Raw genomic sequence first — 57,671 nt, 5'->3', positions numbered from 1 at the left:
CCCTTTGATCGATACGGTCGAGTATCGAATCCTGCACCAACAGTGATAATCGTCAGCTTATTATTTTCAGCTAATTCGGTAGCAAGATAATCATCAATAAGTCGGCACCTCACGATATTCGATATGTTAGGCATTTTCTCCGACTTGAACGGCTCGAATATCTGTTTGCCCCTCTCATCCATGAATCTTTCTGCATAGACATCCTTGCAGATTGAGCGATTTTTCCTGGCATCCTCCATCCGTATGCCACAGCAGTAGTAAGCAGTATTTGATATTGTGTTCACTCTGCCACTCCTTATCTGTTTGCCTTACGTTTGGATATACTCTCCGAACCAATGCCATTTATAATCCCTGCATATTCTCGGTTTATATATCCTATCGATGGTTATAGATCTATAGTGCAATTTATAAAAGCATAGTAAACGGAAATAAACTGGTGAAATAAACTGTTAAATGGGATTTATAGATTGGTAAAAAAAAAGAGGGGCGTGAGCCCCCCTCAGTGCATGGAGGTGCTAAATTGTTGATCGACGAATACGAGCAACGCCTATACCGACTATACCTGCTCCCAGAAGAAGTAGTGTAGAGGGTTCAGGTACATTCGAATTTGTATTTGTACCTGTATATGTCTGGATGGCAAAGACCGCTTCCGCACGACTCATGTCAAGCTGGCGCTCACCACTATCTATATCCAGGGTAATGCTGTGATCATCAAACGAAAAGTCTGTCAATCCAGACACAAAGGTGTTTGAAGTCATTGTCACGCCTGTGATGACATCATTAAAATCACTAAATATGTAATCACCAAATCCACTCCAGGAAATCAGGTTCGTGACAGAGACGGTTAAAAGGTTCTCGTCAAAATCGAAATCCATATAACCACCATGTGCCTCAAACTCAATTCCCGCACCAATTATGGCAGTACCCGGTGTCAGTGTGTTTCCTGACCCATTGATCGTATCGCCTATCATTATTGCTTGTGCGGTGAATGGGAGCCCAAGCAAACCCGTAAGAACTGTTTTGAGTATCCGTTTCATATCAATATCTCCTTTCTCCTTTGATTATTTCTTACACTTAACATCCATTTCTCCGATGAATAGGAAATAGAGCACTATTCATGCCGCACAATAAAATCAGCGAGTTATAAAATACCCGAAAATATTCGTGTAAATTAATCCGACGATATTGAAGATTGAGTTTTTGGAGAGAACAAAGGACACAAGCCTGCTTGTTGAATATTTACTTCAAACTTGCCAAAAAACATGCTGAAGGGTGATCTGCCCCAATCCTTTTATGCGTATCGAAACCCGATGCATGAGACAGTGGAAGAGTTGTGATTCTCGGCAGATTAATAACCCCAGACTAAACCTAGTTGAAAGCCATGCTTGCTGCTCCATATACTTCTATTTACCCGACGATTAAGTATGTCGTGTTAATCGGAGATTAGCGTGAAGATAATCATTACCCTCGCACTCTTAGTATCAGTCGGTTCCTGGGCCTTTCTCGGATTGACCTTTGCCAACCTGTTGTCGGGTTATTTCGAAGAGCGCACATGTTTGACAGACTGCGTAAAGACTTACTATTTCGCGGCAGGCGCTTTGGGATTGCTCGGCGCAGTGCTCGCTGCCTATGCATGGATACGTTCAGGATTCAGCGGCTGGCATTTTCTCTCTTTGGTGGTAACAGCACTCCCCTTTAGCATTGTTACAGGCATCTTCACCATTGGCACACTGGGAACCATGTCCCACTAAGCGTAGCCATGTCACGAATCTTACCCATTGCAATTTGTCTCTATCTGCTTGGCGGGTGCAGTGAGCAGGCGCCTCAAGAGGAATCTGTTGTGGATATGCCACGTTTCGCGGAAGAGCACCTGGCAAAGGGACGCGGCATCTGGATGGGGACCTGTCGCAACTGCCACCTGATGGGCGTCTCGGGTGCACCTGCGGTGACAGATGCAACTGCATGGGCACCACGAATCGAAAAAGGCGCCCCCAGCCTCTACCAAAGTGCCCTGAACGGCATCAAGGGAAGCGACGACAAGTTTCGCATGCCGCCCCGGGGTGGGAACAACCGGCTCAAGGATGAACAGATCAGACAGGCGGTAGACTACATGATTGCATCAGTTGGGGTTCTGACAGAGAACAGCAAATAAGATTCTTGGCACTACCTTTCAATCTGGCGACCTCATGAATGGATGTCTGCAATACTTGGCAAGACTCGTAAAACCAGGACACCATTGACACGCCAGATCCATCTAAAAATTGTACTCGATTCCATATTAAATCACACCATGATCGACCAGAAGAATTATCAACAAAAACATCACTACTATAGTATATTAAGACAGTCACCATTTGAAAAGAGCATTCAGGTGCATTAAAGTCAGGCGGCACAAGGAATGTAACCATGCCACGGAGCCGGCCATGACGATATCGCGCAAGCAACAGATCTGTCTTGAAGAAACCCCCTATTACCATTGTGTATCGCGCTGTGTGCGCCGCGCCTTCCTGTGCGGAGAGGATGAATTAACCGGTCGTAGCTACGAACACCGTAGAGACTGGATAGTGGAAAAGCTCAAGCAGCTGGATGGGGTATTCTCAATCTCGATCTGCGCTTATGCCGTGATGCACAATCACACCCATACGGTGCTGAAGATCGACCGGGAAGCTGCTTTAAACTGGCATGATGAAGAAGTAATAGCCCGATGGACCAAGCTCTACAAACCAAGCCCTATCGTAAGCCGCTATCTGAGTGGCATAAAGCTAACAAAGGCCGAACTGGATGTGGTTGCCGAAGATATCGAAAAGTGGCGGCACAGACTCTACGATGTCAGCTGGTTCATGCGCAATCTCAATGAAAGTATCGCAAGACAGGCCAATGAGGAGGACAATTGTACCGGGAAGTTTTGGGAAGGCCGATTCAAAAGTCAGGCCCTGCTTGACGATGCAGCCCTATTGACCTGCATGAGTTACGTTGACCTCAACCCGATCCGGGCAAAGATAGCCGATCGACCGGAAGCATCAGACTTCACCTCCATCCAGGATCGTATCAGACATTATCAAAAAATACTTGAGCAGACAGGGAGCCGCACAGAAGCCGCAAGCACAGCGCCAGCGCATTTAGTGCCGTTTGTGGGTGGTGAGCACCAAGACAAACCCACAGGCTTGAACTTTAGCCTGCCAGACTACCTGGCACTGACCGACTGGGCAGGGCGAGCCATCAGAGAAGATAAATCCGGCGCCATTCCTTCAGAACTGGCACCAATCCTGGAGCGCTTGAATATCGCCCCGGAAGCCTGGCTGGATAGCGTCAAAAACTATGGCAAAAACTACAACACAGTCATCGGAACAAGGGAAGGGATCAAGCAGTTCACGCAAGCTATAGGTAGCGGTAGAAAGTGGTTCTGCGCGAGTGGGTATTCGTTGCAGATCTATCAGACATCGCCCGCCTGATATCTTTCAAACCCAGCCTGGGTCATGTATGCCAATCAAAGCGTATTGGCAGGAAGCTTCTTGTGCCTTGTTCTGGAAATCCTCATCTAGGCCACTCAATTTGAAGATGATAATCGATTAAACCTCCTGGATTAGTCGATGGTGGTCATAATTTCATTCCAACAGAAATAAATGGAAGCTGGGGAGCACATTTTCTTCCTTCAAATGGTGCCTGTCCTAGATATCTCCACTCTCGTATAGTGCTTCATTAATCCGTAGGCGTTTGTAGCGCGCTTCTACTGATGTAAGGATTGGCTGTAATGTGTGGTGCTCCTGACCCTCTCCAAAGGCTTGCGCGTCAATGAAGATCTGGTGCTTTTTGTCGACCGCTGCGAGGCCGTTGTAGCCCTGGATTGTGCCTTTCGAGGTGGTCATCTTGGCGCTTTCGTTGTCGGTGAGATTACTTTTTACTTCCTTTTGTATCTTGCCTTGGCCCATCCGTGGGCTTTGCGACTTTAAAAAGTGATCGATCCTCTCATAGGCTTGGTTGAGCGTTTCGATGGTTTGTTTTCGGCGTTGATCCCTTTCATCATCGCGATTTTGGTGCTTGTCCTGTTGTTTGTGCGCCTCCAGATGGTAACGGATCTGGCGCTTGATCTTGGTTCGCTTTTGCTCCAACTCCTTAAAGGTCCCGGACCACTCCTTTGAGGCATTCGATGGCATCTTGCAACCATCTATGGCAAATAACGCATGTCCGAGCAGGCCTTGCTCATCACAAATCAATAGTATCTGTTCGAAAAGTGATTCGATCTCTACACTACGACTACTGATAAAATCTGCAATTGTGGTGAAGTGAGGTGCTTTATCGCAGCACAAGGCTTTGAATAGGATGTTATGGTGGCACTGCCACTCAAGATCTCGGCTGGAGGTGATGCCCCGTGAATAACCAAACAGGATAATCTTTAGCAGAATTGCTGGATCATAGGCCGGCCGACCCCCATCATCATTCTTGAATTTTGGGTAAAACACCGATAGATCAAGCTTGTTATCAATCAGGTAATGGATCGCGTATTCGAACGTGCCGGGGACGAGTTGATCGAGATAATTGATGACAACCATACTGTTTTGGTTGTAATCGTAAGGGATGAATTTAGGCATTGAATGACTCCCTTTCCTTTATCTCCATTCTATCATTAATTAAGCAAAAAATAGGGTTTTTCTACAGCCTCAACGCCTCGCATCAGCGGTTGACAAAAGGCGTAGCCTTTTGGCAATCCGGCTGCATGCGTTTGTTATGTGGTTGGTTTCCATTCAGGATCGCCGTATATATTGTATTTTTTAGGATCAAGGTTTATTTGAACCCAGGCCATAAATGCCTGTACGAAGTCTTTTTCACGACTCCCAATTATTACGTAATTAGCCAACGCTTTTAGTATTGCCCCTACTGCACACTCATCAGGGTCCAGTTCAATATAACCGTCTTCACCTTTATCCATGTGTTTTAGGTGATTGATAAAAAAAAGATCATTGATTTCTTTACCATGAGACTTAATAGTGCCAGTTGTATCACACCGCTCCATCTCATTCTTCAAAGAAATTTGGGTGAAATTTTCTTCTCCTCGATTCAATACCAGTTGGCACAATATAACATCAGCTGCGCCTGCTAATGTAACTACTGAAAATTTATCACCTCCACTAACAAATAGCCCAATTGCGGCCTCCAACTGATTTTCTGCGAGATTAAATTTGTTGTGTTTTTCTAATGTCATTCGGGCTTCATGTTTTCAGGTAGTTTCAAGTACTCATCCATAAGAGTTTGTCCATCCATATTGTTCCACGCCCACTGAAAGTAAGCTTTGACAAAGGGTTCGTCCTGGCCGTTAATCTTTATATAATCGGCAAGCGCACGAGCAAGAGCATCAGATGCCATCTTTTCGAGATCCAGTTCTACAATTTCAGGATCATTCTTTGACATATGCCTGTGAACAATAACACCGATTTTTTTACTTATGTGATGAAAATATGATTGTCGCTTAGGGGTGTGCCCAACTAATTCGCGATGCACTCTTCGAGCATAGTCAACAAAAGGCTCGTGCCCCGCATTACGAACTAAAGTGTCGAGAATGCCGGTAGCAGCACCTGCAAGTGTAATGACGGATGAGCGATCTCTTCCATTTAGAAAAAGCCTGACAGCAGTTTCAAGTTGATTACGAACGATTTCACTTTTGTGCACTTTCATTGTAGCCATTGCTAAACCACATAACGAGCCTGTCGAAAAACCTGATTTCGGAAAATAGATTTCCCTATGATCAATTTTTGACAAAGCTTTTTCATTGTTTTACTGATTAATCAACTTCTTTAATTGTTGCACCAAACTTTGTTTCATTCTCGATTCTAAGTCCATTCCCATCCATACCGGTGGATCTTCAGGATATTGTGTAACATCATCATCAATTTCCATTGACCGTCAACTTTCCTTTTGCCTCTATAGCTGAACCGATTGATCCCAATGGCATCAGTGAGATGGCCAAACACCGGTTCAACCGTACCTAATCGTTGACTGTAGATATGGCGGCCTCTTGGGCTATCGATCTTACGCTTCATCCGTTCGAGGATTCCCGCCTTCTGTTCCTGCGTGATATCCAGTGTGACATTGATCTGCCTTGGTGTATGCTGGGCCTCGTTTCTCAGGCAGCGTTTCCTCAAGCCGCAGTTGTCGCAGTCTTGTTCGTAGCCCTGGAACTGCATGAACAGGTGATGGCCGATTCTTGCCCGACGGGCTTTTAGCCACATTGCCTTTCCGGCAGGACACCGGCAAGTCTCGTTATTGCGGTCAACCTTAAACTCGCTCTGGCTGAACCGTTCCTTCTCTTTACGCTTGTTTCTCTCTTTCGATGCCTTGTGATCCTTGAACCGGGGGTCGCGGGCGCGAAAGCCGGTGTCCGCCAGATAGCCGTCTATGCCTTCGGCTTCCAGGTATTCCAGGGTATCCCGGTTGTGGTATCCCGAGTCGGCAGTGATCTTGGTCTTTTGCAGTTTCCTCTCTTCTTTGGGGCTGCTCTCTTTGAAGGTCTCCCTGATCCCTTCTATTACGGGCTTGAGCAGACCATGTTCCTGGCCTTGCCCAAAGGCTTCGGCGTGCACGACCACCTGGTGTAGACTGTCGGCGGCGGCAACGCCGGTGTAGCCCTGGATAACCCCGTGGCTGGTCTTCATCTTGGCGCTTTCGTTGTCGGTGATGTTGCTTTTGACCCTCTTCCCGCTTGTGCCCTTGCGCTCGGGCTCGGTGTCCAGGTGCTGTTTGATCTTACGTGAGGCTGCTCGCAGCTTTTTGATCTGCTCTTGCTCTCGCTCGTAGATATCCGGTTGTTGTTCCGCTGTATCCTGCTCACGATGGCGTTGCAGCATGCGTCGCACCGCGCGATCGATCTTCTGTCGTTTCTTCTTCAGTTCAGCATGTGTGCCGCTCCAGCTCTTGGACGCGTTTGAGGGCAGCTTGCAGCCATCAACGGCGAACATCTCTTTACCGATCAGGCCTAACCGATCACACACCAATACGACTTGTCCAAACAGGTCGGCTATCGTATCAGGGGCGCGGGAGATGAAATCTGCTACTGTACTGTGGTCGGGTTGCAGGTCTGCCGACAGCGCCATGAACACGATATTCTCGCGACATAGGCGTTCGATCTGACGGCTGCTGGTAATGCCCTTGGAATAGGCAAGAATGATGATCTTTAACAGCAGTTTGGGATCATAGGCAGGCCGGCCTGTGCTGTCGTTTTGATACTGTTGGTCAAATGCGCTTATATCAAGCTCGTTATCGATCAGGTAGGAGAGGGAGTATTCGAAACTGCCCGGCAGGATTTGTTTCTCATAGGACACGGGCAGCATTTTCATCTGATCGTAGTTGTAATCCTTATAACGTGCCATCTTCCTTTCTCCATGCACCGTTATTGTCTATGTGATTTTATCGGATTATGGGGTTTTCCGACAGCCTCAACGTTTACGGTAAGGGGCCGAGGCGAAGCCGAGGTCCCGCGCAGGGCCGCAGGCCCGGAGTGTACTTGACCGGCTTGTTATGTGTTCTTATTTCTGAGCAATTCATCTACTTTTTCCCAGTTTATGCAGTGGCGAGTAATAGGCCAGTAAAGTTTTACTCGAATGTAAAGCATTACTGTAAACAGGATACTGCCAATACCAAAAGCCCTTAAAATAACACTGCTAGTATTAGTAAGTTCAGATACAAGCCATATTCCAAATACGATGACGAACATAACCCACCACGTTTTAGGCTGTGCACTCAAAAATGCAGATAAAGATAATTTTTCTTTATCTTTGATTCTTTTCCAGCTCTCAAGCTGCATTATTTGCGCTTTATTTATTTTCATCTTTTACACATAACATATATTCAAAGGCACATTGCCTTATATCCCGTCAATTTACCCACTTCAAAGTGCAATCTTCCCACTATCCCGCAATTTATGCTGGATAGCGGGCCAAATGAACCTGTTTAAACGGGCAAGTTGCCTTATATCTAAATAACGAGAGGTGGTGATGAAGAAGTGACTTAACCTCCCTGTTAACACCTTATTTATACCATAATTCATGATTTTACCAATCGTGTGACCTGGATGACTAAGACGAATAAGTAGAGCGGTCATCGTGCAATTCGGGAAATGTTCCTTATATCTAAGCATCTTTTCTTGATTGACTTTTTCCAGGAACTAAAATACTATTATTTTAAGGGAGAACATAAAGAGAAAGTAATCATGGATGGTACCTGCCAGAAATCACCTTTTCTTCAAGAAGTTATTAACCAGATACGTGTGCGTCACTACAGCAGGCGAACTGAAGATACCTATATTCATTGGATCAAACGTTTTATTTATTATCACAAAAAGCGTCATCCAAAGGATATGAGGGAACGAGAAGTCTCTCAATTTCTTACCCATTTGGCAGTCAATGGTAATGTTTCAGCAAGTACGCAAAATGTCGCACTGAATGCATTGGTCTTTATGTACCGTTATGTGCTGGAACGACCTCTGAATGAAATCGATGGTATTGTCCGCGCCAAAAGACCGAAAAGACTTCCAGTTGTTCTGAACAGGCAGGAAGTGGCGCGGATTCTCAATAACCTGAATGGACAACAATGGTTGATCGGCTGTCTGCAATACGGTTCGGGGCTCAGGTTGATTGAGAGTGTCAGGCTAAGGGTCATGGATCTCGATTTTGATCACCGTGCGATCTATGTGCGGAGTGGTAAAGGGGGTAAGGATCGTGTGGTGACCCTCGCGGATGAAGTTGTTGTACCCTTGAAGCGCCATCTTGAAATTGTACGTACTTTGCACGAGCGTGACCTGGCGGAAGGGTTCGGGTCGGTTTATCTGCCTTTTGCTCTGTCGAAGAAGTATCCCAACGCAAACCGGGAATGGAAATGGCAATATGTGTTTCCCGCCACCCAGCGCAGCATCGACCCACGCTCAGAGGTCACCCGTCGCCACCATCTCGATGAGAGCAGCGTAAGAAAAGCGGTGAAATGTGCGGTGCATGCGGCCGGTATAAATAAAAAGGCCAGTTGTCACACATTGCGTCACTCGTTTGCAACGCATCTCCTGGAGCGTGGTCAGGATATTCGGACGGTACAGGAGCAACTTGGACATAAGGATGTTCGCACAACTCAGATCTATACTCACGTGCTCAATCGTGGCGGGTCTGCAGTTCGCAGTCCTTTAGGGGAGGTCTTGCAAGGTGAAGAGAAGGCAGCGGGTTAAATCTTCTCCTGATCCCGCAACACCTTCACCTGAAACAACGCATTCCTCTCTTCCTCTTCAAGCGCATTCTCAATAAACCGAATCGTATTGCGATACTGGGGAATGATGTTATAACGCAACGCATTCACCCGCTTCTGCGCCTTGCGTTGTTCGGCGATCAAGCGATTCAGGCTCATGGAGACCTCACCCATCTTCGCCAGTTGCAGAGTCCTTCATTGACGACCATCCCGATACGGGACTCAAGGATCATTGGATTTCCGGTTCCAAAACGCTTGGGAAAGATCATCCTACCCTGGCAAGACGCTACGAAATGATCGAGAAGGCGGTGAAGGATCCCACCAACAGATTGGCGAGGATATACCCGGATATTTACCGGAAATATCTGATTTTCATGAGAGTTTCTGATTATTCTCCAAACACCGAGAAAAGCTACCTTGACTGGAATTACCCTGTTCTTCTGTTCCATTCCGGAAAGCATCCCTGTGACTGCGGAGAAGATGTGTCCAGATACCGATGGCGCTGACAAATGTCTTGCAACAGCGCTTTGCAGTCGTCATGCAGATACATGACAAGCCAACTGAAGTGGGATATGGCTCGATCTAAAGATCAATACAATTGCTGGATAGGAATGCCATCCATGGCAGCCACTAAGCTATTCCCTACCCCAGCATGTCGTTGATGACGTTCTTGAACCAGCTATGGGCGAAACTCACCTCGCGCTTGCGCTGCTCGGCCGAAGCATCCATGGGTGAAAGCCCCCCCGCCCCTTTGATGGGCAGGATGGTATTGTTCGCCTCGTCAAGCTTGTAGACCGCGGCCACCGATATGCCGTGGGCCTCGCCGAGGATGCTGTAGCAGGTGTTGACGTAGGTGGGATCACCGGGATCCATGCCGGCGAACTTGGCGACGATGGCGGCGGCGGCGACCTTAGCCTGGGAGTTGGCGGCATAGGCCGATTTCGGCATCTTGGCGGCGCTGGAGGCGTCCCCCAGGACATAGATATCGGGGTGCAGGGTCGATTCGAATGTGCGCTTGTTGACCGGACACCAGTCGCCCTCCGTCAGGTTGGAGGCGAAAGCCACCTTGCCCGCCTTCTGGGGCGGAATGATGTTGATCACGTCGGCGGTGAACTCCTCGATCTCGGCCTGCAGGGTGCGGGTGTCAGGATAGAGCTCCTCCACCACGCCACCCCCCGCGGCGCCAACCCATTCGATCATGGCGTTCTCGGTGCCGAAACCGTAGAGCTGGGACCAGCCCTGCCGAAACAGCCCCTGTTTGGAGAAGGCGTCCTTGGGATCGAGGATGAGGATCTTTGCCTTCGGCTTATGGTGCTTGCAGTACATGGCGATCTGCGCGGCCCGTTCGTAGGGTCCAGGTGGACACTTGTAGGGATTGGGTGGGGCAACGATGATCACCTTGCCCCCTTCCGGCATGGACTCGATCTGCTTGCGCAGGGTGACCGTCTGTGGACCGGCATTCCAGGCATGAGGGATGGTCTCGGCCACCTCTGGATTGTAGCCTTCGATGGCATCCCATTTGAAATCGATCCCGGGGGAGACCACACAGGCATCGTATTCGAAGTTACCGCTCTGCTCGGTGACGACCTGTCGCTTATCCGCTTCGATGGCGCTGACCCGGTCGATGACGATCTCCACTCCATGGCGCTTCAGGCCTTCGTAATCGAAGGTGATGGAGTCGATGCTGCGGTCACCGCTCAATACCTCGTTGCTCATGAAACAGGAGGTGTACTGTTTCTTGGCCTCGATCAGAGTCACCTTCATATCGGGATTCAGCTTGCGCAGGTATTTGGCGGCGGTGCTGCCCCCTACTCCGCCACCCACGATCACCACCTTGGGACTGTTGGCCAGGGCAAGGGTGGGAAACAGCAGCGAGCTGCCCGCCAGGGTAAGGCCGCCACCGACGCGGATGAAGTCTCTGCGATTGATTTTGTTCATTGTTTCCTTCTCCGCGATCAGTGCTTGCTGCCGTAGTAGTGGATCAACGCAGGCACCGCCTGATCGCCCTGCTCCTTGATGACGGCCTCCACCTTGCGTTTCATCTTTCTTGGGTAGGGGCGCCTGCCTTCGAGAAAATCCTCCATGCTGAACTCGAGATAGGGTATCCACTGTCCCGCCAGGGTACCGGAGTCCCCCGCGCGACCACCCTCTTCATGGCACTTCTCGCAATGGGTGTCATGCAGCTGCTTACCCAGTTCAACCATCTGCTGATCCGTCGTCTGCACATGCAACCGCAGCTTCTGCTTGGCGAAGAACCAGGCCATGGCCTTGATCTGCTCGTCGCTGTAGCCCTTGGCGATGCGGTTCATGATGGTGGAGTTGCGCTGATCACGCTTGTAGGCATCCATGGCATCGATGAAGATATCCGGGTCCATCGCCGCGATGGAGGGGCTAGAGGGGCCGACGCTGGAGCCATCGGTACCGTGGCAGCCGGCGCAGGTGAAGGCCAGCGCCTGACCAGAGGGTCCTGACTGGGCAACCAACGGCAGTGATGCCAACACGGCCAGGAGTAGATTGCGAACTTTATTGCTCATGCTATTTTTTCTCATCATCTTCTCCACCCCCATCAGCTTGGCGAGGTCATCACACCGATCAACACCAGGGTCAGCAGGGCCAGACCGCTCATGATCAGCACTGTGGTGATGAAGGAGGCCGCCAGGTCGGCACGGCGCGAAGGGCGCCTGACCAGATGCCTATCCAGTTCACCTGACTCAACCAACCGGTCGTATTCGAGACGGTGGTCGTGCTTGAACTCCTCGATGGGAATCTTACCGGTGAAGATGGTGGTACTCATGGGAAAACGCTCGGGCCGGAAGTGCACATTGAAGAAATGTACTGAGTTGAGGAAGATGGCCGCCAGCAGCGCCTCCTCGGCATGCACCAGGGTGGCGATATTGAACATCCAGCCAGGCAGGATGATGGCAGTCGTCTCCGGTGCGAACAACATGATACCCGATGATCCGATCACCGCCGCACCCCAGAAAGGTGCCCAGTAGTCGAACTTCTGCCAGTAGGTCCAATGGGTGAAATCAGGCCGCTCGCCCTGACCGAGGAACCACCTGAACATGCGCTTCAGATCATCCCAATCCTTCCAGTTGGGCAACATAGAGGTGCTGCCAAACCACTTGAAGGACTTGCGATTGCTCCAGATGTTACTGATCGCAAAGGAGAGGTGAGCCAGAAATATTCCCAGCCAGATAACGGCGGCGGTGCGATGGATAATGCCCTCCATCTCGGTGCCACCGAGGAATATCACCACTGCCTTGGCCCAACCGGTATGGGAAAAGAGCAAGGTGGTACCGGTCAGGATCAGGACCATGGTGGCGATGGCGAAGAGTGCGTGGATCCATGTCCAAACAACCGGGAATCGGCGGAAATAGATCACATCGGGGTGATCCAGATCCTCGATGAAACCCTTGCCCTGGATGCGGTCCATCACCTCGCGGTAGAGCCACAGCACCACATGTACCCAGAAAAAGGCCATGACCGAGAAGATCAGTATCTGCATAAATATCTTAAAGAACCACAGACCCGGGTATTTCTCCCTGTCGTCCGCATCACCGTGGGGCCAGAAGGTGAGAAAGTTCTCATTGGCATCCTCGTGACAGACCCTGCAGTTTTCCAGGCGATTGTCAGCGTGGATCTCCGACGTGGGATCATCTTCGCCCTTGATCTTGTGGCTGCCGTGGCAGTCGTGACACTTGGCGGTATTGGTGTAACCGAGTCGGTGCACCTGGCCGTGGTAGGAGTCGAAGTAGGTGCGCTGGGCCTCCTCGTGGCAATCACCGCAGTTCTTGGTGATGGCCAGCTTGGCCTGATCCGTCTCGGGTGAGGCGATCTGATGGGTTGTGTGGCAGTCTGAGCAGACGGCCGATTCGCTGTCGCCCTCTTCCAATACTGCCTTGCCGTGGTCGGACTCACGGTATTCGTTGAGTTGTTTTCTGTGACACTCGCCACAAACCTCGGGATTCTTCAGGCGCTTCTCGGCGCGCTGGTGGCTGCCCAGGGTACCGATATCATGGGCTTCGTGGCAATCGTAGCAGGTGGCGTTGGTCTCCGACTGGTCTTGCTTGTTGGGCAGTGCATGCACCGAGTCGTAGTAGGCGTCGATGCTTTCCATCACTACCCCGAGACGTTCGTACTTCTCATCGGGGTCGTTGCGGTGCTTATCCCAGGTTTCCTGGTGACACTCCACGCAACCGACCACTACCTCTGGGGATTCACGGTGCGGTACCCGGTCAATGGTGGCATGACAGTTGGTGCAGTACTGTTCGCCATGTACGCTATCCTTGATCATTTCCGGGTCGGCATAGATATTGACAATGCTGCCATCATCCCGGGTATCGGTCTTCTCGTGGGCATCGCCATGACACTTCAGGCAGCGTTTGTTCGGGATGATCCGATCGCCGGTGACCGGATCAAAACCCGGAGGAGGTGTCTCCCCCAAGATAGTCAATACGCCCTCCCCCTCTGCACTCTGCACGGGAGCGACAAAACATAGGGCTAGAAGAAAAGAGAAAATCCAGACTGGCAATCTGACTGCCAAATACTTCATTATTATTTCCTCGCTGGTCAAGTGCACAACCGCTACAACGAGGCTTATAGGTTATAGACAAACAGAGCCAAAAGCGGAACTACAGTGCCGAACGGACCGACCATCCAGGTGGGTCGAATATCTCGTCCAGTATTAGTTAAACATCATTATTGATTCTTCGATGCACACCAAGTTAAGAGAAATTCAACAAGCTTGTAATGATCTTGATCAATAAAAAATAAATTACAAATATATAGTTTAAAACTATTTCATAAGATGCTAATATTACCCCCGAGATTGCAGATGTTATCAATTTCAGATTGCTAGTTGGAGATCATCATGAATGTAGCACCCATCTTGATCATGGCATCAGCCGTATTTGTATTTGCACTAACAGCTTTGAGTATCGCCACCATCCTTGGTGTGGGCATCAGCCAAGTGCGAAATTTCATGCAGAAGAGATCCCAGGCCTAACACCGTACAGATCCCCATTCTGACTAACCTGGACAAGCCATGCCGTGGAGAGTTGTGGGTGGTTGTGGCCCTTGTTAAGGGCGCGCCATTGACTGCGAGCCACGCCTTGGTCTGGCGTATTGGGGTGGCTCTGAATGGTACAGAATCTATGACGAGGTACACTAGTTGTCATACTTCTGCTTACCCTTGAGGGTTGTTTTAACGAGCTTGCCAAAATCCCTATCCTTCTTTCTTTTCTCCAGATAGGACATCTGATTGAATTCGGACTCTTTTTTCATCTTCAGATAGTTTTGATAACGGCGTGCGGATAGATCTCCTGCCCCTATCGCAGCCAAGATGGCGCAGCCTTTTTCATTGGTATGGGAACAGTTGGAAAATTTGCAGCCTTGCGATAGCTCCACTATTTCAGAGAAAGTCTCCTCCAGGCCTTCATCCACGAACATACTGCCAAGCTCTCTCATTCCCGGCGTATCTATTATCATCGCCCCATTGTCCAAGCGAACCAATTGCCGGCTTGTGGTTGTATGACGCCCCTTACTTTGGATTTTACTGACCGGCTGCGTGTCGAATTTATCACTACCTATTATGGTATTGAGTAAGGTGGTTTTACCGACACCAGACGAACCTAGCAAACAATAGGAAGATCCACTCTTCAATAAGCCAATAATTGAAGTAATATTGTTTCGGTTTAAATTGCTGAACTCCATCACGGTAGCTTGAGGTGCAATCCCCGATACTTTATTCTTTATTTCATCAACCTCTACATTTGGCAGAAGATCGCACTTACTCAGTAGAATTACAGGTTCGATACCACTTTCATTGACCATAACCAAGTAGCGTTCCAATCTGCGCAGATTAAAATTATCGTTCAGTGATTGAATGATAAAGGCAACATCTATATTCGCAGCTATCAGCTGGTAATCCACCAGCTTGCCGGCGGTTTTTCGCTTCAGAAGTGTTTTTCTTGGGAACACGCCATAAATAATTGCATGGGTTTCGTCATCATAAAAATCGGCATACACCCAATCACCGGTCGTAGGAAGATCACTGGAAGATTCAGTGGAGTAGAGAAGGTTGCCTGACAACTCAGCGAATACCTCTCCAGCGCCTTTTGTCACGGTGTAGCTATCTTTATGTACAGAGACCACCCGAGCAACATCATGCGCAGAAATCGCTTCATCATCGACTCGGCTCTTAAACCAGTCGCTATATCCTATATCTCTCAGATCAGTCATTAATATTTATATTTATCATTTACTTATAAATAATACCTAACACATAAGATTACCAGGCGGATTTTGTATCCGCCATACTTATTTTAGATTTATGTCGAAGACCCTGCCCTGAGAAGCAGCGAATGATTCCTATACAATAGGCTGTTAATGCAATCTCATGATGATTATCTTATCTTTTAATCGAATAAGATAAATCCTGAATACTCTTCAATCTCTAACTAAGCCATTCCACCTGGATTGGCTGAGATGCCGGTTATATCTGTCGATACTACCCACAAGATTGACAACCAATCAGAGGAAGTGTGATTACCTGATTGAATCAAAAACTACGTAGTACTACGTGGAGACCAACTATTACTAGCATGTCTATAATCCTCTACACAGGTATGTGTCCAGGTAATTTGATTAACTGTGAAGCAGGGGAATTCCAACCATGCTAGACAATCCTTTTTATTCTCAAGAACAACACGGCCCCTACCAATTCTATGATCTTGGAGATTTCGATTTAGAAGAAGGCAGTACCATACCCGACTGTCAAGTTGCTTACGCAACCTTTGGCGAGCTAAATACCACTAAAGATAATGCAATTATTTTTCCCCACATGTTCTCCGGCACCAGCAAACACATGGAAATGTACGTCGGTGAGGGAATGGCACTGGACCCGACAAGATATTTCATATTGTTACCGAACATGATCGGTGCCGGACTCTCAACTTCTCCCCACAACTCTCCAAATTCAATCGCCATGGCAAATTTTCCGAATGTTACAATTGGCGACGATATTCGCGCACAACATCGCTTGGCCACGGAGAAATTTGGGATCACTTCCGTTCAGTTGGTACTCGGATGGTCGATGGGTGCACAACAAGCATTTGAGTGGGCCGTGCGCTATCCAGACCTGGTAAAGCGCGTAGCACCAATCGGTGGAACTGCAAAAGGTACCGCACACAACCACATTCTGGTTGAAAACGCCATGCGCCAGATTCGATCTGACTCAGCCTGGGAAAACGGTAATTACAAACAGCCCAATGCTGTTAGTGAAGGCCTGAAAAATCTTGCACGATATTTTTCCATGATTGGCTTAAGCAAAGAATTCTATGCCCAGGAAACCTGGCGCGCTGCCGGCTTTAACTCGTTGGAAGAGTTTGAGACTAATTTTTGGGAAGCATGGTTTACACCGATGGATCCGAATGCACTGCTGGCCAGCTTACGTAAGTGGCAGCAAGCCGATGTGTCCAAACATACCGATGGAGATCTAGCTTCCGCTATGGGAAGGATCAAAGCATTGGTTTACAACATGCCGTTTGAGAAAGACCTTATGTTTACCGTCGACGAATGTAAGTTTGAACACCAACTGACTCCCAATAGTGAAATGCGTCCCATCCCTACCCTATGGGGTCATTTTGGCATGCTTGGGGTAGCAGCTGAAGACAAGGATTTTATCGACAACACCTTGAAAGAACTGCTATCGCAAGTGGCATAATATAAGGCATCCGCGATTTACGCATAGATTAGTCAATCTCAAAAAATACTCGGATGATATTCTTGAGTTACTGGCGCCATCAAAGGATCGACAGATGTAGACAGCCGGATCTTATTGAAGAGATCTCGCCACACTGAGTCAGAGACTATTGCTAACCGAAAATATTCAGGCTTTATCAGAGTTTTCGTCAAGCAAAACCCTAAGTTCATCCAGATCCAGGGATGTAGAAGACATGGATAGATTGGATGAGATACCGGTTACACCTGCCGTAGCATCCTTACGCATCGTCTCGACCATCTCGAGCAGTTCGAGATTATAGAGAAGCGAACGATCCCTTATTAAAATACGCTGATAGCTGCGAATCAGACGTTCGTCATTCTCTGTTTTTGGTGGGGAGTGTTCTGCAATCTTTTGACTGTAGTATTCACAGTTTTTCTTTGCGGAAAGAGAAGATGATGCTAAACCATTCATAATGTACTTTCCAAATAGTCGTTATCGTCAGTATGGCTAAACAAGCCGCTCAAACTCAAGAGAAGAATTAAACGCATGGGCTTACTACGCTATGCTTCTCTTGCTGTTCTGCATAGCAAGCCGCACAGGTTAATTCCTGCAGTATTTATGCCATGCTATGAAAAACAAATGCTTAGCTACAGGCCACTTTTGACTTGTAAAACATATCGACGATTTCAGAATTTCATTCTGACGAAATACGAATTAAGAGTGACCTTCTTACTCTGCAGAAGGAAAAGTTTACAACCGACAGCTTTACTAAAGATAGAAAAAACCCGGACATTAGCTGTCCGGGTTGGGGTTTCCGCAATGAAAAGTAGAGGGGAATTTATCCGTTGCGAATCTCAATCTTACGGGGTTGAAACTGCTCACGCTTCGGAATCCGCAGTGACAATACACCATCTTTTAGACTTGCTTCAGCCTTGTCCCCATCCAACTCGCTGCTCAGAGAGAAGCTGCGCTGGTAGCGGGTTGCGCGCACGTCGGCATATACCGCCTGCATCGCCTCCGGCATGTCAATCCCCGCCTTACCGTCTATGGAGAGGGTCTCGTTGTCCACCTGGATATCAAGCCCATCTTTAGTCACACCGGGAAGGTCCGCCGTGAGGGTGATACCCGACTCATCTTCAAAGATATCCACATCAGGTCGGATACTGCGTTGTGGCAACTCACGACGCCGTTGCGCTTGCACATCGCGTTTGGTTATCTCTTTGCTGCTACTCATTCTGTATACCTCCTGCCAACTTACTGCACGGTAATCTGTCGTGGTTTGGAAGATTCACGACGCTGGATAACGATATGCACCACACCATTGTCGTAACGGGCTTCCACCTTGTCCGCATCCACATCATCGGGCAACGAGACCACTTTGTGAAAAGCGCCGTCATAGCGCTCTTTTCTGAAGTAGTCAGTCTCCTCTTCCCGCGCTATGCTACGTTCACCTTTGATGGACAAGCGGTTTTCATTGATAGAGATATCCAACTTCTCTGGATCCATGCCTGCGGCAAACAGGTAGACATCCACCTGATCGGTGGTTACACCGACATTGATCGGCGGATAGTTTTCACTTACAACAGAGCGCATGGTATTCGGCCAGAAACCTGCGTCGAATAGTTGATCCATCTCCTGTTCAAGGCGTCTGAATTCATTAAACAGGCTTGAATTCAAGCCGTGTATTCTTGGCAACATCTCACTCGTCTCCTTGCATTGATATGCAACAAATCGTTAGCTTGCCTTTTAGATAGGGATGACCAGTTGGTTTTTCAAGATTGGGATACAACTAAGATGACTATCTTGTATTTCAACTTGGTCAGGTATGTGGTTATCAATGGACTATGCGGCATGCCATGCAATGAGAATCGAAAAAGTCATGTCAGGCTGAAAAAAAAACCGCCCTATATCCATTAATCGGCTGGGGTTATCTCTTGAAGGTACCCACGCCTGTAGGAGCTGAACAGATCTGGATTGAACAGGGAAAACTCAATCAAACTTGACTTGACCGACCGGTCTAATATAATTATCTACCATGACTATCGCCCCTGACACCAAAGACCGCATCCTGGCCACCGCCCGCGACCTCTTCCATGGGCGCAGCTATGCGGATGTGGGCATTAAAGAGATCTGCACCATGGCCAAGGTACAGAAGGGAAGCTTCTACCACTTCTTTCCCTCCAAGCGTGACCTGGCCATGGCGGTCATCGACAGCATGTCCGATGAGTGGGCGAACGGCTTTGTCGCCGAGGCCTTTGACGAGGCCCTCCCCCCCATCGAGCGGCTCGATTATATGGTGGATGCCGTCTATTTCTGGCAGAAGGCGGCGAAAAACATGGAGGGGCGTATGCCCGGCTGCCTGTTTGGCAATCTTGCCCTTGAAGTCAGTACCCGTGACGAGGTGATAAGGGCCCGGCTGAATGCGGTATTCGCAAAGGCCAGCGCCCGTTTTCACGAAGCCCTTGATGAGGCGGTTGAGAAAGGTGAGATTCCACCCCTGGACACTGAAGCCACCGCTACCGCAATGCTGGCCTATCTGGAAGGCGTGATACTGCTCGCCAAGACACGCAACGACCCCGAGGTGGTGAGATCCCTGGGGCCGGCCATCAAAAGCATACGTATCGAGCAAAGGCCACCGAATTGAGTTTTTTTGAGTTTCGACTTGACCGACCGGTCATCTTTTAGCTGTTTAAATGATGTAAAGGAGAAATGAGATGAATCAGACAACACACACCCTCGACGCCCGCGGTCTGAACTGTCCCTTGCCCATACTCCGGACCAAAAAGGCGATTGCAGCCCTCTCATCGGGGGAGATTCTGGAGATCACTGCAAGCGATCCCGGTTCCGTAAAGGACCTGGACTCATTCTGTAGTCAAACCGGTCATGAGATGGTCTCCAGTGAAGAGATCGAAGACGGATTCTTTTTCAGAATTCGCAAGGCTTGAGAATCCCATAGGAGGCTATCATGAGTAATACTGCATCACTGATCGATATCCCGAGCAAGGATCTGGACAACTGGTTTGATCAACGATTTGCCGAAAAGATGGCGGAACGGGAAGCGGCGCATATCCCCTCGATGACGATCATCGCCACTAAGGGAACCCTGGATATGGCCTATCCACCCTTCATACTCGCCTCCACGGCAGCCGCCTTGGGTTGGGATGTCTCCATCTTTTTTACCTTCTATGGACTGAACCTGTTGAAGCAGACCCTGGATCTCAAAGTGAGCCCCCTGGGTAACCCCGCCATGCCGATGAAACTACCGGAGGGCCCCACCTGGATCAAAGGCAAGGAGTTGCCCATGCCGACATCGGTGATGACACTCGTGCCGGGTTTTGAATCCATGGCCACCGGCCTGATGAAAAAGACCATGAACAATAAAGGCATCGCCAGTATCGAAGTGCTGCGTGAGATGTGCGTGGAGGCTGAAGTCAAATTGGTCGCCTGCCAGATGACCGTGGATCTGTTCGATTACGGTAAGGATGATTTCATCACCGAGATTGAAGAGTGGGTCGGCGCGGCAAGTTTTCTACCGCGCGCCATGAAGGCTGACGTCAATCTGTTTATCTGAGGCTTGGAATGACTCCCCCCACATGGGGGGATGCACTAACGCAGTGCCGGAACCAATTGGGTTAGATCGAGCGTCATACCTACATCCCAATCGATATTCCCCGTTGTTGCGGAATGAGACGCGCCACCACGTACACTCACACCGCTACCACCAATATTGCGCAACTGCGCACCGCCTCCACGGCCGCGTCCTCTCAACTGCACCGAGAAACCCCGTAACCCGGGTACAGGGAGCTGTCGCCCATTAACAAATCCGAGTACAAGCTCCCTCGTTTGCTGATTGATCAGCAGTGCGGTAAGGGATGTACCGACAACCGTAGCTGCCGCGGTAACCATCATGATCTGAGTTCCGACACCGCCCTGATTCCACTCTCGTCGCAGTCTTCTTTGACTATCCTGCAATAGTCGATTTGCGGTCTGCTGAACTGGCGGTAACAGCCACACCGCGCGCATGACGTCACCAACCTGCCCCGGTCTGGGTGTTGCCGGACCCGCTGCTGGTGGTGTCGAAGGTGCTGTCGAAGCGGGTGTCTGTAACATCATGTAGTTGAGCAGATTACGATCGAAGCTGCGCCAATTTGGCTGCAGAAACAGGCGTTGTATACGTGGCGGAAGGCTGCCTGCCCTTATCTGTGACATCTGTGCCTCGATTTCAGGATCAAGCCGCAATTGAAAATTACCCAGGTTGAAGCGCGACCCTCTTGCACCCAGTGTGTAATCACCCATCTCCTCACCCCCGTGCTATGTTATATGCCCTAAGTCTGGATCTTGCTGACGCACAAGGATAGCTACGCACATCACACATTGAGTGTGAAAAAATACCTCACTCCGAGTATGCTCCCTGATCCACCAGCATCTGTTAAATTGTGCTCATCCGCACATGTCGTAAGATCAAGGAGTCGAGAGATGTCGAAGCGTCTGATCACAGCTGTCTGTTTGTTATCGCTCTGTACTGTGTTTCCCCTCAATGCTGATACGCCTGCGGAATCAGAAGCGCGCCTGTTATCCAATATTCGTCAGCTGACCTTTGAGGGGCGTCGCGCCGGTGAAGGCTATTTCAGTGCCGACGGCAGTCGCATGGTGTTTCAATCCGAGCGTGATGACACCAATCCCTTCTACCAGATCTACCTGATGGATCTGGAGAACGGCGATGTAGAGCGGATATCCCCCGGCTATGGCAAGACCACCTGCGCCTGGATACATCCATCCAACAGCAAGGTTCTCTATGCCTCCACTCACCATGATCCGGATGCTCGAGACAAGATGCAGCAGGAGCTTGATTTCAGGGCATCTGGTCAACAGCGCCGCTACAGCTGGGACTACGACCGGAACTTCGATATCTACCAACAGATTGTCGCCACCGGTGAACGTAAGAATCTGACCCATACCATTGGCTATGATGCAGAGGCCGCCTATTCACCCGACGGAGAGCAGATAGTCTTTGCCTCCAACAGACGCGCCTACTCGGGTGAGATGAGTGAGGCTGAGAAGAAGATCTTCGAACACGACAAATCGTTCATGATGGATCTCTATCTGATGAATGCCGACGGATCAAAAGTCCGCCAACTGACCCGTTCACCCGGTTATGACGGCGGCCCCTTTTTCAGTTTCGACGGCACTAAAATCACCTGGCGCCGCTTCTCCGAGGATGGCAGCCAGGCCGAGATCTACAGCATGGATCTCGCCAGTGGTAAAGAGCAGCAACTCACCCATATGGGCGTCATGTCCTGGGCACCCTTCTTCCATCCCAGCGGCGACTATCTGATCTTCGCCTCCAATCTCGAAGGCTTTGCCAATTTCGAGCTCTATCTGGTGGACGCGCAGGGTAAACAGAAACCGGTCAGGGTCACCCATACCATGGGATTTGATGGACTCCCGGTATTCTCACCAGACGGTAACCGGCTCTCGTGGACATCGAAGCGCAGTACCAACAAGACAAGCCAGATCTTCATTGCCGATTGGGATGACGACAATGCACGTCACCTGTTGGGACTGGATAGTCCTGGAAAGGGTGATGACAAGGATCAATCCGCTGTCAATCTGCCCACCACATCAGATGCCATCAGCAGCGAGGACCTGCGCCAACATGTCACCCGGTTGAGCAGTGTTGAGATGGAGGGACGACTCACCGGAAGTGAAGGCGAACTACGCGCCACCCGTTATATAGCATCTGTTTTCCAGCAATTGGGCCTCGAGCCTGGGGGTGACAATGACTATATCCAGGTTTTCTCCTTCAGTGCCGGCGCCAGCCTGGGCGATGGAAACAGTCTTCAAATTACCGGGCTGGAGGAATCAGATCCAATCAGATTGCATCAGGATTGGCGTCCCCTGGCCCTCTCCCGAAACGGTCAAGTATCAAATGGCGGCATCGTCTTCGCGGGTTATGGTATTGACGCACCTGGCCTGGACAACATACCCGACTATGACTCCTATGGTGATCTGGATGTTATGAACAAGTGGGTCATGCTGTTTCGGTTTCAACCGGAATCGGTAACAGCGGAATGGCGACGTCATCTGCTGCACTACTCCGATCTGGACTATAAGGTATCGGTGGCGAAACGCCGGGGTGCGTTAGGCGTGATCGTGGTGACCGGACCCGGGGCGGAAGCGAAACAACAGTTGATCGATCTGGAGATGGAGGCGAATAGCGCCAGTAGCTCCATAGCGGCCATCTCCATCAGTGACGATCTTGCTTCGCGTATCCTGACTGCAGTCGGAAAGGAACTAAAGCAGCTTCAACACCAACTCGATACCGGGGAGTCGGTAGAGGGATTTACCATCCCCGGTGTCACCCTATCCACCGAGCTGGCGATCCTGCGGGAAAAACGCCAGGGCCGGAATGTTATCGCCAGACTGCCTGCAGACAAACCCTCGCAGATGGCGCCCGTCATCCTGGGCGCCCATCTCGATCACCTGGGACGTGGGGAGGTATCGGGTTCCCTGGCAGGTAGTGATGAACAGGGTGAAATCCACTATGGTGCGGATGACAATGCCTCGGGGGTGGCCGCCCTGCTGGAGAGTGCCCAATATCTGACTGGCCTGAAAAGGTCAGGCAAGTTGGGGAGTAAGCGGGATATTCTTTTCACCGCCTGGTCCGGTGAGGAACTAGGCACCCTCGGCTCTGCCCATTTTGTCGATCAGCTTGCTGCCGGCAAGACCCTGAGTGGCAAGGTGAGCGCCTATCTCAACATGGATATGATTGGGCATCTTCGGCAGAAGCTCTATCTGCAGGGAACCGGTTCGAGTGACACCTGGTCCCGGGAGATTGAACGCAGGAATGTGCCGGTGGGCCTTGCCATCGCCACCAAAGCGGATCCCTATCTACCCACGGACTCGACCCCTTTTTACATGCAAGGGGTACCTGTCCTGAATGCATTCACGGGCGCCCATGAAGACTATTCCACACCCAGAGACAGGGCCGAACAGCTCAACTATGAGGGGATGCAGAAGATCACCCGACTAATGTCTGGTATCACCCGCTCCCTGGCTCGATCCGATACGGACCCCGACTATCTGGAGGTTACCCGCAAGCAGAGTGGACTCTCCAGAAAACATCTGCGCGCCTATCTGGGTACGATCCCCGCTTATGGTCAGGATGAAGCGGTGAAAGGTGTAAAACTGCAAGGCGCGGTCAAGGGCGGACCTGCCGAAAAGGCCGGCATACAAAACGGTGACATACTGATTGGGCTTGATGGTGTTCAAGTAGAGACGATCCACGACTTCATGAATGCGCTGGCGGGTTTGAAGCCTGGAGAAGAGACTGAGATGAGGGTATTAAGAAGTGGGAAATCTGTATCTCTACGCGTTGTGCCCGCATCAAGAGAGTAAGTATCACCAACCTGGTAAAAATTTACATGGTCTCAGCCAAGAGCGGTCATAAAGTAATTTGTACTTACTTACTCCTACGAAAGATGACATGCGAGGATAAGAACGGAGCCATCCTCTTCGTAGGTCTCGTTTTCGATGAGCATTGCCGCCGCTTTATGTATAGCTATTCGGTGCTGAGCGACAGAGTGCATGGGATCCTCATCTGAGGCGCAGAACTTATCTCTCAAGGTTTTCTGTGAGATCCTGCAAAGCACACGTTGTTTTTTGAATTGCGCTGCAATGGTAGCCATTTTTGTCATACTATTCCAACACTCAAGTCGCGGAAAGGAAACCCCTGTGTTTCCTGAATCAACTGTTCTGTGGGTGGTTAATTTCACGTCAAACCCTGTTCACTGGTATGATTTAAGATCAATATAGTTATAAACTCTCAGTTTAATAAAACTCATCGTGACCGTTCATCCCCTAAGAACGTTTTAGTTTCCTTCTTAGACTTCTTCGCCGCCCGTCTCTCACGGAGAGTCATGGTCGGTTTCTTTTTCGCCTCTCTATTGCTTAGCCGGTTCTTGCTCATGGGTATAGCTCCTTATTTTAAATGGACATGGTATAGCTCTATCTGAGCCGCGGCTGCAACCAAGCTTGGTAAACGACCTTTGGCATGTGTTGTAATCATTTTCCTGCTCTCAGGAGATTTATACGGCGTGCTCTTTTGTCAGTGAGCAACCTACGAAAACGAGATGAAAGAAGGTGATTCTCTCCGAGTGAAAATCATTTCCCCATGACTCACAAAACCTGCTCAGTCAATCCACGAATCCTCGTATAATTCCTTACCATAATCATTGAGAATGTAGAAACGGGATTCACCGCTCCTGTTAGCAACATTGCAAGCATCCACTGCTTTACTGAATTGAAGGAATTGGTTGACAGGAATTTGGCGATATAGTGACGAGGATCCGGAGAGCAAGTAGTTTAGGGTGAACTTTTCTGACTTCATCAGACGGTACATTACTGTTTCCTTATTGTGTAAGAGGGCAGATTCCTTTGCAATCAGACGGAGAGGAATATAACTCAGTATAGTTGAAGTTATGCTAATTATATTTTTATTTTTTCTCGCAGTGACTTGATACAGCTTGAAAAAAAACAGGTCACAGAGCTAATAATTTTAGTAATATGGCATTCACCTCATGAAGAACATATTTCCCAGTCGCTATTCTGATATTGGTCTTTTTAATAGACACAGACGGGGGATTCATCGTGAATCCTGTAGCAGTTTTATCTAAACAGTTGCTGTCAGACGAAGTGTTGGTAGTGTCTACAGTTTAACCAGGTTGGCAAACCGGCTACCCTGCGCAACTGGGCCAGCAGGGAAAAGACAGTATCCTCTCATTGTATCTGTCAAGCAAATTAACTCAGCTAATGAAGTGAGATCTCCCCTACTAGTTCGATCAACCCATAGGCGAGCGTTTTAATCATATTTGCTGAACACAATGTATAAGTTTTTCTACTGGATTTCCTTTGTCACAAGACGTCAGGGCTTTTTACCAGAATTTCATGTATACTTTACACAAGTTAGATAACCACCCCCTGACTGCCTTCCTGAGATCATTTCTCCTTCAGTCGTTGGTTATTACTTTTAATTCCGGCTTCCATTGATTCCGACTCATTGGAATACAAACTTCAATACACACTGATTAATCAGAGAATAGCTCATGAATCCTAATCGACGACTAAATTCCAGTGGAATTCAGTTTCTGATGGTCATCTTATTTATCGTAGTGGTTCCCAACCAAGTAGTTGCTTTGGAAAGTTCTCCCGAGATACCAGAACATGCAAGTGCATCGAAATATGGATATGGATGGGCATGTGATCAAGGCTACCGCGAGGTAGACAATAACTGTATTGCCATCAATCTACCTGCTAACGCATACCTGACACATAAGTCCTACGGGCAAGGTTGGGAATGCGATTGGGGATATCGGAAACTAGACCGATCCTGTATTGCTATCAAGGTACCCACAAATGGGTATCTGACAGACTCTGCATATGGATCCGGGTGGGATTGCAATAGAGGATACCGATCAGTTAAACAGGCTTGCGTTGCCATCAAGGTACCCCAACACGGTTATTTGACAGACTCCTCAAACGATTCTGGCTGGAAGTGCGAGCGTGGGTATCGAGCGGTCGGTAAGGCATGTGCGGCGATTAAAGTACCTACCAACGGATACTTGACAGAGTCTCCATATGGACCTGGCTGGAAGTGCCATCGAGGTTACCTGGCGAAGAGAGAGCAGTGTCTCGCTGTAAAAATACCTCCGCAAGCTCACCTTGATTTTACCGGCACAAAATGGATATGTAATCGTCCTTACCAAAAGAACCTGGATAAATGTGTATTACCCTGAAGTGATCAAACAACAGCCACGCATTTGGCTCCAGTTCCCAGAACCGACGGATAGAACATCGCGGCCGGACTCCAAGATAAGATGGTCACTTCCAACTCGCCGGCACAGAATTGTGTGGGCTTTATGGTGTTCAGATAGAGACGATCCACGACTTCATGAATGCACTGGCGGATTTGAAGCCTGGAGAAGAGACTGAGATGAGGGTATTAAGAAGTGGGAAATCTGTATCTCTACGCGTTGTGCCCGCATCAAGAGAATGAACCTGATCAACCCGGTAAAAAAGTATTCCACGGATTGATACCGGTAGTTCATATAGGGTACGGCTTACCGCACCCTATATGAAATAAGCTATTTATTGCTGATTTTCTCTTTCTTATCCATTGCCAGGTTCAGGTATCAGTTTTTGTTGGCTTCATGACCGAATATCATTTCAAACAGATAACCAAATGGCTTCTCACTGGTTGTTAAAGACATGTAGAGATGTACAGGTATAAAGCAGAGCATGGCAAAGGCACCAATGGTGTGTATCACAGCCACGAATCCCAGTGGCACACCTTGAATACCGATCATTGCCCAGTATTGATAGAACAGATAAAGCAAACCGCTGATCCAAATGATGGGCGTTATGACCATGGTCAACATCAGATAAACCATCCTTTGTACAGGATTGTGTTTCTCCGCCCGCCTGCGGTGAAAGGGGTGTGGTGCTCCAAGAAAGATACCGATGGCATAGTACTTGACCGATGCCAGCATAGAGTCGGGATCGCTCGGTACATACTGGCGCCACTCCCCGGTTGTTGTGTGCCAGAATAGCGCAAGCAGCCAGAGACCGATCAATACCCATGCCATGATCGTATGCAGGTCGATTGCCTGTTCAAATCCCAATAAATGATAGCTACCATGGATTTCAAATCCGGTGATCAACATGCCGATAATCAGCAGGGCCTGGGACCAATGCCAGAGTCGTTCGAACAGCGTAAAATAGTAGGTTTCACTCATTGACTTATCCCCGCTTGGATTTCGAGAGGAGCCGGCCCAGTCCGTGGATGGAGACGCCCCCCACAGTACCTAAAACAGCCAGCCAACCGATCAGATCGAGCCAGTAGTAACTGTCCCGTCCGGGGATATAGAACCCGGTGAGTTTACTCAGCCGCCCCTCTTTCGCGTGACAAGCCTCACAACCGAGGGCCTCCTCCTTGGGTGCCACCATATGCGCCAATGGCCAATGGTAGGTGGTTTCGATAAAACCATACTCACCGCTGTAGTCGGCATTGCTGGCCTGCATGGCTGCCTTGATCGCCCGGTTCCAGTCAAAGGATTTCCAATAGGCATCACTGTCCTTGCCGAACAGATGGGTGGTTACCAGGGTATTATTGCCTTTGTCGTAGGGCTGCTTACCCCGCATCACCTTGAACGGCCAGATTCTGGCATCGGGATCTGCATAGCTCCCCTCGAAGGTATTGATGGCCACGACACTGCTGGGATCGATCTTTTCATCCAGCTGTTTATAACGAATATTACCTGAGAACCAGGCGTATTCGGGTATCAGGTTCTCACCCCATTCGAAAGATCCTTTCTTGGTCACATAGTCCACATAACCCTGGGCATCCTTAGTTTTGATATGTTTGCCATCCTTGCTCATACGTCCTGCCGTGGACCAGTCCCACCATGTCTTGGTGGGTCTGCCGCCCCGAGCGTAGGTGGGTATGTGGCAGGTTGCACAGGCAACCTTGTTGGCATGATCGTTAAGCTTGTCATTCACAGTCGCTGCATGGGGCTTCAGACCATGGCAGGACTCGCAGGTTGAACGAATATTGTCGTCCCGCCCCGGCACATCGATGCCATGGGTATCCTTGGCCTGGGTGGTATAGCGACTACCCGACACATCATGCCCATCTTTCTGGTGGCATGTGCTGCAGACAAAATCCAATCCATCCGTACCCATATGGACATCCAGGGATTTGTTAGGATCGGTCATACTCGAATCGAGATCACCATGCTTGATGCCATCACCGCCACCGCCATAGAAGTGGCAGGCACCACAGGTTTTCCGGCTAGTCTTACCGACCTTTTGCGCAACCTGTGACAGGTCTGGGGCCTTCCAGATTTTTTTACTCTTTGGCGGAAAGGGCTTATCCACATAGGGTGGATGCCCGGCCCCGGTCGGGAATTTCTTATAGGTGCCTGTGGTGTCGTGACAGACCAGGCAATCAACATTGGTTTCAGAACTGAAGTCGAAGCTGTTGTCTTTCCACCCATACCCGATATGGCAACTGGTGCAGCGGGCATAGTTGGTCTCTATGCCACCGCAGAAGTTATTCACAATCGTCTGCTTGCCCAGCTTCTCACCAGTTTCCGGGTGGGTGAACTTCCAGTTCCAGTGCTTGGTTTTGTGGATCTGCCTGGCCGCCTCCGTATGACACTCCAGACAGGCCTTTGTCACTTCAGGACCTGAACTGAAGGTCTGTTGAAGTGCCTCGAACTTAGTGTGATCGGCCGTTGAACTGATTATCTCCTCTGATGCTTCCAGGGTAATGCTAATCATCAGGAATGAGACGAACTGCAACAGTAAGAACGGACGTAGTGTACAGCTCTTGAATGAGCACATAACGCCCCCCGAACCAAATTGTAATAATAATGCCTCACACCGGGAGTCACCGGTGTGAGGACTTTGCTTGGTTAAAGACTAACCTCTGCGATAGCGATCGACGCTGGCGCCACCAAATCTTCCGGCAGGTGTTTGAATTTTTCTACTAGCACGGGCCAGAGCAGATTGTAGAACAGCTCTCCTCTTACCAATACGGCATCCTTGGCAGGGATGGTGTAAGAGAGGATACGCTCTTCATAGGGCTTGAGGCGTGAATCGACACCGAGTTGGGTCGCTTTCGGCGGCAACGCCGGATCACCCTTGTCATCGGCCAGCAGATAGGCGAAATAGGCCTTGGAATCGCTCTTCGCGGGATGACCCTCAGCGTTCTGCCAAATCACATTGCCTGATGCATCGTAAGCGGCGAGTTTCAGATAGATGTTTCTGAACGGCGCGCCAGTGGGAAGACTGTGAGGCTGCATGTTCTTCAACTTCACAGTGGCATTCAGGCCATCACCATTTTTCACTGCATCCAGGGTGAACACGACACTGCGCTTCAACATGGCATTATTATGTCCGCCGCCCATACCATGATCCACCATGCCGCCAGCGACAGGCATATGACAGGACTGACAGTTGACGTTACTTCCCGCGTACTCGTTGCCAGTCTGGCAGAGTGGAACCCCGTGAGGATTGTTACGCTTGTCGTGACAGCCCATGCAGGCCGCATTGGTTTTCAACAGTCCCGGGTTTCCAGCCATCGGCAGGGCCTGGATCTTCTTGCCATCCAGCTCCACCTCACCCTCGGTGTGAGGATTGGGTTTTGAGTCATCGTCACTGCCTGCACCACCGAACATGTCGTCGGCTGCAGTCAGTTTTGCCAATCCCTGATTGAAGCCTTGCGGCCCTTGCAGTTCATTCTTACGCTCATAAGCCTTGAGACCCAACAACAGCTTTCCATCCTTACCACTGGTACCCTTGAACTTGGCCAGGGTATGGCAGGCAACGCAGTTGACTCCCTCGGAATAGGCGGGTTTGGCATCGAGCTTGGTTGTCTTGTCAACCGCCGCGTTGGGTGCGTGGCACTGTAAACAGATAGGATATTTGCCGGATGCCTTGTGTTTCACACCCTCTTCCACCGGGCTGCCGACAACCTTCTTGTAGAAGGTGGCATGGATCGGATCCTTCAATGCCGTACTTTGGGCATGCATCGACCCTTTCCACTGCTTGTAGATCTCTTTGTGGCAGTTTTTGCAAACCTCTGATGAGACGTGATGTATTTGCTCCTCTGTACCCGCCAAGGTACCTGAGGAAACCCCTAACAGAATCAATGATGAAAATAGCAGACTTAGGGCAAGAACCGCCCTTGAAGCGAAGGCTGCTTCCATGGTATCCCTCCTTATTTTTTACTGTTTCTTAGTGAGAAAGAACTAACTACTTTTTATTCTTCTCAGCAGAGAATAATACACATATGGAGTGAGATGCCAAATAAAAAACATGATCGAAGTTGATTGAGCGCAGTTGATTAATCGACCTGATTAGTAATTACCCTGTTATTTATTGGTAGTTTAGGCATATGCCCAATCTATATAAGCGAATTGTGTGTTAATATTTTGACAGGCCTCAAAAAACCACTCCTATGTAAGCCATCCACTGCAGCTCTGAATTCATCAGAGTTTCCTTGAATGATATATGTCATGGGAATGACAGGTCTTCATGATACGATTATCATGCAATAACCTTTAGCGAAGGTATGCGGAAAAAAGAACAATATAGCTGGGTCGTCATCTAAAATTCCAAATCGAACAATGCCTCATGCAGTATCTGGCTAGGATGCACGAATTGACACTCCAGCTTAAGGAGACCGTTAATGAATCCATCCTGTATGAGGCAGTTTCTGTTTTGTATTCTCATTTGCACCCACGCTATATCCTTTGCTGCCAAGGTCAGCATCGACCCAAGCGAATGGGGTGATCCGCTTGGCGAGGAGTGTGTCAGTTGTCATGAGAAGAGCTCGTCCGGGTTGGCACAACAGTGGCACAAGAGTGCCCATGCCGAGGCCGGCGTCAACTGCCTGGATTGTCACAAGGCATCCGTTGACGACATCGATGCGATCACCCATGAAGGACAGGTCATCGCCACCATCGTATCCCCCCTGGATTGCTCACGCTGCCATACGGTGGAATATGAGCAACAGAAGGGATCCGTCCATTCCGAGGCGGTAAGCCTGATCGAAAACAGGCTCCCGGCCTTGGCCGGACATGTGGGCGGCGACGCCATTGTGGCTGCCGGTTGTGATCAGTGCCATGGCTCGAAGGTCGAAGTACGCGGCGATGGTTCCCTGGATCCACGTACCTGGCCCAATTCCGGTATCGGCCGGATCAACCCTGACGGATCCAAGGGCTCATGCTCATCCTGTCATGGCAAACATCGCTTTTCCAAGGCCCAGGCCAGGGAACCCAGTGCCTGCGTGAGATGCCATTCAGGACCGGATTCACCGGACAAGGGGATATACGAGGCGTCCAAGCATGGCATGTTGTTTGTGTCACACCGGGATGAGATGGCCCTGGACAGCGATAGCTGGATCGCGGGGAAGGACTATGTGGCCGCACCCACCTGTGTTACCTGTCACATGGGCGCCGCGGGAAAATTGAAGGCCAACCATGATGTTGGTATGCGTAATGCCTGGAGTCTCAACACACCCGTTTCGACAAAACAGTACCTGGTAGTGTTCGAGGATGGCGAGAAGCTGGAACTACCCGCGTCCGAAGCCCCTCCCAAGCGAGGCAGCGAACTCACAAAGGCCGATGGCAGCATGGGTAAGGTCAAGGCCGTCGCAACACCAAAGCGCAGACGCCAAGCCATGCAACTCGTTTGTCTTGAGTGCCATAGCAAGGCATTTACCAAGAGCTTCATGGACCAGTTCGACGCTGTCGTGAATCTGTTCAATGAAAAATTTGGCATACCGGCAACGCAGATCATGCAAGCCCTCTACGCGGAAGGTCTGTTAACCCCCACCCCCTTTGATGAGCCAATCGAGTTCATCTACTGGGAATTGTGGCATGACGAGGGGGCCCGTGCCCGGCATGGTGCCTCCATGGCCAGCGCCAACCACACCTGGTGGGAGGGCATGTATCTGGTCGGAAGGAATTTCTATGCCCATTTCCTCCCCCAAGTGAAGCAGATTGCAGGGAAAGAGAGGGCAGATGAACTGATCCAGAAAACCATCGGATCCTCCGAGCATCACCAGTGGATGAAGCAACCCCAAAAGACCAATCCAATCCTCGGATATGATCGAGGGTCAGTCAGCACTGGGAAAACGGAAAATGAATAGTAAGAGACCGCTCCACTTTATTTCCCGCAACATAATCTATGCACTGGTCATTGGAGGCATCGCCGGGATCGTTTTCATGCTGTTCCTGATCGAATTTGACCATCTGACCAGTTCTGAGGAATTTTGCACCACCTGCCACTCCATGGAGATTGCCGCTGAGGCCTACCGGGAATCGACCCACTATAATCCGGTATCGGGGGTTCGCGCCTCATGCGGTGACTGCCATGTATCCGAGGGGATCTTCGCCGCCACCTGGGATCACATCATGGGCGGTAAGGATCTGTTGGCCCAGATATCGGGAAAGATATTCGGCCCCGACTATGACGACCCGGTGATCAATGCACTGCATCTGCCAGGCGCCGCATTCGAGGCCCGAAAATGGTTCAAGTCCACAGACTCGGCCACCTGTAAACGCTGTCACCTGCTCGAGGCAATACAGGGGATGCGGGCAAACACCAACTCCATCCACACAGAAGAGACTCAAGGCAAGAGCTGTATCGACTGCCACATCAATCTGGTGCACCGAAAGGTGCCGGACGAAAAGACCTTCAAAAAAGAGCGCTGGCAGAAAATGGTGGAAGAGGAGTTTGGTCTGGCACCAGGGAGCGCAGAGCAACTACTGTCTCAATAGATGAGACACTACTGAGCCCTGATGCCTGAACTGCCGTTATTGCATACAGTCCTTGAAACTCTTACCGGGGATCAGACTGAGGATCATTGCAAGCAGCATAACCACGGGGCTGAACAGAACCATACCCAATGCTACTGGCTGGATGATCAATAGTCCGATGTTGGAAGCTAGCCAGTGTGCGACGACCTCTAGCAGAATTCCGCCAATCAGAAGCACACCTGCCAGGGTGACGACTTTGCGCAGATGTTTACAGTTGAGAAATGACATGATACACCTCACTACTCGCGTATTAGTCATTGATAATATAATGTCAAATGAATCTTTCATAATCACTGATAATTCTCAATCGCTACTGAAACTCAGTTGAGGATCAACCTCTCTATCAATAATTAGCGGCTATATTAATAGTTTCTAAAATAATTATATACCTTTTTTGCATATTTTTGTAGCTTTCGTGATCCAGATCCCCAATCACCATGAGCTGGCATTGATATCTTACTTACTGATTAATAAAGATATTTTTATAAATTACCCATGTAATCATTGCTTTTCCCTGATCTAACTACACCAGTCTGGGGTTGTTCCATCATCTATCTGTACTTTATTTGCACAAGTATATATATCTATTTGTTTTTACTAATTTTTTAAACATAAAAGCCAAATCCCGCAGGGATTATGGATTTTCACTCTCCTCGAGCTCCATATAGTCCTGGGGTTCGAAGCGTGGAGTACAGAGCGCAAGAAATATCAGGTCCTCATCACCGCTATTTCTGATGCGTTGAGAGAATCCCGGGGGTATGAGAACCACATCTCCGGCAGTAACAGACTGAGGACCCAATCCCTCAATCTCAACCATCCCTTCACCTGCGATTATGCAGTAGCGCTCGGCACTTTGATGCAAACGATGCAGTTGGGTCGTCACACCGGGTTCAACCCTGGCTTGAGCGATGGATAGCTCACTGTCCCCCGGGTGATTCGATAGCTCGTTGATAAAACACCCTTCTTGGAAAAAGTACTCCTTTGACGCATCATGCCGTAAGATTTTTGCCTGCATATTAGTCTCCTGCTGATGAGGTCACACGTGTCTCAATTTTCACTCGATCCGGCTATTGTCTACCTGAACCACGCCGCTGTTGCGCCCTGGCCTGAACGCACTGTCGCTGAAGTGGTGCGATTTGCGCGAGAAAACGGCTTCCTTGGCTCTTCCCACTATGCGCGCTGGTTAGGTGTCGAGACTGAGCTGCGCAGGCTGATGACCAAGTTGATAAATGCGCCATCTGAGCATGATATCGCACTCTTGAAAAGCACCTCCGAAGGCCTGTCGGCTATCGCCTACGGCCTCGATTGGCTGCCAGGGGACAATATTGTTTCCATTGCCCAGGAGTTTCCCTCCAATCGCATCGTCTGGGAGTCACTCGAGCCTCACGGTGTCGAGCTAAGGTTGTTGGATCTGAACCACAGTCGTGATCCTGAACACGATCTGATAGCACTCTGCGACCATAAAACCCGTCTGCTCTCAGTCAGTTCTGTTCAGTATGCAACAGGAGAACGGCTACAGCTTGAAAGCCTGGGGGATTATTGCAGGACTCATGATGTGATCTTCGTCATCGATGCCATTCAGAGTCTGGGGGCAATTCCGTTCGATCTGACGCAATGTCATGCCGATATAGTCGTGGCGGACGGTCACAAATGGATGCTGGGGGCAGAGGGTGTGGCCCTCTTCTATTGCCAGGCAGCACTCCGACAGCAGCTCAAACTGCATCAGTTTGGCTGGCACATGGTGGAATCCATGGGGGATTTTGATCGCACCGATTGGCAACCCGCCCAGAGTGCGAGACGCTTTGAATGCGGCAGTCCCAATATGCTTGGTATCCACGCGCTGCATGCGAGCCTCTCGCTTATCCACGAGATCGGGTTGACTGAAATCGCAACCAAGATCACCAGGAATGCCGACCTTGTGATCGACCAGGTTGACGCAGCCGGTTTTGAATTACTCACCCCGAGAGACCCTGACAAGCGGGCAGGAATCGTCACATTCCAGGTGCCGGAGAGAGATAATCAGGTCCTCTATCAAGGCCTTATGCAGCAGCAGGTCATGTGCGCATACCGGGGTGGTGGGATTCGTTTTTCACCCCACTTTTACAACACTGAATCAGAGATAGAGACCGCATTCAAGCGCTTGTCGGCACTACTCTAATCCTAGAATATTAAAGATCGATAATTTAATGATTTAAATCAAGCAAAAAAATTATCCCTGGCATATAGTAATTATGAGGTTCAAGGCGCAGCCCCGCATCTGACCCTGAACCCATATAATAAAATAATGGGGTGTTGAGGCTGGGTGGTGACTCGCCACCTGAGAAATATTAGAAAGTGATACGAAGGAGACATTCTGCCATGAAAAAAACCTTAAAAATTGCTGCTGTAGCTGCTATCACCGGATCCGCTCTGTTGACAACCCTACCCGCTCAGGCTTTCTGGGGTCCTTTTGATTGGTTCGATGATGATGATTATTATGGTGGTCCCTGGGGGCCCTACGGCGGTGGTCCATGGGGCTATCCCGGCTATGGTTACGGCTATCCCGGCTATGGCTATGGCTATCCCGCCTATGGTTACGGCTATCCCGGCTATGGATACGGCGGCTATCCCGGCTACGGTTATGGCTATCCCTATGCCGCCCCGGCAGCCCCTGCTGCACCGGCGGCACCAGCAGAAAGCCAATAATTACAAACCACCCAATAAAAACTTGCCCCGCCCCTATGGCGGGGTTTTTTATGCCTGGATAATGGCTTAAGCTGGCGGCCCATGAAAACAACCACGACTGTTCAGGACACACATATATCACTCGCCCATGGTAACGGTGGGCGCTACATGCGGGAACTGATCGAATCCCTGTTTGCCCGCTATTTGCAAAACCCCAATCTGGATATCCAGGCGGATGCCGCCCTGCTGCCCGGTTTGACCGATGGTGATCTGCTCTTCACCACCGACGGTTTCACTGTCCAACCCCTGGAGTTTCCCGGAGGCGACATTGGATCCCTGGCCGTGCATGGCACGACCAACGACCTGGCAGTGAGTGGTGCGGTGCCTAAGTATCTGAGTCTCAACGCCTTTATCGAGGAGGGATTCGAGGTTGCCCAGTTACAACGCATCATTCAGAGCATCGCCGACGCCGCAAGCGCTGTGGATGTCCAAGTGGTTGCAGGGGATACCAAAGTGGTGCGACGTGGTGAAGGCAGTGGGATCTATCTGGCAACAGCAGGTATCGGAATGCGTGATCACCACCTGAAGTTGGGGATGAACATGATCAAGCCGGGGGACAGAATATTGGTAAGCGGTCCTGTTGGTGACCACGGGATTGCGGTAATGCTCGCCCGGGAACAGTTCGGATTAAGGGGGGATGTACAATCCGACGCCGGTTCAGTTCTACCCTTCACTCAGTCCCTGCTCGATATGTCGGGACTACGCTTCATGCGCGATCCCACCCGCGGCGGTGTCGCGACGGTGGCCCATGAAATCTGCCGCGCCACCGGCATGCAGGTCAGACTCGATCAAACCGCCATTCCGGTACGTGACCCAGTGACTTCAGTGTGCGAAATGCTGGGCTATGATCCTCTCTTTCTGGCCTGTGAAGGGCGCGTCGTAGCCGTGGTCGCACCCGAACAGGCAGACCAGGTCCTGGCGCGTTGGCGAGATCTGCCAGGGGGTGAACTGGCGGCACTGATCGGTGAGACGCAACAAGAAGATCCCTACGTCATCTTAGAGACTGAGCTGGGCGGGGCCCGCATCCTGGAAGAGCTGGAGGATGATCCACTGCCTCGAATTTGTTAGTGAAACACAAGCTCCCGTTGACCTCTGTCAATAACAGAGGAAAAAATTTCCTAAATAATGTAAGTGATAAAGATCCGTTTAGATTGAGGGGCAATGCTGTATCGATCACTCAACAGATAGAACGTGACAAAATAACATCGGGGGAACGGGATCATGCGTGCAAATTCGCGGTCATTGCGAACAGGGTGCAGTACCTGGGTATGGCGGCACAGAAGCAGATCTTGGAGAAGTAAACCTGCCACATTTTGCACGCTTTGTCTGACAAGCCTGTTCAGCTTATTGCTGTTTTACAGCTTTCCAAGCAGCCTTGAAGCCAATGACATCCAGCTATCCGGTCTCTCCCAATCACCACCCAATTCAGTCTCTGTTGGGATACCCATCACCTATAGTCTGACGACAAGCAATGTCGATGATGGCATCAATCCGGCCAGTGCTATCGGCATCAGCATCAGAATGAGGGTGGACGGTACGGTTATCAGGGCCGATTCCGGTGAGATCGACGCCGTTGGCTGCTCACTAGACACTAGCTTCCCTGAATACTTTGCTTGTAATGATCTCCAGGAGGGAGGGACTCAGACGCCCTCGTTCACCTGGAATAATCCGAGCCCCGGCAACCATACCGTGACCTTTGAGGCGGCGTGCCAGTTGGTTCCGGCTCAGACACCACCTGTCTTTTGCACCTCTCTCGGCACCTCTATCTCCACAACAACCATGGTCGGCGCCTATCCCAGCGCAGTTCTGAATCCCGCAGGGCCAACCGTGAATGTGGATGAAACGACCCAATTCCCGATCAGCTTCAACGGACTCTCATCAACGGATTCAGACGGTAACATCGACAGTTGCGAATTTCGCTTGGATTCCGGTGCTTTCTTAGTCTCGTCTACCTGCACCATACAATACACAACACTAACTCCCGGTGACCATACGTTGGACTTACAGGTTACAGACAACCATGGGCTAACCGATATAGACAGCCTCACCATACACGTACTCTCCTATCCTGAGGTAGACGCCGGTCCTGATCAGAGCCTGATCGATTCCGATAACAGCGGTTCGGAAAATGTGGCACTCGACGGTTCCGGCTCCAGTGATGTGGGCGGGAGCATCATCAGCTATGAATGGTTTGAATTCGATATCCAGGGCAGCACAATTGCCACGGGAGTAACGCCTACCATTGCCCTGGCTGTAGGTACACATAATCTCACCCTTCGTGTCACCGATGACGATGGCATGGTAACCGAGGATCAGGTTGTGATTACTATCCTGCCCGCGCCCAATGCGCCTAACGCAAATGCGGGACCCGATCAGCAATTGACCGATGCCGATAACAACGGCTTGGAGGATGTCCTGCTGGATGGCACAGGCTCAATGGATTCGGATGGTACTATCGTGAGCTATGTATGGCTTGAGCAGGGCAGTCAGATTGCCACCGGCGCGACCCCAACGGTGGCCTTAGCTGTTGGGGAGCACACCATTACCCTGCGTGTGACAGACAACAGTAGTCTCTTCAGCGAGGATCAGGTGTTGATTTCCGTGGCGGCGACATCAAACGCACCGATTGCCAACGCGGGCCAGGACCAGACTTTGACCGACACAGATGGCGACGGCAGTGAACAGGTCAACCTCGACGCTACCGGCTCATCGGATCCTGACGGCAATATTCTCTCATATCAATGGTTCGAGAATGGGACTGAGATCGCCAGCGGTGCGACAGTGACAATCACCCTTCCAGAGGGAAACCATACATTAACCCTGCGTGTCACCGACAATGACGATTTAGTCGCTGAAGACCAAGTGATCATCTCCATTATCTCCAACACGCTTGCGCCTATCGCAAATGCTGGTCCCGATCAGACCCTAGTGGATACGGATGACGATGGTTCGGCATCCGTGGCGCTTGATGGTGCAGGCTCGACAGATCCGGATGGCTCAATCGTCAGCTACCAATGGTTAGAGGGAAGCAACGAAATAGGGACAGGTGCCACACCCACTGTAGTGCTCAGTGTTGGGGTGCATACCCTCACCCTGAGGGTCACCGACGATGTTGGCTTGACCCATCAAGATCAGGTGACGATCACCATACGTGGTGAAGAGAAACAACTGCAAATCATCTCAGGCAGCAATCTGACCGGCAGTTCCGGTGAGACGGTAGGACCCTTTACCGTACAGTTGGTCGATCTCAGTGGCTCACCGGTTGTCGACAGAACCATTGTCTGGAGCATCACACCTGCGAACGCTGCCACCCTGAGTGACAGCGAATCCACCACCGATCAAGATGGTCAGGCATCTACCAACATGACCATCCAGCAAACAAGTGTAATTAAACTCATTGCAACCCTGACCAATGTCACGACTGTTGAGTTCACTGTCAACAGCATCGCCGAGATACCGGGATTAACGGATAACCAGCAAGCTATTGGCTCGACCATGGATAACCTATGTCCATCCCTCGCTGAAAAACAAGCTACCGGTAATCTGACTCCGGCCGAGCAGGATTTGTTGATGACCTGCGACACTCTTGTCACTGATACCGGTGCAGCCAGCACCCTATCCCGCTTGGCTCCAGAGGAGGTTGCGGCTCAGGGCACTGCTTCCATAGAAGCCGCCAGCACTCAACACACCAATATTCGCACACGGCTCGTGGCGTTGCGTAGAGGTGATATCGGCCTGAATCTTCAAGGACTGACTGTAAACATCAAGGATATAGCTCTAAATTCGAGACTGTTCGATGGCCTGTACCCTCAAGATAAAAAGGCCCTAGGCGGCGCGGCTGGTGATTCTGATGAGCTGCAGGGACGTTGGGGTGCCTTCATCAATGGTAATGTCAATTTCGGTGAGAAAGATGAAACTCAACGGGAGACGGGATTTGACTTTGATACCAGTGGCATCACCCTGGGGCTTGATTACAGGTTCAGCGATAAATTCGTCGCAGGTGGTGCCTTGGGTTTTTCCAGATATGATTCCGAATACAATGATGCAGCAGGCAATCTTGAAATGGATGCCTGGAGCCTGTCTGCCTATGGCACCTATTATCAGGATAACAACATCTATATTGATGCACTGATCCAACTAGGGTCGAACAGCTATGACACGCGACGCCGTATCAGTACAGCTGGCGAACCTGATCAATTCGGTCAGGGGGATACAGACGGTATGGAATATGCGTTCAATCTCAGTGCTGGCTATGAGTATCGCCGGGATGCCTTGATCCTTACACCATACGGCCGACTTTCCTATACCAGCGCCGAGATAGACGCCTATACGGAACAGGCGTCCAATCCCGCTGCAGCCGGCTTTGGATCGGTGCTACGCATCGAGGATCAGGAACTCAAATCGATGGTGTTGGTTGTAGGTGGAAACGTCTCATACACCATTAGCACAGCAAACGCGGTTCTCATGCCGCAACTCCGTTTCGAATGGGAACACGAATTCGAGGATGATTCACGCTTCATCAACGCCAGATTCGTGAACGATCCGACCAGTTCCCTAATCAGTATCGAAACCGACGAGGCAGATAGCGACTACTTTAATCTGGGTATCGGATTATCAGCTGTTTTTGCCCGGGGCAGGTCCGGCTATCTCTTTTATGAAACCCGACTTGATCAGGATGATGTTACCCTGCATATGATTAATGCCGGTCTCAGGATAGAGTTTTAATGAAGATTCCCGCCGTGTGCGGGAATCCTTCACAGGTTGTTACAAAGCTTCAAAAAATGCTGTGAGTCCACACCCTTGGCACTGATTGAAGATCAACGCAGGTTGGGTCCAAGATCCAGTCCACTGAAGGTCGCCAAGACCTCCGCTGCCCCTGCACCGATATTCCGGGCAAAGCGCTCCCATACATCCTCTTTCGGTGTGAAATCGACTATCTCCTCTGCACCTATGACCTCCCGGGCCACATAACTGCTGCTGCCGAATTCGTCCACCAGGCCCATCTCCTTGGCTTTCTCCCCGTTCCAGAATAGACCGCTGAAGAGCTCCGGGTTGTCCGCAACCTTGAGGCGCTCTCCCCTGCCCTCCTTTACGCTGTCGATAAACTGCTCATGGAGTTGATCCAGCATCTGCTGGATATGCTCTTTATGGGTCTCATCCAAGGGTGAGAAGGGATCGAGAATGCCCTTGTTCTCCCCCGCGGTCAGCAGGCGTCGCTCTATCCCCAACTCCTGCATGCCATCGACGAAACCGAATCCGTTGATCAATACCCCGATCGAACCCACGAGACTGCCCTCATCCGCATAGATCTTATCCGCCGCGGCGGCGATATAGTAGCCACCGGAGGCACAGATATCCGCAACCACTGCATACACTGGGATCTTGGGATATTTCTCTCTCAAGCGACTGATCTCACGATTGATATAGCGGGACTGTACCGGACTGCCTCCCGGGGTATTCATCCTCAGGATGACCCCTTTGGTCTTTTTGTCCTCAAAGGCATTGCGCAGGCCGGTGACGATATTGTCCGCACTCGCCTTGGTCTCCGAGGAGATCAGTCCCTTCACTTCCACCAGGGCGGTGTACTCCTCTGCGGTGGTTTGCGCCACCTGCAGCTTATCCCCCCAGAGAAACACCCCCAGGATCAGAAACAGATAGCCGAAGGTGAGGAGTTTGAAGAAGATCCCCCAGCGACGACCGCGACGATTTTCCGTAACGGTCGCCATTACCATCCGGTTCAGTAAATCCCTTTCCCAACGACTGGGTTCGGACTGATTTCTATGCGCTCCATTATTGCTTTCCGACATGAAAAATACCCTTTAACAAATTATAAAAGTTAGAACTTTTTAAATAGAACAATGAGATTAGCCCCTGTTCAGCCAGGCAGGAATCTCCGTAACACGATCCACGCAGGCAAGGGGGTTGTGTTTGAGCAAGCGTCCCAGGCTGTGGGTGCCATAGGTCACACCCAACGAGGGCACGCCGGCGTTCACAGCCATCTCCAGATCATACTCGGTATCCCCTATCATCAGTGCCTGTCGCGGTTCCACCCCCGTCTGTTCAAGTATCTGATGCAACATTTCCGGATGCGGTTTGGAAAAGGTCTCGTCTGCACATCGGGTCAGGTGAAAAAACTCGCCCAAGCCGGTGGACTCCAAGGCATAGTCCAACCCTTTGCGGCCTTTACCGGTGGCAACGGCAAGCAGGTAACCCTGCTGTAACAGTTCATCGAGCACCTCGCGGGTTCCCTCGAAAAGCTCTGATGGGGTTTCTTTGCGCTTGAAAAAATGGGCCCGATAGCGGGCCGCCACTTCCAGATGGAGTCCCTCTCTGCCGCTGGGAAAGAGGGTATTGACGGCTTCCTGCAGTCCAAGCCCGATGATATCTCGAATCGCATCCTGGCCGGGCAAGGGCAGATTCAGGTCTCGCACCGCAGCTTCGACACACTCAATTATGTGGGCCTCTGAATCCATCAAAGTTCCATCCCAATCAAAGATTAACAATTCAAACTTCATCTTTTATCTTAAGCTCATCCAATAGTGCTGTGAGGTCTTGTGGCAGGGGTGCACTGAGCATCAAATCACGGCTCTCCCCAGGCCAGCGGAAACTGACTTGATGGGCATGCAGAAAGAGCCGCTTCAGACCCATCTCCCGGAAACGCCTGTTGGCGGCATCCTCACCATATTTGCTGTCACCCAGTACCGGCGAACCCAACCAGGCGCTATGCACACGGATCTGGTGGGTACGGCCGGTAATCAGCTCCACCTCAACCAATGTGGCTTCCTTGAAACGTTGCAGGCGTTTGTAGCGGGTTTCTGCCGGTTTACCCTCGGCATCCACCCTGACTACCCTCTCTCCGCCCTGCAAGGTGTTTTTTTTCAAGGGCATATCCACCACCCGCGCCCCTTTGCGCCAACTCCCGGCAAGCAGCGCCAGATACCGCTTATCGACCCGGTTTTCACGTATGAGTTCATGCAGCATGCGTAAGCTGCTGCGACGCTTACTGATCATAAGACATCCGGAAGTCTCGCGATCCAATCGATGCACCAACTCCAAATGTCGCTCATCGGGACGTATCACCCGCAGCGCCTCTATGATGCCGCTACTCACCCCGCTACCGCCATGCACCGCCATGCCGGAGGGCTTGTTCAGCACCATCAGGCGCTCATCTTCATACACCACGGCCTGCTCCAGGATGGTGCGCAGCTGCTCTGAGGGACGGGGAGGTGCCTCCGATCTATCTGTACGGACCGGCGGTATCCTGACCAGATCCCCAGCCTGAATCTTATAGGGGGCCTTGACCCTGCCTTTGTTGACCCTTACCTCACCTTTTCTCAGGATACGGTAGATATAGCTCTTCGGTACTCCCTTCAAATGACGCATCAGAAAGTTGTCGATTCGCTGACCAGCATATTCCGAGTCCACCTCGACAAACCGGACCGATGGAGAATTCTTTTTTGATTCTGACATTTAGCGTCGATTATTTATGCGTATCGATTGATGTTCGGGTTGAAGGTTGCTATATTCACCAACAGTTTTCAGGTACCGGCATGTGGATAGCCATTCATGCCGGTATCCGCGCGGTATGTAACCGCCTGCTGCCGAATAAATTGCTTTACGGCGCAAGCGGTTATCCAGCCAAGCGCACAGGTGCCCTTTGGATATCTGGCTCTTAATCTGAACCCTCCGCGCCATAGCAGCTGTCGAGTGTGAGTCCTATGATGGGACCAGACTCCGGGAATGAAGCCGGGCCAGATTATCTTGGCCATGTTGCTCTCCCATGCTTTGAGCGCCATTTTTTCAGTTCGATCAGCAGCCGATCCCAAGCGGCGAACTTTAACAGTTTTTCAGCCATTTGAGCTAGTTTTCTAGCCTGGGATCGAACCCGGTTCCCTGGGTTCGCGTAGTGATGCTCTATTGTCGTCGAGCAGGAAAGGCTATTGCCTGTTCAATCGATGATGACATCTCCGCGTAGTACCAGGTGAAGACCTTGGATGGCTGTATGGATACATAAATAATGAAGCGTATGTTAATCAACGCAACTCAACCTGAAGAGTTGCGTGTCGCCATCGTTGATGGTCAAAAACTTTTCAATCTGGATATAGAGGTTCCCGGCCGGGAACAGAAAAAGGCCAACATCTATAAAGGCCGCATCACCCGCGTCGAACCCAGCCTGGAAGCCGCGTTTGTCGAATACGGTTCCGAGCGTCACGGTTTTCTTCCCCTCAAAGAGATCGCCAGGACCTACTTCTCGGATAAAGCCAAGGCCTCCTCAGGCAGAGTCAATATCCAAGAGGTGATCAAAGAGGGCCAAGAGGTAATCATCCAGGTCGAGAAGGAGGAGCGCGGCAACAAAGGGGCTGCCCTGACCACATTCATCTCCCTGGCCGGACGCTATCTCGTGCTGATGCCGAACAATCCCCGCGCCGGCGGTGTCTCTCGCAGAATCGAGGGTCAGGATCGGACCGAATTGCGCGAGGCCATGAGCGAGCTGCAGATACCCGATGACATGGGATTGATCGTGCGCACTGCCGGGGTCGGCAAGAACAGCGAGGAACTGCAGTGGGATCTGGACTACCTGATCCAGCTGTGGCAGGCAATTGAACACTCCGCCGAAAAGCCCGCCCCTTTCCTGATCTATCAGGAGAGCAATGTCATCATCCGCTCCATCAGAGACTATCTGCGAGCTGATATCGGCGAGATCGTCATCGATGACGGTGAAGTCTTCAACCAGGCAGAACGTTTCATCAACCAGGTGATGCCCCAATATGGCAAGAAGCTACGCCATTATGATGACGAGGTTCCACTCTTCAGCCGCTATCAGATCGAGAGTCAGATCGAATCCGCATTCCGAAGAGAGGTCAGCCTTCCCTCTGGCGGTGCCATTGTCATCGATCACACCGAGGCCCTGACCTCCATCGATATCAACTCCGCCCGAGCCACTAAGGGTGCGGATATCGAGGAGACCGCCCTGAATACCAACCTGGAAGCGGCGGATGAGATCGCCCGCCAGTTGCGCCTGCGGGACCTGGGGGGACTTTTTGTCATCGATTTCATCGATATGACCCCCTCACGCAACCAGCGTGAGGTTGAGAATCGACTCAAGGAGGCCCTTAAACAGGATCGGGCCCGGGTACAGATCGGCAGAATCTCCCGATTCGGACTGCTGGAGATGTCACGCCAGCGTCTCCGCCCCTCCCTGGGTGAGGCGAGTGAGCAGGTCTGCCCCCGTTGTAAGGGTCACGGCACCATCCGTGGTGTGGAATCACTCTCCCTCTCTGTGTTGCGCATCATCGAAGAAGAGGCGATGAAGGAGAATACCGGCCGTATCGTTGCCCAACTCCCGGTGGACATTGCCACTTTTCTGCTGAATGAGAAACGCCAGGCGATTCATGACATCGAAAGACGCCAGACTATCGAAGTGATGCTGGTACCTAACATTCATCTCGACACCCCAAATTACACCCTTGAGCGGGTACGCGTCAGCGACCTACCCACAGGTGATGATGCCATATCGAGCTACAAGATGGTCAGCGACGAAAGTGAACAGACCAGTGTAGAGTTCGGTAAGGCGAAACAACCGCAAGCTGAAAAACCTGCAGTAAAATCCATCGCGCCGGCGAGTCCTGCCCCACAGAGAAGCGAACCTGTGGCCGAGGTGACGGAGAGTGGCGAGGGCGGCTTTTTGAAGAAGATCTTCGGTATCTTCTCATCAAAGGCAGCCGAACCTGCCACTGAGGAACCGGTCAAAAAGGAGACCAAACCCCGCCAGACAGGTAATCGCAACCAATCGACAGGCGCCGCCAAAGGACGTAAAAGGCCGGCAAGCAGTCGTGGTAAAGGCGGGTCCGGTGACAGCAGGCGCGGTGAACGATCGGAGCGTCGTACCCAAGATGCCGCGACGACCGGCAAACGCAAACCGCAAAAATCATCGAAGAAAACAGCTGAAAAACAGTCGCCTGATAACAAGCCCCAGGACAAGAGCAACGCTCAGGCCGACAAGGGGAACGGAGAAGCACCCAAGCCCAAGGGCTCCCGCCGTGGTCGCCGGGGTGGACGCAGACGCCGTTCCAGTGCCGAGAAAGGCAGTGAACAGGTAGCGGCCAACAGCGCAGCTGAGGTTGATAACTCAGCCGCAAATAGCGCGAAGGGTGATGAACCCAAGGATGAGGTGAAACAAGCGCCGAAGAAGAGCGAGGCCAAACCAGAGAGCAAGCCTCAGACTGATGCCAAGAAGCCGGCCAGCGCCGCCAAAAAGAGATCGGCAGCAAAGGCCAAGCCGAAACGGGAACAAGGGTCGCCGGCTGCCAGCAAGGCAACCGCACCTGAAGCGGTTAAGCAGGAGAAGCAGGAGAAGCAGGGTACTGAATCAGGCCCGAAACTGGTACAGATTGAGACCAAACCGCAACAGAGAAAAAAATCGCCTGCCGATGCGAAACCGAAGGTCTCCCCAGCACCCGCCGCGAGCGATGCCCCTAAACCTTCATCGCCGGCGATGGAAAAAAAACCGGCACCACCCGTTGCTCCTGAGAAAAAACCGGAGCCAGTAAAATTACAGCAGGTAGAGACCGCCAGACCCGCTGCAAGACCTATGACCAAGCAGACTGAAGCAAAACCTGACCCGGCAGCCAGTAAACCGGCCGCGGCTGAGAAGGCCCAGCCAGGCATCCCACCTGCGGCCACGACTCAAGCGGACAGTCCGCAAGCAAAGGCCCCGGTTTCCGAGGCCAAGAGCAGCGAGAAAAGTGTCGATAGCGGCAATGGCGAGTGATTAAAAAAACCTTGCTCCATCTTGATGGAGCAAGGCTCTCCCGGCATTGAATCATGGGCTCTGAGAATTACAGAACTTCCCGCTTGGCCCACTAGGCGAAATGGTGACTCACAATCTGTTCCAAGAGACCACGGGAGGCCTCTTCCACCAGATCGAATACCCGGTCAAAGCCCGCCACACCGCCATAGTAGGGGTCGGGCACTTCACGTATCGGTTGTTGGGGAGCAAAATCGAGAAACAGGTGCAACCGCTCCTCCCTACCGGGGGGGCAGAGTGCCTGCAGGTCGGCATAATTGGCCTTGTCCATGGCGACCACATAGTCAAACTGCTCGAAATCCTCCGCGGTAACGATCCTGGCCCGCAAATCACTTAGATCGAGCCCCCGCTTGAGCGCCGTCTCGCGGGCCCGGCGATCCGGTTTTGAGCCGCTATGATAGTCGATCGTACCCGCTGAGTCGGTGGCAATGAAATCCCCCATACCCTGCTTTTCGACCATGTCCCGAAACACCCCCTGGGCAGTGGGTGAACGGCAGATATTGCCCATGCAAACGAAAAGGATGTGAATCTTTTTATTGTCATTCATAGGGCTAAATATGTTACCAGTAGTTTTGATCTATTGCTGCTTTGTTGATCAGGTCAGCGTTTCGATGGTCTGAATGGAAGCCTTCTCTTCGGTAGCTTGCTCTTATTGACTGCAGGGTCATCCATTTCCAATTTCAGTTCCAGCCGTTCGCCCTTTCTTGTGATGACTGCGCTTTGACTGTCGACAGACTCAACCTTCCAATCATATTTATTCATACCCTGGGAAACACGCAGCAGTTCATTGCTATCCAAATCGCGGATGATGGCAACCTTATGATCCGGCATCATGGCGACACCTTCCAATTTCAGTCGCAGTGGCTTGCGGGGCATACGGCTAACCCTTTTCTGCACCGGTTCGGCTGGCGGCAGTCTGCCTTCGACAAACAACGGCCTGTCATTGATCTCTTCATATGCCTTCAAGGAAATAGGTACAAATCTGATTGTTTCCCCTTTACCATCGCTGGCCTTTGAAGCTTCCGTATTGGCTGCTTGATCAGTCATAAAAGGCGTATCATTAAAAGGCGTACTCCAGCGGTAGTAGATGTATGCACTCATCACACCTATTGCCAACAACAGTAGCAGAGTCATGGTATTGAAACTGTGTTTCCAGTTATTCATATACCGTCACTCTTGATATAACCCACCAGCAGAAATTCCAGATCCAGGCTGCGTATGGCTTTTTGTATATCTTTTGTTTTCGGTAGCCTCCTCCTGGGAAGATGTCTGCTGCGAAGACTGATATTTTCCACAAACAGATAGGGTTTCTGGGTTTCAAGTTGATGCAGTATCTTTGTGAGATTCTCCAGCGTACTCTTCATCCTGACCCGAATTGCAACCCTGTTCAGCATCTCTTCCTGGGATATCTGTACGGTCTGGGTACTGATAATTTCCCCACCACCTGCAGCAGCCACCTGTTTGATTCTTCTCTGTAGCTCTGCATTTGCCAGCGAATCGGTCTTGCTTTGCAGATAGCGCAAATCAGACTGCTGACTCCGTTTGAGTTTACTGAACTCCTGTTGGTACCGAGCATCCTGCTTGGCAATACGCTGGTAGCGCAGAATTTGAAACCGCGCATCTTCAATCTGCGCATTGTACGCCGTATTCATCGTCCATATGGGGTAGATCGCCAAGATCAGCACCGCCATCACCAATAGGATTAAAATAGCGATTGCCGAGATGCGTGATTGCCGGGGTGTCAGAGAGGTGAACATCTAACCCTTACCCTCCCTGTTGCCCGCCAGATCTGCCGATATATGAAACCGTTCCGTATTGTTTTTTTTGCTCCGTGTGACCGGCGATCTGAAAGAGACATTTTGAAACAGCTTTGAGGTCTCGAGAATTGGAATCAGCGAGGCGGATGCCGTCGATTGGCCATGCAGATGAACGGTATTCTCTCTGACTTCGAAATTGCTGACCCAGGTATCGTCAGGTAGTAGCAGGGTCAACTCCAAGAGTATGTCAAGAACCGGCTTGGAGTTGATTTTTTTCTCTTCCAAAAAGCGGGTTTCACCCCTGGCGGATGTCACCTGTTCTCGCAGGGCAGCCACTTGGGTAGCTTTGGACTTGTACTCATCCAGTTCGGTTTCCAGCTGTTTCAGCAAGGTGGATTTTTGCCATAGAGGGAGCATCAGGCTTCCTGTAAACAGCAGCAGCAGGAACAGAAACAGCGTCAGGTTGATCAGTCGATAGCGTTTGTGTGGCTTTTCGCGCTTTTCCGGCGGCAGAAGATTGACCTCGTTTAAATTCGGGTCGATCTCCTCGCAGGGGGAAATGGCGTTGATTCTTACACGATTTTCCTCGAGTTGTTTCAGCGCCAGAGAGATTTTGTCGATCGGGGCAAGTATCAAGGTGATATCGAGGGTACGATTCTGCTTGTCCCGGGTGTTGACAACATAGTCATAGTAGACCTGGTCTACGCTGAACGGGGTCTGCCGATCCATCTCGAATGCAAGCACTTCACGCAGGTTCTCTTCCGTCTCGATAGGCAGTGTCACCTTCTTGAAGAGATACTTTTTATTCTCCAGACATAGCCGGATTTCGCTTGCGGAATTGAGTACCCTTCTATGTTCCGAATCATCGAAGTCAATGACTCGGAGATAGTTCTCAGCCACCTCTGCACCACTTAAACCCTGATTGACAATACGCAGGGTTTCATCCTTGAAAAGTAATTGCGCTGGTTTACCGCCTCGTAAAAGTGTGCGAATCCTCTCCGGCAGAAGCATACTGATCTCACCGCTCCACCAGAACCAGAAGTTTCTTATTTGATATCTCAAGGATTGCGTTGCCATCAGATGATTTTAACGGGTTTCGGTGTTCATAACGAATCATGCCAGGAACGAATGGAATAAGGTGCGTCGTCCTGACTTCTCAGGTCAATATCGACCAGTAATTGTGTCCTTGCACCCTGAGCAGAAACCGCTTCCACCCAAACGCGATAATCAGCACCGGCAGCCTGACCGCCGCTGCCACCTAGCTCGAGATCCGCCAGGTCACTGTCAACGTAATCAAGCACCTCTGATAGTGTTTCATTTGTCTCCAGCCCACCTTTCAGCAGAGATACCAGCACTTCCGGTGCATAGCGCAAATCCACATTTTGCGTATTGGAATAGAGGGTGATATAGGGACGCAATCTCTCAACCCTGTCTGCATTAAATCCCATTACATAGGCAAGTTCGTCGATGCTCACCAAATCACGCCCTGCTGTGCCATAGGGATATCCGGCGCTATGATAATCGGCATCCTCTGCCCCGCTGAGATAGCGTAAAACGTCACTGTCACGCCAATCAATCAATCGATCGGCAAGCGCCTCCCGTTCTTGAATATCATCCTCTATCAAGGCTAATAGCTTGACCAACTGATCTCTTGGCGCCTTATTCAAATCGAGCAGGCCGGATGAGTTGCGAATCGAGATGCTGACTCTACCCTGGTCAGTTTCAATCTGGTAAATCTGGCCATTACTGTTCCAGCGTTGTTGCGGGTCGCTCACCATTAATTCAAGAATCGCGCGATTGACACCGCTCTGCGCCAGCAATCTGGAGTGAAGTGCGTCGATGGCGTTTCCTGTGAGCCTGGTTTCGACTTTGGAATGGGTGGAGAAACTGGCGGCGACGATGGTCAGCAAGGCGACAAGCCATAACACCAAGACGAGTGCAAAACCCTGCTGTCGATGGTACTTCCTGTTCTCTCTCATGACTATTTTCGCTGTACAATCGCCGGGTTGTTTTGTTGGATATGGAAATAGCTCTCCTGGGTTTTCCCCTCATCCCCAGGATAACGCAGGGTCAACCTGATCAGTTCTGGATAACGTACCGATACTGCTTCCCAACTATTGTGCCAGCCAATATTCGACCGCTCCTGTTTACTACCGTAGTATGCAAATTGTATCTCTTCCAACCCTGTCAACAGGACCCTGCGTGCTCCATTTTCTGGAAGAGACAACCCTGTGGCTGTCGGATTCAATGGGCTAAAATAGAGCACCAGACTATACCCCTGTTCAGGTGCACGCTCCTGGACCAAAAGATACTCGAACAAGCCACCCGCATTATGCTGTTGCGGCGCCTTCGATAGGAATTGAAGGAGTTGGGTCTCCCCACTCAAGGCCAATACCCGTTGCTTCTGATCCCGCCAAACCAGAGGCACGAGATGCTGAATCATGGATCTCACCCTTTTTGTTATCAAGTGCTCTTCCAGGATGGCATCGCTATGCTCTGTCAATCTCTCCCAGCCCTTGAGATTGATAAACAGCATGCTCACTGATGTAGTCATGATGACCGCCAATAGCAGCATCGCGACCATAACCTCCAACAGGGTGAAGCCATCACTTCGGTGAACTATTGCAGTCTGCTTCCTACCCCTTGTGGAAGTATCTATGTTCGCCGCTTGTTCAAGGAACATTCGCTCAGGGTTTGTCATCTACAAGCCCTATGCGTGAGAATTTCACCTCTCTTTCACCGCCCGGCGCTTCCCAGGCGATGGAAATTGTCTCCTCCACAGGAAGCAGAGGCACTGCCAGCTGTTTCTCTGCAACCCAGCCAGCATAGGGCTGTCGCAGATATCGCCATCTGAATCGCCCCTGCTCGGTCCCTTGTTCATTTAAAATGCTGTTTCGCTTATCGACAGCCATTTGATCGAGCCGCGACTGGGCAATCTGCACAGCCTTGAGGTAGTCAGTGGTTACCTCGTGATTGCGCAGGGTTGTGGCGTTGATCCTGAGGATCACACTCATGGTCATACTGAGTATGACAAAGGCCACCAGCACCTCGATCAGCGACATCCCGCTAGACTTGCAACGGCTCATTTGCTTTCAACTCTTGCGGATCAACGACTCTGACCCGACTCGTCAGCCAATCCACGCTAATCGCAAATCGCCGTCCACCGTTATCGAGAATCAATAGCCCTCCACTTGAACTGCCGTCCGGGAAGAATTCAAGCACCATAACCGACTCGCCAATTGCCGATGATCGAGAGTTATCCGAGGCAAAATTCAATCCATCAGGCAGATGCCTGACTTCACCACCGTTGACATGATCGCTTTGATAGGCATTGTTTTGCAGATCGAACTGTACCTTCGATGGCACGCCGGTGAGAATTGCGGTTTGCTGGATATAGCGAATCTCCTGGGCCAGATCCCGTGTCGCAGCCTTGAGTTTCAGGGAGGGGAATGCCTTTTGAAACAGCGGTGGTGTCAGGCTGACCAGCAGCGCCAACACCACCAGCGTCAACATCACTTCGATAAGGGTAAAGCCCTTGATAAATGTCTGCCTCATAGTGCTACCAATGAATTCACGCCCAGGATAGCCACCAGAATCGACATCACGACACCCGCGATGATCAGGCCAAGCACCAGTATCATCACCGGTTCCACCAGGCTCAATGCGCGCTTGATCAGGGTTTGTGTCTCCTGATCGAGAATCTCCGCGGTCTGCATCAGCATCGATTCCAACTGTCCGGACTCCTCACCCACCCGAATCATCTGCAAGGCAAAGGGGGGGAACTGGGCATGCTCTGTAAGGGGATCGGCCAGGCGCTGTCCCGATTTCAGGTTGCTCACAACCTGATCCATGCCATCGGCAATCACATGGTTGCTGATGGTATCCTTCACGATTGCCACCGATTTAAGCATCGGCACGCCATTCTCAAGCAAGGTTCCCAGGGTACGGCAGAATCGCGCCGCTTCCACCTGTTGGATGATCGGTCCAATGATCGGTAACAGCAGCAGTCTGGCATGCCATCGCTTGGCGCTCGATCTGCGACTCATCTGCCACTTGAAATAGAAGATCAACAGAATCGTCAGCAAGGCCATCAGCCAACCGTAATCCTGCAGGAATCCGGCAATCCCCATGGTAATGCGGGTCGACATCGGCAGGGCCTGTCCCATATCACTGAACAGTTCACTGAACTGGGGGATCACATAGGTGAGTAGAATCAGAATCGAGGTGATCGCCACAAACAGCAGGATCGCTGGGTAGATCAGCGCCGATATGAGTGAACTGCGTACTTCCTTGGCCCGCTCCAGATGTACTGCCAATCGTGCCAGGACACTCTCCAATGCACCCCCGGACTCCCCTGCCCTTACCATCTGCACGTAGAAGTTATTGAACAGCCCCGCCTCTTTCGCCAAGGCATCGGCAAAGGAGTTGCCGCCCTTCAGACTATCCCGAATACTGGTCAGGTGTTGACTGAACAGGGAATCCGCACCTGCAATGGAGATGAGGATCGATAACGCCCCATCGAGGGGTTGGCCCGACTTCAGCAGGGTTGCCAATTCCCGGGTGAATGATGCGATCTGGTCGATAGAGACCGATTTTCGCTGAAAACTCCTGGGTGTTGTACGCCGGCTCTTTTGTCGATTCTCCTCGATGCGGATCGGTACTTGGCCCTTGAGGTGAATCTGGTTGACCGCATGATCACGGCTGACCGCCTGCAGCTCACCCTCCACCACCTCACCATCCGCACCGACAGCCTTATATTGAAACGAGGCCATGCTTAACCCGCATTCTGTCCGATAAACGTCTTATCATGAAAGGAAGCCACCTGTTTACTAATGTTGGTAGGGTCCGCCTGGTGAGAAGTGCGGGTCAGTTCTCCTGAGTGACTCTCAGCACCTCTTCAAGGGTGGTGATACCCTGCATCACTTTTAACAAACCATCCTCGTACATGGAACGGGCACCCTCGCGTTTTGCGCATTCAGCCAGAGCATTCTTATCCCCGCCCTGCAGAATCAGCGAGCGTAATCCCTCCGACAGCTCGATCATTTCGATAATCGCGCTACGCCCACGATATCCACTGCCACTGCAGTGCTCACAACCTACAGCCTTATAAAGGGTCGCTCCACCCGGGAATGACTCGAAGCGCGCCGCCACCTCCGGTGGAGGATCATAGGGCTGCTTGCAATCGGGACAGAGGTTTCTAACCAGGCGTTGCGCCACCACGGCATTCACCGTTGAGGTCAGCAGGAATGGCTCGATTCCCATATCAATAAACCGGGTGATACTGCCGGCCGCATCATTGGTATGCAGCGAGGAGAGGACCAGGTGTCCGGTAAGCGCCGACTGGACGGCGATCTGCGCGGTCTCCTGATCACGAATCTCACCTATCATGATGATGTCCGGATCCTGGCGCACGATGGACCGCAGGGCAGAGCTGAAGTTGAGGCCGATGTTCGGCTTGACCTGGATCTGATTGACCCCTTCGATGTTGTATTCCACCGGATCCTCCACCGTGAGGATCTTTCGTTCCGGTCGATTGAGATAGTTGAGCGCGGCGTATAGAGAAGTGGTCTTACCACTGCCGGTAGGACCGGTCACCACCACGATACCGTGGGGACGATCGAGTATCTCCAATAGCCGTTGCTCGAGCATGCTGTCAAAACCGAGGCTGGCAAAATCGAGATTCACATGATCCCGCTGGAGTAATCTGAGCACCATGCTCTCGCCATGCAGCGTGGGCACGGTGGAGACACGCATATCCAGGGTGGCGCCGTGCACCCTGACCTTGAAACGCCCATCCTGTGGCAGGCGGCGTTCCGCGATGTTGAGATTGGCCATAATTTTGATGCGTGAGATCAGTGCCGGGGCCAGGTTGACCGCGGTTGATTCGGTTTCGCGCAGCAGACCGTCGACCCGATAGCGTATCTTCAGGCTATTTTCGAAGGGCTCGATATGGATATCCGACGCCTTGGATGAGACCGCCCGCTGGATAATCTGGTTGACCATCTTGATGACCGGCGCTTCACTGGCCAGTTCCTTGAGCTGCTCCACATCATCCAGCAGCAACTGATGTTCCGTACCCCCATCATCATCCCCCCCCTCTTCCTTCATCAGCTCGCTGAACAGGGTCTGGATCACCTCGTCGATCTCGGAGGCGATACCGATCACCAACCTGATCTGCTTGCCGCTGATCAGTTCCAGCGCATCGATGACGTACCGGTCGGTGGGATCGACCATGATCGCCACCAGGTGGTCCTCCTGCTCCTCAAACACCACCAAGCGGTGCTGTTTGAGGAAGTTGGAAGAGATATTCTCGCTGATATGGGCAAGATCGGGATAGGCCTTCTTTTCGATAACCGGTACACCACAGAGCGTGGCCAGGGTTACGGCGAGATCCCGGTCGGAAATCAGGCCCAGCTGTAACAGGATGGTGCCAATTGACTGGTCACTCTGCTGATTCTCTCTCAGGCGAACAGCACGTTCAGCATCAGTGGCGCTGAGTCGACCACCCTCCACCAGGGCGACAGAGAGGGGATATTCCAAATATCTGAGTGTGCCAGCATCATCCTCGGAAGCGGGGTTCTCCCTGGCGATCTGGCTGTTCTCCTGTCTCACACGCGTGACCTCTCAGGTGGCTGGGCTGACCCTCAACACACAGCCAAGGGTCACCAGTTCAAAGTCGATTACTTGCTGGATGCCCGACGCCGTTGAAAGTCATCGTGAAACAGTGCGGCGTCGCGGATCTTTTCTCGCAGTTCCTGAGATATATCGTAGGCCTCTTGTGGGTTGCGTACCACCTTTGGAGTCAATGTCACGATCAACTCGGTACGGCTGACATCCTTGGTGGTGCTGCCAAAGAGGTTACCAACCAGGGGAATATGCATCAAACCTGGGATCCCAGTTTTGCCACCAGAGCTGCTTTCGCGAATCAGGCCGCCCAGGACCACTGTCTGACCATCGTGGACGATGACAGTACTCTCAATGGTGCGCTGGGAAATGGAGACATTGCCACCACCTCCGATAGCCGGGGCGGTACCCGGGGTACTGACCTCCTGGCTGACCTCGAGGGTGACCATCCCACCTTCATTGATACGTGGTGTGACCTGCAATAGGGTGCCGGTATCCCGGAACTGTACCTCTGACACAATCGGGGCATCGGGATCGGTAGTACTCTGGGATGAACGGGTCACGATTGGTATCTGGTCACCCACCCGGAAACTGGCCGTCTGATTGTCGATGACCATAATCTGCGGTGCCGAGAGAAACTTCACCGAGGACTCGGTCTCCAGGATATCGAAGAATACCTTCAGGTCGCTGGCGTTGTTGAAGAGCCCCAGGGAAAATCCATCGCCACCGGATACATCGCCGGGCAGGGTGCCCAATGCGCCTTTATAGGGCCGACCGCTCCCTGTGGAGCCATTGAAGAACCAACGCACCCCGTAACTCAGATTGTCGCTCAACTGCACCTCGGCGATGGTCGCTTCGATAAGCACCTGCTTGGGCGACACATCCAAGCGGTTGATGGTTGCTTTGATCTTCTGATAATCCTTCGGACTGGCCATCACCAGAATAGCGTTGTTATCCGGATCGGCGATGATGGTCGCCGTGGCGTCCGATCCACCTTGGGACGCCGAGCTGGCTATACCGGCAGTGGTGGTGGCTGCCGCGGTAGCGACTGGCTGATCCTTGGTCAGCGCGGCCTGGCTGTCGGCATTGCTGTTTTTCAGATCGATCCCGGTTGTAGTGGGGGAACGGACATTTGAACGCAACAGCGGATCACTGCTGCTCAAACCACCAGACGAGGCCGGGGTTGAAACCTCATTACCGAATATATTCTGCAGGATAGCGGCTATATTCTCCGCCTTGCCATTTTTCAGGTGATAGACATAGAGACGGCGATCGGGTGATTTGTCACTACCCTGATCGAACTGGCTGATCAATCTGCGCACGTCCTTGATATACCTGGGCTGCTGACTGATCACCATCACCGCGTTCAGGCGATCGATAGGGATCAGCTTGATCATCCCGGCCAGGGGTGACGCCTCGCCTTCCCCAACAATATGTTTAAGCTCATCCGTGATGGTCTTGGCATCGGTGGCCTTTAACGGTATCAAGGCAAATGACATACCACTGAGCCAGTCCACATCGAACATTTCGATGGTCTGCAGCAGATTATTGATCTTCTGGAAGGAGCCGGTGAGAATCAGCAGGTTCCGGCCTTTATCGATACGGATCTGTTCCGTGGGAGAGGCGAAGCTCTCCAATACCTTCTTCATTTCGGTGGCCGTGATATATCTCAAGGGCACTATCTGCACCCCCTGGCCCGCCTTCATCCTGGCCTTACCCTGACCGACCGATGGTTTCAGGGCCATGCCCTTCAGATCTGCAGCGGGCAGGATTTTGTAGAGTGCGCCGTTGCGCACCATCACAGCACCGTTCATCTGCAGGATATTCTCAAGAATCGGCAATACCGCATCGGTGCTGACCGGGTAGGTTGTATGGATGGTCACCTGACCCTGAACCTTGTCATCGATCAGATAGTTTTCCCGCAGTATCTCCTCGAAGATGACCTTGACCACTTCACGCAGATCCACGCCTTCAAAATTAAGCGTGATATCGCCACGCGCCGGCTGAGCTGTTTTTTTAGTCGACTGCCCCTGTTTGAGAAACCTGCCACTTCCCTCGCGAACAAAGAACTCAGGCTCCTGCACGGCCTGCTGGGAAAGCACCAACTCCTGTTCATCATCATCGCCGGAAACAGTGACCGGTGGCCTCTCCGTCGGATAGGGAGTTATCACTCTGCTGCCATCGGATGTTTGATCGATTTCGGGTTGCTGGGCGCATGATACCAACAGTAGTGACACTACCATTGGCAAAAGCCGAGTCAGCAGATTGTGTTCTCTCTTGCTCATCTGATTTCCAATAATCCCATATTTATTTCCATATCCTGATCGACAATAGGTAAGGCTGAATATGGCTCATACAATAACAGCAGATTTCCCCGATTAATGAGATTGATGGGACGGTGTATTTATTGATGGGGTGATTCCATACCT

The 57,671-nt window shown here is 51.1% G+C and carries 52 protein-coding genes and 2 pseudogenes (1 of these 54 running past the window's edge); 18 read left to right on the top strand and 36 right to left on the bottom strand.

What is annotated here, in order from left to right; all coding sequences use genetic code 11:
* Window positions 1-284: the start of a class I SAM-dependent methyltransferase gene (locus R2K28_RS09395; protein ID WP_316369441.1), read on the bottom strand. 550 nt of this gene lie to the left of the window's left edge; 284 of the gene's 834 nt are visible here — the first part of the coding sequence; the start codon lies at window positions 282-284; the stop codon falls past the left edge of the window.
* Between the two features lie 231 nt (window positions 285-515).
* Window positions 516-1,037, bottom strand: coding sequence for a PEP-CTERM sorting domain-containing protein (locus R2K28_RS09390; protein WP_316369439.1), 522 nt, complete (start codon window positions 1,035-1,037; stop codon window positions 516-518).
* A gap of 411 nt (window positions 1,038-1,448) precedes the next feature.
* Here R2K28_RS09390 and R2K28_RS09385 point away from each other — a divergent pair, with 411 nt between their 5' ends.
* The 3 genes from R2K28_RS09385 (at window position 1,449) to R2K28_RS09375 (ending at window position 3,452) form a co-directional block, all read left to right on the top strand.
* A complete protein-coding gene (locus R2K28_RS09385) occupies window positions 1,449-1,751 on the top strand; it encodes a hypothetical protein (protein WP_316369437.1) in 303 nt (100 codons plus the stop codon).
* An 8-nt stretch (window positions 1,752-1,759) separates the two neighbouring features.
* On the top strand, window positions 1,760-2,152 hold the full coding sequence (locus tag R2K28_RS09380) for a c-type cytochrome (RefSeq protein ID WP_316369435.1): 393 nt from the start codon (window positions 1,760-1,762) through the stop codon (window positions 2,150-2,152).
* Window positions 2,153-2,423: 271 nt separating this feature from the next.
* A complete protein-coding gene (locus tag R2K28_RS09375; RefSeq protein WP_316369432.1) occupies window positions 2,424-3,452 on the top strand; it encodes a transposase in 1,029 nt (342 codons plus the stop codon).
* 234 nt (window positions 3,453-3,686) lie between these two features.
* Here R2K28_RS09375 and R2K28_RS09370 read toward each other — a convergent pair.
* From R2K28_RS09370 to R2K28_RS09350, 5 genes and pseudogenes are all read right to left on the bottom strand, one after another.
* Window positions 3,687-4,589: pseudogene (locus tag R2K28_RS09370) on the bottom strand (transposase); the annotation flags it as partial.
* A gap of 134 nt (window positions 4,590-4,723) precedes the next feature.
* Window positions 4,724-5,200: a hypothetical protein gene (locus R2K28_RS09365; protein WP_316369426.1), complete on the bottom strand. Its 477-nt coding sequence runs from the start codon at window positions 5,198-5,200 to the stop codon at window positions 4,724-4,726.
* Window positions 5,197-5,754: a hypothetical protein gene (locus R2K28_RS09360; protein ID WP_316369423.1), complete on the bottom strand. Its 558-nt coding sequence runs from the start codon at window positions 5,752-5,754 to the stop codon at window positions 5,197-5,199. Before R2K28_RS09360 ends, R2K28_RS09365 begins: the two co-directional genes overlap by 4 nt.
* 71 nt (window positions 5,755-5,825) lie before the next feature.
* Window positions 5,826-7,361: an IS1182 family transposase gene (locus tag R2K28_RS09355; RefSeq protein WP_316365261.1), complete on the bottom strand. Its 1,536-nt coding sequence runs from the start codon at window positions 7,359-7,361 to the stop codon at window positions 5,826-5,828.
* A 146-nt stretch (window positions 7,362-7,507) separates the two neighbouring features.
* On the bottom strand, window positions 7,508-7,819 hold the full coding sequence (locus tag R2K28_RS09350) for a hypothetical protein (RefSeq protein ID WP_316369420.1): 312 nt from the start codon (window positions 7,817-7,819) through the stop codon (window positions 7,508-7,510).
* Between the two features lie 315 nt (window positions 7,820-8,134).
* On the opposite strand from R2K28_RS09350, the gene R2K28_RS09345 reads away from it, so the two are divergent.
* Window positions 8,135-9,202 carry an integron integrase gene (locus R2K28_RS09345; RefSeq protein WP_316369417.1) on the top strand — a complete coding sequence of 356 codons (1,068 nt, stop codon included), beginning with the start codon at window positions 8,135-8,137 and terminating at the stop codon, window positions 9,200-9,202.
* Here the strand turns inward: R2K28_RS09345 and R2K28_RS09340 are convergent.
* From R2K28_RS09340 to R2K28_RS09325, 4 genes and pseudogenes are all read right to left on the bottom strand, one after another.
* Window positions 9,199-9,402, bottom strand: a pseudogene (locus R2K28_RS09340) (V-type ATP synthase subunit D); the annotation flags it as partial. The gene R2K28_RS09345 and the pseudogene R2K28_RS09340 overlap by 4 nt on opposite strands.
* Before the next feature lie 459 nt (window positions 9,403-9,861).
* On the bottom strand, window positions 9,862-11,157 hold the full coding sequence (locus R2K28_RS09335; protein ID WP_316369414.1) for an NAD(P)/FAD-dependent oxidoreductase: 1,296 nt from the start codon (window positions 11,155-11,157) through the stop codon (window positions 9,862-9,864).
* A 17-nt stretch (window positions 11,158-11,174) separates the two neighbouring features.
* A complete protein-coding gene (locus R2K28_RS09330; protein ID WP_316369411.1) occupies window positions 11,175-11,753 on the bottom strand; it encodes a c-type cytochrome in 579 nt (192 codons plus the stop codon).
* 32 nt (window positions 11,754-11,785) lie between these two features.
* Window positions 11,786-13,774 carry a cytochrome C gene (locus tag R2K28_RS09325; RefSeq protein WP_316369408.1) on the bottom strand — a complete coding sequence of 663 codons (1,989 nt, stop codon included), beginning with the start codon at window positions 13,772-13,774 and terminating at the stop codon, window positions 11,786-11,788.
* A gap of 318 nt (window positions 13,775-14,092) precedes the next feature.
* Here R2K28_RS09325 and R2K28_RS09320 point away from each other — a divergent pair, with 318 nt between their 5' ends.
* The gene (locus R2K28_RS09320) at window positions 14,093-14,227 is read left to right on the top strand and encodes a hypothetical protein (RefSeq protein WP_316369407.1); all 135 of its coding nucleotides are present in this window, start codon (window positions 14,093-14,095) and stop codon (window positions 14,225-14,227) included.
* A gap of 161 nt (window positions 14,228-14,388) precedes the next feature.
* Here the strand turns inward: R2K28_RS09320 and rsgA are convergent, their stop codons facing one another.
* Window positions 14,389-15,462 (bottom strand): ribosome small subunit-dependent GTPase A, encoded by a 1,074-nt coding sequence (rsgA, locus tag R2K28_RS09315; RefSeq protein WP_316369405.1) that lies wholly within the window; start codon window positions 15,460-15,462, stop codon window positions 14,389-14,391.
* A gap of 433 nt (window positions 15,463-15,895) precedes the next feature.
* Here rsgA and R2K28_RS09310 point away from each other — a divergent pair, with 433 nt between their 5' ends.
* Entirely contained in the window at window positions 15,896-16,945 is a 1,050-nt protein-coding gene (locus R2K28_RS09310; protein WP_316369404.1) for an alpha/beta fold hydrolase, read from the top strand.
* Between the two features lie 165 nt (window positions 16,946-17,110).
* On the opposite strand, the gene R2K28_RS09305 is transcribed toward R2K28_RS09310, so the two are convergent.
* The 3 genes from R2K28_RS09305 to R2K28_RS09295 form a co-directional block, all read right to left on the bottom strand.
* Window positions 17,111-17,416, bottom strand: a complete 306-nt coding sequence (locus R2K28_RS09305) for a hypothetical protein (protein WP_316369403.1) — start codon at window positions 17,414-17,416, stop codon at window positions 17,111-17,113.
* Window positions 17,417-17,783: 367 nt separating this feature from the next.
* Complete coding sequence (locus tag R2K28_RS09300; protein ID WP_316369401.1) at window positions 17,784-18,179, bottom strand: Hsp20/alpha crystallin family protein; 396 nt, start codon at window positions 18,177-18,179, stop codon at window positions 17,784-17,786.
* Between the two features lie 20 nt (window positions 18,180-18,199).
* Complete coding sequence (locus R2K28_RS09295; protein WP_316369399.1) at window positions 18,200-18,643, bottom strand: Hsp20/alpha crystallin family protein; 444 nt, start codon at window positions 18,641-18,643, stop codon at window positions 18,200-18,202.
* Window positions 18,644-18,980: 337 nt separating this feature from the next.
* Here R2K28_RS09295 and R2K28_RS09290 point away from each other — a divergent pair, with 337 nt between their 5' ends.
* From R2K28_RS09290 to dsrE2, 3 genes are all read left to right on the top strand, one after another.
* On the top strand, window positions 18,981-19,589 hold the full coding sequence (locus tag R2K28_RS09290; RefSeq protein ID WP_116447171.1) for a TetR/AcrR family transcriptional regulator: 609 nt from the start codon (window positions 18,981-18,983) through the stop codon (window positions 19,587-19,589).
* Between the two features lie 70 nt (window positions 19,590-19,659).
* Window positions 19,660-19,890, top strand: a complete 231-nt coding sequence (locus tag R2K28_RS09285) for a sulfurtransferase TusA family protein (protein WP_116447170.1) — start codon at window positions 19,660-19,662, stop codon at window positions 19,888-19,890.
* A 98-nt stretch (window positions 19,891-19,988) separates the two neighbouring features.
* Window positions 19,989-20,516 carry a sulfur carrier protein DsrE2 gene (gene dsrE2, locus R2K28_RS09280; protein ID WP_116447176.1) on the top strand — a complete coding sequence of 176 codons (528 nt, stop codon included), beginning with the start codon at window positions 19,989-19,991 and terminating at the stop codon, window positions 20,514-20,516.
* A gap of 35 nt (window positions 20,517-20,551) precedes the next feature.
* On the opposite strand, the gene R2K28_RS09275 is transcribed toward dsrE2, so the two are convergent.
* Complete coding sequence (locus R2K28_RS09275; protein ID WP_316369397.1) at window positions 20,552-21,241, bottom strand: hypothetical protein; 690 nt, start codon at window positions 21,239-21,241, stop codon at window positions 20,552-20,554.
* 180 nt (window positions 21,242-21,421) lie between these two features.
* Between R2K28_RS09275 and R2K28_RS09270 the strand changes: the two genes are divergently transcribed.
* Window positions 21,422-24,343, top strand: a complete 2,922-nt coding sequence (locus R2K28_RS09270; protein WP_316369395.1) for a M28 family peptidase — start codon at window positions 21,422-21,424, stop codon at window positions 24,341-24,343.
* Window positions 24,344-24,417: 74 nt separating this feature from the next.
* Here R2K28_RS09270 and R2K28_RS20425 read toward each other — a convergent pair whose 3' ends face one another.
* From R2K28_RS20425 to R2K28_RS09255, 4 genes are all read right to left on the bottom strand, one after another.
* Window positions 24,418-24,633, bottom strand: coding sequence for a DUF1488 family protein (locus tag R2K28_RS20425; protein ID WP_442871428.1), 216 nt, complete (start codon window positions 24,631-24,633; stop codon window positions 24,418-24,420).
* Between the two features lie 2,502 nt (window positions 24,634-27,135).
* Window positions 27,136-27,738, bottom strand: coding sequence for a cytochrome b/b6 domain-containing protein (locus R2K28_RS09265; RefSeq protein ID WP_316369392.1), 603 nt, complete (start codon window positions 27,736-27,738; stop codon window positions 27,136-27,138).
* A gap of 4 nt (window positions 27,739-27,742) precedes the next feature.
* Complete coding sequence (locus tag R2K28_RS09260; RefSeq protein ID WP_316369390.1) at window positions 27,743-29,284, bottom strand: tetrathionate reductase family octaheme c-type cytochrome; 1,542 nt, start codon at window positions 29,282-29,284, stop codon at window positions 27,743-27,745.
* Between the two features lie 134 nt (window positions 29,285-29,418).
* Window positions 29,419-30,714, bottom strand: a complete 1,296-nt coding sequence (locus tag R2K28_RS09255; RefSeq protein WP_316369388.1) for a cytochrome c family protein — start codon at window positions 30,712-30,714, stop codon at window positions 29,419-29,421.
* A gap of 482 nt (window positions 30,715-31,196) precedes the next feature.
* On the opposite strand from R2K28_RS09255, the gene R2K28_RS09250 reads away from it, so the two are divergent.
* Window positions 31,197-32,660, top strand: coding sequence for a multiheme c-type cytochrome (locus tag R2K28_RS09250; RefSeq protein ID WP_316369387.1), 1,464 nt, complete (start codon window positions 31,197-31,199; stop codon window positions 32,658-32,660).
* Complete coding sequence (locus R2K28_RS09245; RefSeq protein ID WP_316369385.1) at window positions 32,653-33,291, top strand: cytochrome c3 family protein; 639 nt, start codon at window positions 32,653-32,655, stop codon at window positions 33,289-33,291. Before R2K28_RS09250 ends, R2K28_RS09245 begins: the two co-directional genes overlap by 8 nt.
* A 36-nt stretch (window positions 33,292-33,327) precedes the next feature.
* Here the strand turns inward: R2K28_RS09245 and R2K28_RS09240 are convergent, their stop codons facing one another.
* Together R2K28_RS09240 and R2K28_RS09235 are read right to left on the bottom strand one after the other, a co-directional pair.
* A complete protein-coding gene (locus tag R2K28_RS09240; RefSeq protein WP_116444638.1) occupies window positions 33,328-33,558 on the bottom strand; it encodes a hypothetical protein in 231 nt (76 codons plus the stop codon).
* Between the two features lie 406 nt (window positions 33,559-33,964).
* A complete protein-coding gene (locus R2K28_RS09235; protein WP_316369383.1) occupies window positions 33,965-34,345 on the bottom strand; it encodes a cupin domain-containing protein in 381 nt (126 codons plus the stop codon).
* Between the two features lie 27 nt (window positions 34,346-34,372).
* Here R2K28_RS09235 and R2K28_RS09230 point away from each other — a divergent pair, with 27 nt between their 5' ends.
* The 4 genes from R2K28_RS09230 (at window position 34,373) to R2K28_RS09215 (ending at window position 40,779) form a co-directional block, all read left to right on the top strand.
* The gene (locus R2K28_RS09230) at window positions 34,373-35,488 is read left to right on the top strand and encodes an aminotransferase class V-fold PLP-dependent enzyme (RefSeq protein WP_316369381.1); all 1,116 of its coding nucleotides are present in this window, start codon (window positions 34,373-34,375) and stop codon (window positions 35,486-35,488) included.
* 200 nt (window positions 35,489-35,688) lie between these two features.
* A complete protein-coding gene (locus R2K28_RS09225; RefSeq protein WP_316369380.1) occupies window positions 35,689-36,015 on the top strand; it encodes a hypothetical protein in 327 nt (108 codons plus the stop codon).
* An 81-nt stretch (window positions 36,016-36,096) separates the two neighbouring features.
* Complete coding sequence (hypE, locus tag R2K28_RS09220) at window positions 36,097-37,122, top strand: hydrogenase expression/formation protein HypE (RefSeq protein WP_316369379.1); 1,026 nt, start codon at window positions 36,097-36,099, stop codon at window positions 37,120-37,122.
* A 279-nt stretch (window positions 37,123-37,401) separates the two neighbouring features.
* Window positions 37,402-40,779, top strand: a complete 3,378-nt coding sequence (locus R2K28_RS09215; RefSeq protein WP_316369377.1) for an autotransporter family protein — start codon at window positions 37,402-37,404, stop codon at window positions 40,777-40,779.
* 92 nt (window positions 40,780-40,871) lie between these two features.
* On the opposite strand, the gene R2K28_RS09210 is transcribed toward R2K28_RS09215, so the two are convergent.
* From R2K28_RS09210 to rluC, 3 genes are read right to left on the bottom strand one after another with little or no spacing between them, the layout of a single operon-like run.
* On the bottom strand, window positions 40,872-41,861 hold the full coding sequence (locus R2K28_RS09210) for a S49 family peptidase (protein WP_316369375.1): 990 nt from the start codon (window positions 41,859-41,861) through the stop codon (window positions 40,872-40,874).
* Between the two features lie 57 nt (window positions 41,862-41,918).
* Window positions 41,919-42,569 (bottom strand): HAD-IA family hydrolase, encoded by a 651-nt coding sequence (locus R2K28_RS09205; protein ID WP_316369373.1) that lies wholly within the window; start codon window positions 42,567-42,569, stop codon window positions 41,919-41,921.
* On the bottom strand, window positions 42,559-43,524 hold the full coding sequence (rluC, locus tag R2K28_RS09200; protein ID WP_316369372.1) for a 23S rRNA pseudouridine(955/2504/2580) synthase RluC: 966 nt from the start codon (window positions 43,522-43,524) through the stop codon (window positions 42,559-42,561). Before rluC ends, R2K28_RS09205 begins: the two co-directional genes overlap by 11 nt.
* Here rluC and R2K28_RS09195 point away from each other — a divergent pair.
* The gene (locus R2K28_RS09195; RefSeq protein WP_316369370.1) at window positions 43,512-43,730 is read left to right on the top strand and encodes a hypothetical protein; all 219 of its coding nucleotides are present in this window, start codon (window positions 43,512-43,514) and stop codon (window positions 43,728-43,730) included. The genes rluC and R2K28_RS09195 overlap by 13 nt on opposite strands.
* Window positions 43,731-44,071: 341 nt before the next feature.
* Window positions 44,072-46,825 (top strand): ribonuclease E, encoded by a 2,754-nt coding sequence (gene rne, locus R2K28_RS09190; protein WP_316369368.1) that lies wholly within the window; start codon window positions 44,072-44,074, stop codon window positions 46,823-46,825.
* Between the two features lie 91 nt (window positions 46,826-46,916).
* Here rne and R2K28_RS09185 read toward each other — a convergent pair whose 3' ends face one another.
* From R2K28_RS09185 to gspD, 11 genes are all read right to left on the bottom strand, one after another.
* The gene (locus R2K28_RS09185) at window positions 46,917-47,408 is read right to left on the bottom strand and encodes a low molecular weight protein-tyrosine-phosphatase (protein WP_316369366.1); all 492 of its coding nucleotides are present in this window, start codon (window positions 47,406-47,408) and stop codon (window positions 46,917-46,919) included.
* A gap of 53 nt (window positions 47,409-47,461) precedes the next feature.
* Window positions 47,462-48,025 (bottom strand): type II secretion system protein N, encoded by a 564-nt coding sequence (locus tag R2K28_RS09180; RefSeq protein ID WP_316369364.1) that lies wholly within the window; start codon window positions 48,023-48,025, stop codon window positions 47,462-47,464.
* On the bottom strand, window positions 48,022-48,618 hold the full coding sequence (gene gspM / locus R2K28_RS09175; protein WP_316369362.1) for a type II secretion system protein GspM: 597 nt from the start codon (window positions 48,616-48,618) through the stop codon (window positions 48,022-48,024). Before gspM ends, R2K28_RS09180 begins: the two co-directional genes overlap by 4 nt.
* Window positions 48,619-49,680 (bottom strand): PilN domain-containing protein, encoded by a 1,062-nt coding sequence (locus R2K28_RS09170; RefSeq protein ID WP_316369360.1) that lies wholly within the window; start codon window positions 49,678-49,680, stop codon window positions 48,619-48,621.
* Between the two features lie 41 nt (window positions 49,681-49,721).
* Window positions 49,722-50,597, bottom strand: a complete 876-nt coding sequence (locus R2K28_RS09165) for a general secretion pathway protein GspK (RefSeq protein WP_316369358.1) — start codon at window positions 50,595-50,597, stop codon at window positions 49,722-49,724.
* A gap of 2 nt (window positions 50,598-50,599) precedes the next feature.
* Window positions 50,600-51,319, bottom strand: a complete 720-nt coding sequence (locus tag R2K28_RS09160; RefSeq protein ID WP_316369356.1) for a prepilin-type N-terminal cleavage/methylation domain-containing protein — start codon at window positions 51,317-51,319, stop codon at window positions 50,600-50,602.
* Complete coding sequence (locus tag R2K28_RS09155) at window positions 51,306-51,704, bottom strand: type IV pilus modification PilV family protein (protein WP_116447476.1); 399 nt, start codon at window positions 51,702-51,704, stop codon at window positions 51,306-51,308. The genes R2K28_RS09160 and R2K28_RS09155 overlap by 14 nt, the downstream gene beginning before the upstream one ends.
* Entirely contained in the window at window positions 51,685-52,173 is a 489-nt protein-coding gene (locus R2K28_RS09150; protein WP_316369353.1) for a GspH/FimT family pseudopilin, read from the bottom strand. Before R2K28_RS09150 ends, R2K28_RS09155 begins: the two co-directional genes overlap by 20 nt.
* Window positions 52,170-53,390 (bottom strand): type II secretion system F family protein, encoded by a 1,221-nt coding sequence (locus R2K28_RS09145; protein WP_316369351.1) that lies wholly within the window; start codon window positions 53,388-53,390, stop codon window positions 52,170-52,172. Before R2K28_RS09145 ends, R2K28_RS09150 begins: the two co-directional genes overlap by 4 nt.
* Window positions 53,391-53,484: 94 nt before the next feature.
* Complete coding sequence (gspE, locus tag R2K28_RS09140) at window positions 53,485-55,230, bottom strand: type II secretion system ATPase GspE (RefSeq protein ID WP_316369349.1); 1,746 nt, start codon at window positions 55,228-55,230, stop codon at window positions 53,485-53,487.
* 68 nt (window positions 55,231-55,298) lie between these two features.
* Window positions 55,299-57,527, bottom strand: a complete 2,229-nt coding sequence (gene gspD, locus R2K28_RS09135; RefSeq protein ID WP_316369347.1) for a type II secretion system secretin GspD — start codon at window positions 57,525-57,527, stop codon at window positions 55,299-55,301.
* Window positions 57,528-57,671: the final 144 nt, after the last annotated feature.

Source organism: Candidatus Thiodiazotropha sp. CDECU1 (assembly GCF_963455295.1).
Classification (GTDB): domain Bacteria; phylum Pseudomonadota; class Gammaproteobacteria; order Chromatiales; family Chromatiaceae; genus Thiodiazotropha.
Note: the sequence above shows the minus strand (reverse complement) of the source record. Positions and strands in the feature narration are given on the sequence as shown.

Bases quoted from the DNA above. Each gene is read 5' to 3' on its own strand.
- R2K28_RS09390 (WP_316369439.1), bottom strand. From the start codon at position 1,037: ATGAAACGGATACTCAAAACAGTTCTTACGGGTTTGCTTGGGCTCCCA.
- R2K28_RS09380 (WP_316369435.1), top strand. From the start codon at position 1,760: ATGTCACGAATCTTACCCATTGCAATTTGTCTCTATCTGCTTGGCGGG.
- R2K28_RS09375 (WP_316369432.1), top strand. From the start codon at position 2,424: ATGACGATATCGCGCAAGCAACAGATCTGTCTTGAAGAAACCCCCTAT.
- R2K28_RS09365 (WP_316369426.1), bottom strand. From the start codon at position 5,200: ATGACATTAGAAAAACACAACAAATTTAATCTCGCAGAAAATCAGTTG.
- R2K28_RS09355 (WP_316365261.1), bottom strand. From the start codon at position 7,361: ATGGCACGTTATAAGGATTACAACTACGATCAGATGAAAATGCTGCCC.
- R2K28_RS09350 (WP_316369420.1), bottom strand. From the start codon at position 7,819: ATGAAAATAAATAAAGCGCAAATAATGCAGCTTGAGAGCTGGAAAAGA.
- R2K28_RS09335 (WP_316369414.1), bottom strand. From the start codon at position 11,157: ATGAACAAAATCAATCGCAGAGACTTCATCCGCGTCGGTGGCGGCCTT.
- R2K28_RS09330 (WP_316369411.1), bottom strand. From the start codon at position 11,753: ATGAGCAATAAAGTTCGCAATCTACTCCTGGCCGTGTTGGCATCACTG.
- R2K28_RS09325 (WP_316369408.1), bottom strand. From the start codon at position 13,774: ATGAAGTATTTGGCAGTCAGATTGCCAGTCTGGATTTTCTCTTTTCTT.
- R2K28_RS09320 (WP_316369407.1), top strand. From the start codon at position 14,093: ATGAATGTAGCACCCATCTTGATCATGGCATCAGCCGTATTTGTATTT.
- rsgA (WP_316369405.1), bottom strand. From the start codon at position 15,462: ATGACTGATCTGAGAGATATAGGATATAGCGACTGGTTTAAGAGCCGA.
- R2K28_RS09310 (WP_316369404.1), top strand. From the start codon at position 15,896: ATGCTAGACAATCCTTTTTATTCTCAAGAACAACACGGCCCCTACCAA.
- R2K28_RS09305 (WP_316369403.1), bottom strand. From the start codon at position 17,416: ATGAATGGTTTAGCATCATCTTCTCTTTCCGCAAAGAAAAACTGTGAA.
- R2K28_RS09300 (WP_316369401.1), bottom strand. From the start codon at position 18,179: ATGAGTAGCAGCAAAGAGATAACCAAACGCGATGTGCAAGCGCAACGG.
- R2K28_RS09295 (WP_316369399.1), bottom strand. From the start codon at position 18,643: ATGTTGCCAAGAATACACGGCTTGAATTCAAGCCTGTTTAATGAATTC.
- R2K28_RS09290 (WP_116447171.1), top strand. From the start codon at position 18,981: ATGACTATCGCCCCTGACACCAAAGACCGCATCCTGGCCACCGCCCGC.
- R2K28_RS09285 (WP_116447170.1), top strand. From the start codon at position 19,660: ATGAATCAGACAACACACACCCTCGACGCCCGCGGTCTGAACTGTCCC.
- dsrE2 (WP_116447176.1), top strand. From the start codon at position 19,989: ATGGCGGAACGGGAAGCGGCGCATATCCCCTCGATGACGATCATCGCC.
- R2K28_RS09275 (WP_316369397.1), bottom strand. From the start codon at position 21,241: ATGGGTGATTACACACTGGGTGCAAGAGGGTCGCGCTTCAACCTGGGT.
- R2K28_RS09270 (WP_316369395.1), top strand. From the start codon at position 21,422: ATGTCGAAGCGTCTGATCACAGCTGTCTGTTTGTTATCGCTCTGTACT.
- R2K28_RS20425 (WP_442871428.1), bottom strand. From the start codon at position 24,633: ATGGCTACCATTGCAGCGCAATTCAAAAAACAACGTGTGCTTTGCAGG.
- R2K28_RS09265 (WP_316369392.1), bottom strand. From the start codon at position 27,738: ATGAGTGAAACCTACTATTTTACGCTGTTCGAACGACTCTGGCATTGG.
- R2K28_RS09260 (WP_316369390.1), bottom strand. From the start codon at position 29,284: ATGATTAGCATTACCCTGGAAGCATCAGAGGAGATAATCAGTTCAACG.
- R2K28_RS09255 (WP_316369388.1), bottom strand. From the start codon at position 30,714: ATGGAAGCAGCCTTCGCTTCAAGGGCGGTTCTTGCCCTAAGTCTGCTA.
- R2K28_RS09250 (WP_316369387.1), top strand. From the start codon at position 31,197: ATGAATCCATCCTGTATGAGGCAGTTTCTGTTTTGTATTCTCATTTGC.
- R2K28_RS09245 (WP_316369385.1), top strand. From the start codon at position 32,653: ATGAATAGTAAGAGACCGCTCCACTTTATTTCCCGCAACATAATCTAT.
- R2K28_RS09240 (WP_116444638.1), bottom strand. From the start codon at position 33,558: ATGTCATTTCTCAACTGTAAACATCTGCGCAAAGTCGTCACCCTGGCA.
- R2K28_RS09235 (WP_316369383.1), bottom strand. From the start codon at position 34,345: ATGCAGGCAAAAATCTTACGGCATGATGCGTCAAAGGAGTACTTTTTC.
- R2K28_RS09225 (WP_316369380.1), top strand. From the start codon at position 35,689: ATGAAAAAAACCTTAAAAATTGCTGCTGTAGCTGCTATCACCGGATCC.
- hypE (WP_316369379.1), top strand. From the start codon at position 36,097: ATGAAAACAACCACGACTGTTCAGGACACACATATATCACTCGCCCAT.
- R2K28_RS09210 (WP_316369375.1), bottom strand. From the start codon at position 41,861: ATGTCGGAAAGCAATAATGGAGCGCATAGAAATCAGTCCGAACCCAGT.
- R2K28_RS09205 (WP_316369373.1), bottom strand. From the start codon at position 42,569: ATGAAGTTTGAATTGTTAATCTTTGATTGGGATGGAACTTTGATGGAT.
- rluC (WP_316369372.1), bottom strand. From the start codon at position 43,524: ATGTCAGAATCAAAAAAGAATTCTCCATCGGTCCGGTTTGTCGAGGTG.
- rne (WP_316369368.1), top strand. From the start codon at position 44,072: ATGAAGCGTATGTTAATCAACGCAACTCAACCTGAAGAGTTGCGTGTC.
- R2K28_RS09185 (WP_316369366.1), bottom strand. From the start codon at position 47,408: ATGAATGACAATAAAAAGATTCACATCCTTTTCGTTTGCATGGGCAAT.
- R2K28_RS09180 (WP_316369364.1), bottom strand. From the start codon at position 48,025: ATGAATAACTGGAAACACAGTTTCAATACCATGACTCTGCTACTGTTG.
- gspM (WP_316369362.1), bottom strand. From the start codon at position 48,618: ATGTTCACCTCTCTGACACCCCGGCAATCACGCATCTCGGCAATCGCT.
- R2K28_RS09165 (WP_316369358.1), bottom strand. From the start codon at position 50,597: ATGAGAGAGAACAGGAAGTACCATCGACAGCAGGGTTTTGCACTCGTC.
- R2K28_RS09160 (WP_316369356.1), bottom strand. From the start codon at position 51,319: ATGACAAACCCTGAGCGAATGTTCCTTGAACAAGCGGCGAACATAGAT.
- R2K28_RS09155 (WP_116447476.1), bottom strand. From the start codon at position 51,704: ATGAGCCGTTGCAAGTCTAGCGGGATGTCGCTGATCGAGGTGCTGGTG.
- R2K28_RS09150 (WP_316369353.1), bottom strand. From the start codon at position 52,173: ATGAGGCAGACATTTATCAAGGGCTTTACCCTTATCGAAGTGATGTTG.
- R2K28_RS09145 (WP_316369351.1), bottom strand. From the start codon at position 53,390: ATGGCCTCGTTTCAATATAAGGCTGTCGGTGCGGATGGTGAGGTGGTG.
- gspD (WP_316369347.1), bottom strand. From the start codon at position 57,527: ATGAGCAAGAGAGAACACAATCTGCTGACTCGGCTTTTGCCAATGGTA.